The sequence below is a fragment of the Nioella sp. MMSF_3534 genome, from assembly GCF_030732985.1.
Lineage (GTDB): Bacteria > Pseudomonadota > Alphaproteobacteria > Rhodobacterales > Rhodobacteraceae > Nioella.
Map to the genome: position 1 here is coordinate 1 of NZ_JASHJX010000017.1, position 55,536 is coordinate 55,536.

Annotated in this window: 54 protein-coding genes and 1 tRNA gene (1 of these 55 only partly in view); 27 read left to right on the top strand and 28 right to left on the bottom strand. The window is 63.5% G+C overall.

Annotated elements, in window-relative coordinates; all coding sequences use genetic code 11:
• Window positions 1-57: 57 nt before the first annotated feature.
• Window positions 58-1,449: an MATE family efflux transporter gene (locus tag RBB16_RS08885; RefSeq protein WP_306045826.1), complete on the bottom strand. Its 1,392-nt coding sequence runs from the start codon at window positions 1,447-1,449 to the stop codon at window positions 58-60.
• A gap of 160 nt (window positions 1,450-1,609) precedes the next feature.
• Here RBB16_RS08885 and RBB16_RS08890 point away from each other — a divergent pair, with 160 nt between their 5' ends.
• The 3 genes from RBB16_RS08890 to RBB16_RS08900 all read left to right on the top strand — a co-directional run bounded on the left by RBB16_RS08890 (window position 1,610) and on the right by RBB16_RS08900 (window position 3,417).
• Window positions 1,610-1,975, top strand: a complete 366-nt coding sequence (locus tag RBB16_RS08890; protein WP_306045827.1) for a mannan-binding lectin — start codon at window positions 1,610-1,612, stop codon at window positions 1,973-1,975.
• 265 nt (window positions 1,976-2,240) lie between these two features.
• Window positions 2,241-2,840: a hypothetical protein gene (locus RBB16_RS08895; protein WP_306045828.1), complete on the top strand. Its 600-nt coding sequence runs from the start codon at window positions 2,241-2,243 to the stop codon at window positions 2,838-2,840.
• A gap of 196 nt (window positions 2,841-3,036) precedes the next feature.
• Entirely contained in the window at window positions 3,037-3,417 is a 381-nt protein-coding gene (locus tag RBB16_RS08900; RefSeq protein WP_306045829.1) for a hypothetical protein, read from the top strand.
• Window position 3,418: 1 nt separating this feature from the next.
• On the opposite strand, the gene gltX is transcribed toward RBB16_RS08900, so the two are convergent.
• Complete coding sequence (gene gltX / locus RBB16_RS08905) at window positions 3,419-4,741, bottom strand: glutamate--tRNA ligase (RefSeq protein ID WP_306045830.1); 1,323 nt, start codon at window positions 4,739-4,741, stop codon at window positions 3,419-3,421.
• Window positions 4,742-4,811: 70 nt separating this feature from the next.
• Window positions 4,812-6,074: a SulP family inorganic anion transporter gene (locus tag RBB16_RS08910; protein WP_306045831.1), complete on the bottom strand. Its 1,263-nt coding sequence runs from the start codon at window positions 6,072-6,074 to the stop codon at window positions 4,812-4,814.
• Between the two features lie 144 nt (window positions 6,075-6,218).
• Between RBB16_RS08910 and RBB16_RS08915 the strand changes: the two genes are divergently transcribed.
• Genes RBB16_RS08915 through RBB16_RS08925 form a run of 3 tightly spaced genes read left to right on the top strand, consistent with a single transcriptional unit; the run spans window position 6,219 to window position 8,226 of the window.
• Window positions 6,219-7,139, top strand: coding sequence for an MBL fold metallo-hydrolase (locus RBB16_RS08915; RefSeq protein WP_306045832.1), 921 nt, complete (start codon window positions 6,219-6,221; stop codon window positions 7,137-7,139).
• Between the two features lie 39 nt (window positions 7,140-7,178).
• A complete protein-coding gene (locus RBB16_RS08920) occupies window positions 7,179-7,586 on the top strand; it encodes a metallopeptidase family protein (protein ID WP_371931227.1) in 408 nt (135 codons plus the stop codon).
• A gap of 37 nt (window positions 7,587-7,623) precedes the next feature.
• Window positions 7,624-8,226 carry a hypothetical protein gene (locus RBB16_RS08925; RefSeq protein ID WP_306045833.1) on the top strand — a complete coding sequence of 201 codons (603 nt, stop codon included), beginning with the start codon at window positions 7,624-7,626 and terminating at the stop codon, window positions 8,224-8,226.
• Here RBB16_RS08925 and RBB16_RS08930 read toward each other — a convergent pair.
• Window positions 8,223-8,657, bottom strand: coding sequence for a DUF1801 domain-containing protein (locus tag RBB16_RS08930; RefSeq protein WP_306045834.1), 435 nt, complete (start codon window positions 8,655-8,657; stop codon window positions 8,223-8,225). The genes RBB16_RS08925 and RBB16_RS08930 overlap by 4 nt on opposite strands.
• 53 nt (window positions 8,658-8,710) lie before the next feature.
• Complete coding sequence (locus RBB16_RS08935; RefSeq protein ID WP_306045835.1) at window positions 8,711-9,091, bottom strand: VOC family protein; 381 nt, start codon at window positions 9,089-9,091, stop codon at window positions 8,711-8,713.
• A gap of 84 nt (window positions 9,092-9,175) precedes the next feature.
• Here RBB16_RS08935 and soxR point away from each other — a divergent pair, with 84 nt between their 5' ends.
• Entirely contained in the window at window positions 9,176-9,622 is a 447-nt protein-coding gene (soxR, locus tag RBB16_RS08940) for a redox-sensitive transcriptional activator SoxR (protein ID WP_306045836.1), read from the top strand.
• On the opposite strand, the gene RBB16_RS08945 is transcribed toward soxR, so the two are convergent.
• Both RBB16_RS08945 and RBB16_RS08950 read right to left on the bottom strand, forming a co-directional pair.
• The gene (locus RBB16_RS08945; RefSeq protein ID WP_306045837.1) at window positions 9,619-10,170 is read right to left on the bottom strand and encodes a 2OG-Fe(II) oxygenase; all 552 of its coding nucleotides are present in this window, start codon (window positions 10,168-10,170) and stop codon (window positions 9,619-9,621) included. The two genes, soxR and RBB16_RS08945, sit on opposite strands and share 4 nt — an antisense overlap.
• Window positions 10,171-10,400: 230 nt before the next feature.
• Window positions 10,401-12,059 carry an NAD+ synthase gene (locus tag RBB16_RS08950; protein WP_306045838.1) on the bottom strand — a complete coding sequence of 553 codons (1,659 nt, stop codon included), beginning with the start codon at window positions 12,057-12,059 and terminating at the stop codon, window positions 10,401-10,403.
• A 147-nt stretch (window positions 12,060-12,206) separates the two neighbouring features.
• On the opposite strand from RBB16_RS08950, the gene RBB16_RS08955 reads away from it, so the two are divergent.
• Entirely contained in the window at window positions 12,207-13,751 is a 1,545-nt protein-coding gene (locus RBB16_RS08955; protein ID WP_306045839.1) for a 2-isopropylmalate synthase, read from the top strand.
• An 11-nt stretch (window positions 13,752-13,762) separates the two neighbouring features.
• Here the strand turns inward: RBB16_RS08955 and RBB16_RS08960 are convergent, their stop codons facing one another.
• Window positions 13,763-15,292 carry a cryptochrome/photolyase family protein gene (locus RBB16_RS08960; protein ID WP_306045840.1) on the bottom strand — a complete coding sequence of 510 codons (1,530 nt, stop codon included), beginning with the start codon at window positions 15,290-15,292 and terminating at the stop codon, window positions 13,763-13,765.
• The gene (locus RBB16_RS08965) at window positions 15,289-15,957 is read right to left on the bottom strand and encodes an SDR family NAD(P)-dependent oxidoreductase (RefSeq protein WP_306045895.1); all 669 of its coding nucleotides are present in this window, start codon (window positions 15,955-15,957) and stop codon (window positions 15,289-15,291) included. Before RBB16_RS08965 ends, RBB16_RS08960 begins: the two co-directional genes overlap by 4 nt.
• Before the next feature lie 82 nt (window positions 15,958-16,039).
• Here RBB16_RS08965 and RBB16_RS08970 point away from each other — a divergent pair, with 82 nt between their 5' ends.
• Window positions 16,040-16,834, top strand: a complete 795-nt coding sequence (locus tag RBB16_RS08970; protein ID WP_306045841.1) for a glutathione S-transferase family protein — start codon at window positions 16,040-16,042, stop codon at window positions 16,832-16,834.
• A 528-nt stretch (window positions 16,835-17,362) separates the two neighbouring features.
• Window positions 17,363-18,934, top strand: coding sequence for a 2-isopropylmalate synthase (locus tag RBB16_RS08975; RefSeq protein WP_306045842.1), 1,572 nt, complete (start codon window positions 17,363-17,365; stop codon window positions 18,932-18,934).
• Window positions 18,935-18,969: 35 nt separating this feature from the next.
• On the opposite strand, the gene RBB16_RS08980 is transcribed toward RBB16_RS08975, so the two are convergent.
• Both RBB16_RS08980 and RBB16_RS08985 read right to left on the bottom strand, forming a co-directional pair.
• Window positions 18,970-20,019 (bottom strand): Ldh family oxidoreductase, encoded by a 1,050-nt coding sequence (locus tag RBB16_RS08980; RefSeq protein ID WP_306045843.1) that lies wholly within the window; start codon window positions 20,017-20,019, stop codon window positions 18,970-18,972.
• A 75-nt stretch (window positions 20,020-20,094) separates the two neighbouring features.
• Window positions 20,095-21,093: an acyltransferase family protein gene (locus tag RBB16_RS08985; RefSeq protein ID WP_306045844.1), complete on the bottom strand. Its 999-nt coding sequence runs from the start codon at window positions 21,091-21,093 to the stop codon at window positions 20,095-20,097.
• A 265-nt stretch (window positions 21,094-21,358) separates the two neighbouring features.
• Here RBB16_RS08985 and RBB16_RS08990 point away from each other — a divergent pair, with 265 nt between their 5' ends.
• From RBB16_RS08990 to RBB16_RS09015, 6 genes are read left to right on the top strand one after another with little or no spacing between them, the layout of a single operon-like run.
• Window positions 21,359-22,399 carry a rod shape-determining protein gene (locus RBB16_RS08990; RefSeq protein WP_071689319.1) on the top strand — a complete coding sequence of 347 codons (1,041 nt, stop codon included), beginning with the start codon at window positions 21,359-21,361 and terminating at the stop codon, window positions 22,397-22,399.
• A 34-nt stretch (window positions 22,400-22,433) separates the two neighbouring features.
• Complete coding sequence (gene mreC, locus RBB16_RS08995; protein WP_306045845.1) at window positions 22,434-23,375, top strand: rod shape-determining protein MreC; 942 nt, start codon at window positions 22,434-22,436, stop codon at window positions 23,373-23,375.
• Window positions 23,368-23,901, top strand: a complete 534-nt coding sequence (locus tag RBB16_RS09000) for a hypothetical protein (protein WP_071689325.1) — start codon at window positions 23,368-23,370, stop codon at window positions 23,899-23,901. Before mreC ends, RBB16_RS09000 begins: the two co-directional genes overlap by 8 nt.
• The gene (gene mrdA, locus RBB16_RS09005; protein ID WP_306045846.1) at window positions 23,898-25,844 is read left to right on the top strand and encodes a penicillin-binding protein 2; all 1,947 of its coding nucleotides are present in this window, start codon (window positions 23,898-23,900) and stop codon (window positions 25,842-25,844) included. Before RBB16_RS09000 ends, mrdA begins: the two co-directional genes overlap by 4 nt.
• Window positions 25,841-26,980 carry a rod shape-determining protein RodA gene (gene rodA / locus RBB16_RS09010; RefSeq protein WP_306045847.1) on the top strand — a complete coding sequence of 380 codons (1,140 nt, stop codon included), beginning with the start codon at window positions 25,841-25,843 and terminating at the stop codon, window positions 26,978-26,980. Before mrdA ends, rodA begins: the two co-directional genes overlap by 4 nt.
• 10 nt (window positions 26,981-26,990) lie before the next feature.
• Window positions 26,991-27,923 carry a glyoxylate/hydroxypyruvate reductase A gene (locus tag RBB16_RS09015; protein ID WP_306045848.1) on the top strand — a complete coding sequence of 311 codons (933 nt, stop codon included), beginning with the start codon at window positions 26,991-26,993 and terminating at the stop codon, window positions 27,921-27,923.
• An 89-nt stretch (window positions 27,924-28,012) separates the two neighbouring features.
• Here the strand turns inward: RBB16_RS09015 and RBB16_RS09020 are convergent, their stop codons facing one another.
• Together RBB16_RS09020 and RBB16_RS09025 are read right to left on the bottom strand one after the other, a co-directional pair.
• Window positions 28,013-28,801, bottom strand: coding sequence for an SseB family protein (locus tag RBB16_RS09020; RefSeq protein ID WP_306045849.1), 789 nt, complete (start codon window positions 28,799-28,801; stop codon window positions 28,013-28,015).
• Window positions 28,798-29,391, bottom strand: a complete 594-nt coding sequence (locus tag RBB16_RS09025) for a uracil-DNA glycosylase family protein (protein WP_306045850.1) — start codon at window positions 29,389-29,391, stop codon at window positions 28,798-28,800. Before RBB16_RS09025 ends, RBB16_RS09020 begins: the two co-directional genes overlap by 4 nt.
• A gap of 162 nt (window positions 29,392-29,553) precedes the next feature.
• On the opposite strand from RBB16_RS09025, the gene RBB16_RS09030 reads away from it, so the two are divergent.
• The 8 genes from RBB16_RS09030 (at window position 29,554) to RBB16_RS09065 (ending at window position 37,459) form a co-directional block, all read left to right on the top strand.
• Complete coding sequence (locus RBB16_RS09030) at window positions 29,554-29,892, top strand: metalloregulator ArsR/SmtB family transcription factor (protein WP_306045851.1); 339 nt, start codon at window positions 29,554-29,556, stop codon at window positions 29,890-29,892.
• On the top strand, window positions 29,885-30,916 hold the full coding sequence (locus tag RBB16_RS09035) for a permease (protein WP_306045852.1): 1,032 nt from the start codon (window positions 29,885-29,887) through the stop codon (window positions 30,914-30,916). Before RBB16_RS09030 ends, RBB16_RS09035 begins: the two co-directional genes overlap by 8 nt.
• A 277-nt stretch (window positions 30,917-31,193) precedes the next feature.
• Window positions 31,194-31,853, top strand: a complete 660-nt coding sequence (locus RBB16_RS09040; RefSeq protein WP_306045853.1) for an ABC transporter ATP-binding protein — start codon at window positions 31,194-31,196, stop codon at window positions 31,851-31,853.
• Window positions 31,831-33,495 (top strand): capsule biosynthesis protein, encoded by a 1,665-nt coding sequence (locus tag RBB16_RS09045; protein WP_071689334.1) that lies wholly within the window; start codon window positions 31,831-31,833, stop codon window positions 33,493-33,495. Before RBB16_RS09040 ends, RBB16_RS09045 begins: the two co-directional genes overlap by 23 nt.
• Before the next feature lie 3 nt (window positions 33,496-33,498).
• Window positions 33,499-34,332, top strand: coding sequence for a 3-deoxy-8-phosphooctulonate synthase (gene kdsA, locus RBB16_RS09050; RefSeq protein WP_306045854.1), 834 nt, complete (start codon window positions 33,499-33,501; stop codon window positions 34,330-34,332).
• 18 nt (window positions 34,333-34,350) lie between these two features.
• On the top strand, window positions 34,351-35,847 hold the full coding sequence (locus RBB16_RS09055) for a phosphomannomutase/phosphoglucomutase (RefSeq protein ID WP_306045855.1): 1,497 nt from the start codon (window positions 34,351-34,353) through the stop codon (window positions 35,845-35,847).
• A 140-nt stretch (window positions 35,848-35,987) separates the two neighbouring features.
• Entirely contained in the window at window positions 35,988-37,310 is a 1,323-nt protein-coding gene (locus tag RBB16_RS09060) for a mechanosensitive ion channel family protein (protein ID WP_306045856.1), read from the top strand.
• 74 nt (window positions 37,311-37,384) lie between these two features.
• Window positions 37,385-37,459, top strand: a tRNA-Gln gene (locus tag RBB16_RS09065).
• Between the two features lie 177 nt (window positions 37,460-37,636).
• Here the strand turns inward: RBB16_RS09065 and RBB16_RS09070 are convergent.
• From RBB16_RS09070 to RBB16_RS09110, 9 genes are all read right to left on the bottom strand, one after another.
• Complete coding sequence (locus RBB16_RS09070; protein WP_306045857.1) at window positions 37,637-38,725, bottom strand: sn-glycerol-3-phosphate ABC transporter ATP-binding protein UgpC; 1,089 nt, start codon at window positions 38,723-38,725, stop codon at window positions 37,637-37,639.
• 13 nt (window positions 38,726-38,738) lie between these two features.
• Window positions 38,739-39,752, bottom strand: a complete 1,014-nt coding sequence (locus tag RBB16_RS09075) for an NAD(P)-dependent oxidoreductase (protein ID WP_306045858.1) — start codon at window positions 39,750-39,752, stop codon at window positions 38,739-38,741.
• Window positions 39,752-40,825 (bottom strand): carbohydrate ABC transporter permease, encoded by a 1,074-nt coding sequence (locus RBB16_RS09080; protein WP_306045859.1) that lies wholly within the window; start codon window positions 40,823-40,825, stop codon window positions 39,752-39,754. The genes RBB16_RS09075 and RBB16_RS09080 overlap by 1 nt, the downstream gene beginning before the upstream one ends.
• A complete protein-coding gene (locus RBB16_RS09085) occupies window positions 40,818-41,840 on the bottom strand; it encodes a sugar ABC transporter permease (RefSeq protein ID WP_306045860.1) in 1,023 nt (340 codons plus the stop codon). Before RBB16_RS09085 ends, RBB16_RS09080 begins: the two co-directional genes overlap by 8 nt.
• A 77-nt stretch (window positions 41,841-41,917) precedes the next feature.
• Window positions 41,918-43,186, bottom strand: a complete 1,269-nt coding sequence (locus RBB16_RS09090; protein ID WP_306045861.1) for an ABC transporter substrate-binding protein — start codon at window positions 43,184-43,186, stop codon at window positions 41,918-41,920.
• A 62-nt stretch (window positions 43,187-43,248) separates the two neighbouring features.
• Window positions 43,249-44,445 (bottom strand): mannonate dehydratase, encoded by a 1,197-nt coding sequence (gene uxuA, locus RBB16_RS09095; protein WP_306045862.1) that lies wholly within the window; start codon window positions 44,443-44,445, stop codon window positions 43,249-43,251.
• A 175-nt stretch (window positions 44,446-44,620) separates the two neighbouring features.
• Window positions 44,621-45,685 carry a Gfo/Idh/MocA family oxidoreductase gene (locus RBB16_RS09100; RefSeq protein WP_306045863.1) on the bottom strand — a complete coding sequence of 355 codons (1,065 nt, stop codon included), beginning with the start codon at window positions 45,683-45,685 and terminating at the stop codon, window positions 44,621-44,623.
• Window positions 45,682-46,689 carry a Gfo/Idh/MocA family oxidoreductase gene (locus tag RBB16_RS09105; RefSeq protein WP_306045864.1) on the bottom strand — a complete coding sequence of 336 codons (1,008 nt, stop codon included), beginning with the start codon at window positions 46,687-46,689 and terminating at the stop codon, window positions 45,682-45,684. Before RBB16_RS09105 ends, RBB16_RS09100 begins: the two co-directional genes overlap by 4 nt.
• On the bottom strand, window positions 46,686-47,735 hold the full coding sequence (locus RBB16_RS09110) for a Gfo/Idh/MocA family oxidoreductase (RefSeq protein ID WP_306045865.1): 1,050 nt from the start codon (window positions 47,733-47,735) through the stop codon (window positions 46,686-46,688). Before RBB16_RS09110 ends, RBB16_RS09105 begins: the two co-directional genes overlap by 4 nt.
• A gap of 115 nt (window positions 47,736-47,850) precedes the next feature.
• On the opposite strand from RBB16_RS09110, the gene RBB16_RS09115 reads away from it, so the two are divergent.
• The gene (locus RBB16_RS09115) at window positions 47,851-48,579 is read left to right on the top strand and encodes a GntR family transcriptional regulator (RefSeq protein ID WP_211267988.1); all 729 of its coding nucleotides are present in this window, start codon (window positions 47,851-47,853) and stop codon (window positions 48,577-48,579) included.
• Here the strand turns inward: RBB16_RS09115 and RBB16_RS09120 are convergent.
• Genes RBB16_RS09120 through RBB16_RS09135 form a run of 4 tightly spaced genes read right to left on the bottom strand, consistent with a single transcriptional unit; the run spans window position 48,576 to window position 52,049 of the window.
• Entirely contained in the window at window positions 48,576-49,496 is a 921-nt protein-coding gene (locus tag RBB16_RS09120; RefSeq protein WP_306045866.1) for a S9 family peptidase, read from the bottom strand. The genes RBB16_RS09115 and RBB16_RS09120 overlap by 4 nt on opposite strands.
• Window positions 49,493-50,005 carry a flavin reductase family protein gene (locus RBB16_RS09125; RefSeq protein WP_306045867.1) on the bottom strand — a complete coding sequence of 171 codons (513 nt, stop codon included), beginning with the start codon at window positions 50,003-50,005 and terminating at the stop codon, window positions 49,493-49,495. Before RBB16_RS09125 ends, RBB16_RS09120 begins: the two co-directional genes overlap by 4 nt.
• Entirely contained in the window at window positions 50,002-50,898 is an 897-nt protein-coding gene (locus tag RBB16_RS09130) for an aldo/keto reductase (protein ID WP_306045868.1), read from the bottom strand. The genes RBB16_RS09125 and RBB16_RS09130 overlap by 4 nt, the downstream gene beginning before the upstream one ends.
• Complete coding sequence (locus RBB16_RS09135; RefSeq protein WP_306045869.1) at window positions 50,895-52,049, bottom strand: LLM class flavin-dependent oxidoreductase; 1,155 nt, start codon at window positions 52,047-52,049, stop codon at window positions 50,895-50,897. The genes RBB16_RS09130 and RBB16_RS09135 overlap by 4 nt, the downstream gene beginning before the upstream one ends.
• A 94-nt stretch (window positions 52,050-52,143) precedes the next feature.
• On the opposite strand from RBB16_RS09135, the gene RBB16_RS09140 reads away from it, so the two are divergent.
• Window positions 52,144-52,854, top strand: a complete 711-nt coding sequence (locus tag RBB16_RS09140; protein WP_306045870.1) for a GntR family transcriptional regulator — start codon at window positions 52,144-52,146, stop codon at window positions 52,852-52,854.
• Window positions 52,855-52,857: 3 nt separating this feature from the next.
• Window positions 52,858-53,949, top strand: coding sequence for a Gfo/Idh/MocA family oxidoreductase (locus RBB16_RS09145; RefSeq protein ID WP_306045871.1), 1,092 nt, complete (start codon window positions 52,858-52,860; stop codon window positions 53,947-53,949).
• A 2-nt stretch (window positions 53,950-53,951) separates the two neighbouring features.
• Here RBB16_RS09145 and RBB16_RS09150 read toward each other — a convergent pair whose 3' ends face one another.
• Together RBB16_RS09150 and RBB16_RS09155 are read right to left on the bottom strand one after the other, a co-directional pair.
• Window positions 53,952-54,674 carry a lysophospholipid acyltransferase family protein gene (locus RBB16_RS09150; RefSeq protein ID WP_306045872.1) on the bottom strand — a complete coding sequence of 241 codons (723 nt, stop codon included), beginning with the start codon at window positions 54,672-54,674 and terminating at the stop codon, window positions 53,952-53,954.
• Window positions 54,671-55,536: the 3' portion of an FtsX-like permease family protein gene (locus tag RBB16_RS09155; protein WP_306045873.1), read on the bottom strand. It continues 37 nt past the right edge of the window; only the last 866 of its 903 coding nucleotides appear in the window; the start codon falls outside the window, past its right edge — the gene reads right to left on this strand; it ends in the stop codon at window positions 54,671-54,673. Before RBB16_RS09155 ends, RBB16_RS09150 begins: the two co-directional genes overlap by 4 nt.

Genomic DNA, 55,536 nt, shown 5'->3' on the forward strand with positions numbered 1-55,536 from the left:
GGGGGTGTACGGGGGGTGTACGCATGGTGCACGGGGGGCACCGGGGTGTTTTTGCCCCTACCGGCGGAAGTTGAACAGCTGCGTCAGCCGGGCCTGGCGCTGGAACGGGCGCGGTTCGCTCGGCGGATCCTGGCGCGCAATGACCCGCATCGCCAGCCATCCCGACCACAGCCCGAACATGACCCCGCCAACCGCCTGACCGATCAGAACCCCCGCCGCGCCGAACCATGCGGCAAACAGCATCACGAAGGGAATCGTTCCCAATGTATGGCGGCCCCAATTGGTCCAGGTGGAGTAAAAGGGATGGCCCAGATTGTTGAAACTGGCGTTTGAGACGAAGATCATCCCGTTGAAAAACCACGCCAAAGCCAACGGTCCGCAGAAGAGATAGACGATCTCCTGCGACAGACCCTCCAGCTCGAACAGTGCCCCGATGGGTCCGCGCAAGACGAACAGCAGCCCCGAGACCACGACCACCACAAGCGCGGTAAAGAGCAGCCCATCCAGATAGGCCCGCCGCACCCGGTCATAGTTCTGTGCTCCGAAATTCTGGCCGATGATGGGCCCGACCGCGCCGGAGAGAGCGAAGATGGTCCCGAAGGCAACCGGGATCAGGCGCCCCACGATGGCCATGCCCGCCACCGCTTCTTCGCCAAACTCCGCCATCGCCCGCGTCACGTAGGCCTGCCCCACCGGCGTCGCCAGTTGGGTCAGGATCGCGGGCAGGGCGAGCGCGAATATGGGTCTGAAATCGCTTGTAAATTCGTCTCTGGTCGGGCGCGCGAAACCACCATAGTGGCGCAGGATCGGATAGAGCGCCGCAGCGGCGATCGACACCCGCGCCGCCACGCTGGCCAGCGCCGCGCCGGTCAGTTCCAGGTCCAGACCGAAGATCAGGATCGGGTCCAGAACCGCGTTCACCAACCCGCCGATGATGGTCGCATACATCGCCCGCCGCGCCGCGCCATGGGCCCGCAGGATCGCACCGCCGACCATGCCGATCAGCAGCAACGGAAGGCTCGGGATGATGATCTGCAAATAGCCGACCGCCAGATCATGCGTCTCGCCGGTTGCCCCCATCAATGTCACGAGGAACCCCAGATTGACCCACACAATCGCAGCGAAGACCGCACCAAAGGCAAACCCATAGCTCAGCGCCGTCGTTGCTTTCATCCGCGCACCGCTCTCATCCCCGCCGCCGAGCGCCCGCGCAACGAGCGCGCCCGCCGCAATCGACATGCCGATCCCGAAGGACGAGGTGAAGAACAGGATCGCGCCTGCATAGCCAACGGCAGCAGCGAGTTCGGCTTTCCCCAGCATCGAGATGAAGATCATGTCGACGAAATCGACAAGGAAGACCGCCATCAGCCCCAGGGATGCCGTCAGCGACATGACCGAGATGTGACGGAACAGATTGCCCTGAAGGAAGACCGCGTTTGATTGTGCCATCCCGCGTTTCTGCCACGGCGGGTGCATCACCGCCATTCCGTAATTCTGCACATAGCTCTGTCAGACCGGCGCGATTGGGGGATTCACCCTACGGCATCGCGGGATGCAGCCGGGCATAAGGGTGTCAGACAGCAACAGCACCCAAACCGGAGACAGACCCATGACCATCCTTCACCGCACCGCCATCGCCCTGACCCTCGCCGCAACCTCTGCCGCCCTGCCCGCCTTTGCCGAGAACATCGAGGCCGGCCCGATCTGGAACCAAGGCCACGCCAACCAGGTCTGCCCTGCCGTTGCCCAGGCTCATGGCGGCGAATGGACCGGCCATTGGTGGACGACCGTCCCGAATGAAATGTCGGTCTGCCAGATCCAGATGCCCGCCCGCACCGTCGAGGCAGGCCCGATCTGGAACCAGCAGCACGCCGAACAGGTCTGCCCCGCCATCGCCCATTCCCACGGGGCCGAATGGACGGGCCATTGGTGGACCACGGTCTGGAACGAGATGTCCGTCTGCCAGATCCGCTGATCCCCTCTTTCCTCCCAAGCCATTTTCCATGACGCGCGCGCCCCGGTCACCCTGCCGGGGCGTTATTTTCTTGGGGCGCGGAGAACTGAGGGAACTTCCTTTTCACATTTCGGGGAAAGACCATTCTTGAGTGACCGGAATTAGTTGCTGGCAAGTTTGGCCATAGTGGACGTTCGCCTGCAATAACTCGAAACTCGTGGTTGCATCATCGCCTCAAATAGCGGCCCACTACAAGACAAGTTCAAGTAGCCATGGAGTTGATGGAATGTCGATAGGGGTTCAGATACGCGACGATGACGGTTCTCTGTATTTTGAGACAAGTGCCCGAGTTCTAAATGGGGTGCCAGACTTCGCGGCCAAGATGGGCGAAGTCTCAGCCGCTTGGGCTTTTGCAGAGGGGCATCTCGGATGCGTGTACGCAGAATTGCTCGAAACAACACCAGAACAAGCAATTCAGCAGCTTGGCAAGGACGGGGCACAGCGTCTTACGGACAAGGCAAGGAAGTTTGCATGCACCAGACTGAATGATGATGACCTAGCTTCGCTGATTGAGCTTCTCGAACGGATGGACAAAGTGCGCTGCCAACGAAATCGTGTTCAGCATGACCTCTGGAGCTGGCGAGTCGGGGATAATAGTGCGCTTTACGCGGTGCACGTCGACAGCTACAGGCAGTTACTGCTTGAAGTGATACATAATAAGAATGAGCCCAACGGAGCCAAACTAGCTATTCATGCCGCTGATCGGTATGCCATGAAGGCCGAAAATAGATTTACGCTGCAGAATCTAGAAGAATTGCGATCGGAGATAGAGTCAGTTTCGATCGGACTCTTTGAGTTCTTCTTGAATAGGGTCGGTAGCAAATAGCTACTTCAGCGCAGTCACCAGCATGAACGAGTAATCATAGGAGCAGGCTTTTGCCCACCTGGATGTCAACTGAGCGCACTACAGATGCATTCTCGGGCCTCGGCTGAGTATAGCCAATGGGGGATCAACCCCAGGGCTATCGTGCAGGTTGGCGGGCATGGTGATCTCAACGAAACACCAGTCCAGGAGAACCCCGATGTTCCGCACCATGCTCACCACCGCCGCAATCGCCCTGACCCTTTCTACCGCCACAGCCTCCGCCGAAATCCGTCGGGTCAATATCGAGGCCCTGTACGAGGCAGAGGCCCTCATCCTCTGCAACATGCTGGCCGATGAGGAAGGCGCCACAAGCCGTGGCAGCGTCCGCAACGTGGATTATTTCCTCTACGAATGCCGCTTCGATGCGCCCGCGATGCGCAATATCACGGTCGAGGTCATGCCGCTGCTGCACGTGGCACAGGCCCGCCCCGTCTGCCGCGATGCCGCCCGCGACCGCAATGGCACCTGGACCGGCGACTGGAACGGCAACGGAGCCTTTGCCCCCGGCACCTGCACCATTCGCGTTCCCGCAGGCTAGGTCAGAGCGCCGGCTTCTTCTGCAGAAGCTGCATCACGTCGGCCATTTCCGGCCCCCGCTCCAGCCCCGTCACCGCCTTGCGAAGCGGCATGAAGAGGCCCTTGCCCTTGCGGCCCGTGGCCTCTTTCACCGCGTCGGTCCAGCTTTTCCAGGTGTCGGCGGAATAGGGCGGTTCGGGCAGCATGTCGAAGGCCTCTGCCACGAATTCCCGATCCTCATCAGCGACCAGAGGCGTCGCCCCGTCGCGGAACAGGTGCCACCAGCCCGCGATGTCGTGGCGGGTGGTGATGTTGGCGCGGGCGACGTTCCAGAAGGTCTCTGCCAGATCGTCAGGCACGCCGATTTCCGCGACCTGATCGGCCACGGCCGACAGGGGCTGCGTGTGCAGATAGCGCGCGGTCAGCGGGTAGAGATCGTCCACGTCGAACTTGGTGGGCGCGGACCCGAAATGGTTGAGGTCGAAGCCTTCCGCCAGTTGGTCCAGCGTCTCGCACAGCTCAATCGGTTGAGAGGAGCCGAGCCGCGCCATGTGGGACAGAAGCGCCATCGGCTCCACCCCGTTTTCGCGCAGATCCTTCAGCGCCAGCGTGCCGAGGCGTTTGGACAGCGCCTCCCCCTGCGGGCCGGTCAGCAGCGAATGGTGCGCGAAGGACGGCGCGCTGAATCCGAGCGCTTCCATGATCTGGATCTGCGTCGCGGTGTTGGTCACGTGGTCGGACCCGCGCACCACATGGGTCACGCCCATATCGGTATCATCCACCACCGACGCGATGGTATAAAGCACCTGCCCATCCTGCCGGATCAGCACCGGGTCAGAGACAGAGGCCGCATCAATCGACAGATCGCCAAGGATACCGTCGGTCCACTCGATCCGTTCATGGTTCAGCTTGAAGCGCCAGACACCCTGCCCGCGCTCGGCCCGCATCGCGTCCTTTTCCTCGTCCGACAGCTTCAGCGCGGCGCGGTCATAGACCGGCGGCTGGCCCATATTGAGCTGCTTCTTGCGCTTGAGATCCAGTTCCGTGGGCGTTTCCCACGCCTCGTAGAACCGGCCCTTCTCGCGCAGCTCATCGGCGGCGGCGGCGTAGCGGTCCAGCCGCTCCGACTGTTTCTCGATCCGGTCCCAGGTCAGCCCCAGCCACTCCAGATCACGCTGGATCTGATCCGCATATTCCTGCTTGGACCGCTCCGGGTCGGTATCATCAAGGCGCAGGATGAACTGCCCCCCGGCCTTCTTGGCGATCAGGAAATTGAACAGCGCTGTGCGCAGGTTCCCGACATGCAGATACCCGGTGGGGGACGGGGCGAAACGGGTGACGGTCATGGGTCTCGGACTCCTTCGGATCGGGGCGATGCTGTTTCACACACGCGCGCGAATGTCCATGGAAAGCTGCTTACCTGTCGCGCGGTGTCCAGTCGGCCGGCGGCGCATTCCGGCGATTGAGGCGCAGGGCAAGGCCGCAGGCCACACCGACCCCGATGGCAATGGTCAGATCGGCCAGAACGGTCAGAACAAGCGTAAGCAGCAGCAGGAACAGATCCGCGCGCGGCAGGGTCGCATGGGCGCGCCAATGTTGCGGCTCGCTCATGTTCCAGGCGGTCAACAGCAGCAGCCCGGCAAGCGCGGGCATCGCGAGGTATCCCGCAAGGGGCGCGGCGACCAGCATCACCAGAAGGATCGTCAATGCATGGATCAACCCCGCCACGGGGGTCTTGCCCCCGGCCCGCACATTGGTCGCCGTCCGCGCAATCGCCCCAGTGGCGGGCAGGCCGCCGAAGAGAGCCGAGCCGATATTGGCAAATCCCTGCGCCAGAACCTCGGCATTGGATCGGTGGCGACTGCCGATCATGCGATCGGCCACCATCGCGGACAGCAGCGATTCGACCCCGGCCAGAAAGGCGATAATGAAGGCGGAGGGCAGAAGTTCGATCACCCGATCATAGGTCATCTCCGGCAGATGCGGCACCGGCAGGGTAGAGGGCAGATCCCCGAAGCGGGACCGGATCGTGTCGACCGGCAGATCCAAAAAGGCGACCAAAGCCGAGGTGACCGCAACCGCCACGATCAGGCCGGGAAGGCGCGGAAACATCCGGCGCAGCACCACAATCAGACCCATGGTCACCCCGCCGATCGCCAGCGACGCGGTGTTAAGGCTGTCGCGGGCGATCCACATTTCGTGCAGCTTCTCAAAGAATTCCGCCGGGACCTCGGCCATCTCCAGCCCCATGAAATCCTTCAGCTGGCTGACCGCAATGATCACCGCGATGCCAATGGTAAACCCGTGGATCACCGGTTCCGGCACATAAGCGATCAGGCGTCCGGCGCGCAGAAACCCCGCCACAACCAGCATCACACCCGCCATCAGCGTTGCCAGCACCAGCCCGTCAAATCCATGCGCGGCAATGACCCCGTAAACGACGACAATGAACGCCCCGGTCGGCCCGCCGATCTGCACGCGGCTGCCGCCCAGAAGCGAGATCAGAAAGCCCCCGACAATCGCCGTGATCAGCCCCGTCGCAGGATCGGCCCCGGAGGCAATCGCGATGGCGAGGCTGAGCGGCAGGGCCACCATGGCCACGGTCACACCCGCCGCAAGGTCGCGCAGAAACAGCGGCCCGCTATAGCTTTGCATCGTGGTGATCAGCTTGGGTGTCATGGCGCAAGTATTCGCAGGGCAATGCCTTCGGCAAGTGGTCTCTTTGCCGCCCGCCCCCCTGGTATCAAGTTTGCGTGACGAAGCGCCAGGGGGCCGAATTTGTTCTATCTTCCCAGTGGTACACGCCAAAGAGGAGTTTGCCGCATGTCCCGCCTGAACCGTCGCTCGCTTCTGTCCATCTCGCTGGCCGCGCCGCTTATCGGCACCGCTGCGGCCCGCACCGCGCAGGCCGAGGCCCCCGCCATGGGGGCCTCTTTCGCACAGCACCGACGATTTACACTCGGATCGTTCGAGGTGACCACCCTGCTGGCCGGAACAACCCCGCGCGAGAATCCGCAAGGCATTTTCGGTACCAATGTCTCGCCCGAGGAATTCGCCGAGGTCAGCGCCGCGAATTTCCTCTCGACCGAGGTCTCGCAGTTCTTCTTTACGCCGGTTGTGGTGAATACAGGGGCAGAGGTCATCCTGTTCGACACCGGCCTCAACCCTGATGGCATCACCGGGGCGCTTTCTGCGGCGGGCTACAGCCCCGATCAGGTGGATATCGTCGTGATCACCCATATGCATGGCGACCATATCGGCGGGTTGTCCGATGGCGCGACCCCGACCTTCCCCAATGCCCGCTATGTGACGGGACGGGCCGAATTCGACCATTGGGACATGTCAGGCAACGAAGGCTTTGAAGGCAAGGTGCGCCCGCTGGCTGAAAACATGGCCTTCCTCGAGGCGGATCAGGACGTGGTGACCGGCATCACCTCGGTCGCTGCCCAAGGTCATACGCCCGGCCACATGGGCTATCACATCGAAAGCGACGGCGCGCGGCTGATGCTGTTTGCCGATCTCGCCAATCACCCCGTCTGGTCGCTGGCCCGCCCGGATTGGGAGGTGCGCTTTGACATGGACAAGGAAATGGCCGCCGAAAGCCGCCGCCGCGTGCTTGGCATGATCGCCGCCGACCGCATCCCTGCCATAGGCTACCACATGCCCTTCCCTGCACTCGGCTTCGTCGAGGCGGCTGGCGACGGGTTCCGGTGGGTGCCGGAACAGGGGCAGTTCATGTCCTGACCTCTTTCCAAGGCCCGTGTCGTGCCGCAAAAGGGGGCTATGACCGACTGGACCTCCTGCATGCCCCCTGACCTCGCTGCGTTCGAGGCGATGGCCGAGGCCGCGCGACAGGCGTTGCCGGAGCCCTATCGCCGCGCGGCCATGCAGGTGGCGCTGAGGGTCGAGGATTTCGCCAGCGACGAGATGCTGGACGCGTTGGAGATCGAGAACCCGTATGAGCTGACCGGGCTCTATGAAGGCATCCCGCTGACCGAAAAATCGGTGATGGATCAACCGATGGGGCCGGATGTGATCTGGCTCTTTCGCCGGGCGATTCTGGAGGAATGGGCAGATCGGGGCGATATCCCGCTTGGCCACCTGATTGGCCATGTGCTTGTGCATGAGCTTGCCCATCACTTCGGCTGGTCCGACGCGGATATCGCCGAGATTGACCCGTGGTGGGAGTAATGCTTGACCCGCGCGGCGCGGCGCGCAAGCTGACCGCATGCGTATTCTGTTCTGCCTTTTCCTGATGACCGGCGCGGCCCTGGCCGACCCCTGCACTCAATCGCCCCGCGCCTTCTGGTCCGAGGCCTGTGCCGACCCGCTGACCCGAGCCGTTACTCTGGAGATGGAGGCGCTGATAGCTGAGGTTCGCGAAACGCCCGGTCTGCATCCCGGCACCTGGGCCGCGCTCGGGCTGCGCGCCGAGATGGTTTATCTCGAACTCGATGCCTGTCTTGGAACCGATATCCCAACTGCCTGCATGCTGCCCATTGCTGCCCGCCATGTTGCGGAGCTGCTGGAGGGGGCCTATCTGAACGGCGAACGCGAGGGGCTGGCGCGCGGACCGGTCGATCTGCTCTGCCCGGAATACGCGCGCCCGTTCCATCTGACCCGTTTCGACACCGACCCGGCGATGATCTGGATATCCCCCGGCTATGCGCTGCTGACGCGAGACACCGCCGCGCAAAACGTGGTTTATGGCGGACGCAGTGCGGAGGGCACCATTGATCTGGGGATCACCCCTGCGGGGCAAGTCGTGCTGACCGGCCTGTCCTCGCGCCCGATGCCCTGCATGATCGCGGACGACAGCCTGCTTCGCTAGGTCGGTTCTACCGGCCACCGCTGTCCAAGGTCGTTCAGCCCCGCGCGAATCAGTTCCTCAAGCACGTCGAGGTCGATATCGGCCAGTTTGTTCACATAGAGGCAGGATTTGCCGATCCTGTGCTTCCCGAGCCGGTCGAGGGTCGCCCCGAAATCCGCATAACCCGGCATGATGTAGATCGACAGATTGGCCTTGCGGGGGCTGAAACCGGTGGCCAGAAAATCGCCCTCGCGCCCGCTGTCATAGATGTAGTGATACTGCCCGTAGCCGATGATTGTCGGTCCCCACATGCAGGGTTGAAACCCTGTTACGCGGCGAAAGAGCTTGTCCAGCGCTTCAGCATCTGCGCGGCGGGTCGGATGCTGAAGCGCCGCAATGAAGTCGGCGGGGTCGACGGGCGTGACCGTGGTCTTGTTCTCTGCCTTCGGCATGGGCGGGCCTCCTGCCACGGGAGAGTAGCAGCAGATGGCCCGCCAGCGAAGGGTCAGGCGTAGCTGACCACCTCGATCTCGATATTGTCCGGCCCGTCGAAGTAGAAGCGGCGGCCGGGTTCGTAGTCGCCGTGGTTGAAGGGCGTGTAGCCTGCGGCTGTCACCTTTTCCTCAACGGCATCGAGATCCTCGACCACCACACCGATATGGTTCAGCCCGCCCGGCGTGCGATAGCGGTCGGGGGCCTTCATCTGGCCGCCCTGGCTATAGGCCACGACATAGCTGTCCTCGTTGCCCACATGGATGGACAGCCCGCCGCCCTTGCCCTCGCCCTGCCAGCGGATGCGCCAGCCGAAGAGATCGACCAACAGGTCCGCCACTTTCTGCGGGTCGCTGACGGTCACGTTCACATGTTCCAGAAAAGCTGCGGTCATATCGGGTCTCCTTCACGGTTGATTCGCTTTCCGGTTTCATGGTGTAATTGCTAAAGTTCACTTTAGCTCAAGGGATTTCTTTTCATGCGCCGCCCCGGAGACATGCTGCCCATTGGCCGGATTGCCGAGCGCACCGGCATGGCCGTGTCCGCCATCCGCTATTACGAGGCCGAAGGGCTGGTTCATCCGATCCGCACCGCCGCCGGTCAGCGGCAGTTCCGGCGGTCCGACATCCGTAGGCTGAGTTTCGTGAAGATCGCACAGGAACTGGGGTTTTCGCTGAACGAGATCCGCGAGGAAATGGCCAAGCTGCCAGAGGGGCGCACACCGACCAAGGCCGATTGGGAACGCATCAGCCGCCGGTTTCGCACGGTTCTGGACCAGCGGATCGACCAACTGCAACGCACCCGCGACAAGCTCGACGGCTGTATCGGCTGCGGCTGCCTGAGCCTGAAGAGTTGTGCGCTGTATAATCCCGATGACGAGAAGGGCGCGCGCGGGGCAGGCCCGCGCAACATCATCGACGGCTAGCGAAAGGCAGGTCCGTGGCACCAGATGGTGAGTGACTTGCGCTCGCCCTCGGTCACAGGTGTGACCCGGTGCAGAACGAAGGACGGAAACAGGGTCGCGCTGCCCTGCGACATGTCCGCGATGACCGTGCCCGCGCCCGGCATCAGTTCCAGCTTGCCGCCGGTGTAGGAGGACGGCTCCGACAATTGCACCACCATGGTCAGCTTGCGCTTGGATGCCAGCCGTCCGTCACCGATATCGGAATGCCAGTCGAAATGTCCCTGCCGGTCAGCGCTGTAGCGGGCGACCTGCGCGGATTCAGAGAAATCGGTCAGGTCATAGCCGTAGACCTGTCGGTTTGCCTCGCGCACGAGCGCGATGATCCGGTCCATCACCCAATCGGCCTCTGCCACCTCGTCGAGCCAGACCAGATCGGCCCGGCGCAGGTCGTGATCGGTGGCATTGCGGGTCAGGCCCGCGTCCTGAGCAGGAGCGGCATCGGCCATGGCGGTGATGCGGGCGCAGTCTTCGGCGGTGAAGGCGGCGGTGACGGAGTGGATCTGGATCATGGGAGGGGGAAGTCCGAATAGTGATCCCCGCGGGTGGCAGATATCGCGTGATCCGTCGCGCCGATTTGCGACCGGAGAGACAGATTGCGACGGGTTTTTCGCCGTGCCTTCGGCACGTCGACCCGCGCGCGGCTGCGCCGCGCGATGATTGGCTTAAGAGAAAGAATGGGGCGCTGCCCCCGTCGCCTGGCGGCGACTCCCCCGAGGTATTTGGGCCAAGCTGAAAGGGCTCAGCTCGGGTCGCGCCAGCGGTTGACGATGGGATAGCGGCGGTCGAGCCAGAAGGCGCGTTCGGTCAGGCGCGCGCCGGGGGCGGACTGAAAGCGCTTGTATTCCGAGATGTAGATCAGGCTTTCGACCTTTTTCACCGTGTCGCGGTCGTAGCCCATGGCGACGACATCGGCGACCGAGGCTTCCTTGTCGATCAGCATCTCCAGGATCACGTCGAGCACTTCATAGGGGGGCAGGCTGTCCTCGTCCTTCTGGTCTTCGCGCAGTTCGGCGGTCGGGGGCTTGTCGATGACGCGGGGCGGAATGACCTCGCCCGCGGGCGCCAGCATCCATGGGCGGTGATTGGCGTTGCGCCAGCGGCAGGTCTCGAAGACGCGGGTCTTGTACATGTCCTTGATCGGGTTGTAGCCGCCCGCCATGTCGCCATAGATCGTGGCATAGCCCACGGCGACCTCGGACTTGTTGCCGGTGGTCAGCAGCATTTCCCCGAACTTGTTCGACAGCGCCATAAGGATCACGCCGCGCAGGCGGGACTGGATGTTTTCCTCGGTCAGATCCGGGTCTGTTCCCGCGAAGAGGGGGGCAAGCGCCTCGGTCATCGCGGCGCGGGGGCCGGAGATTGGGACCGTGTCGAGCCGCGTGCCAAGCGCCTGTGCCACGGCAGCAGCGTCTTCTAGGGACTCGGTCGAGGTATATTCCGACGGCATCATCACGCAGCGGACGTTTTCAGGCCCGAGCGCATCGGCGGCAATGGTTGCCACGATGGCGGAATCGATGCCGCCCGACAGCCCGAGCAGCACCTGTTTGAAACCGGTTTTACCGAGGTAATCGCGCACCGATTCGACCATGCAGCGGTAGTCGGCCTCCCATTCATCGGGAAGGTGGGCCTTTTCACCCTCGACCGCGCGCCAGCCTTCATCGCCGCGCTCGAAATCCACATGGGTCAGAACCTCGTCCATGAAGGGCATCTGCACGGCAAGCGCCCCGCCGGGGTTCAGAACGAAACTGGCCCCGTCGAAGATCTGGTCATCCTGCGCGCCGGTGAGGTTGAGATAGGCCAGCGGCAACCCGGTCTCGATCACGCGCGCCACGGTCACCGCCTGACGAATGTTCATCTTGCCGCGATGATAGGGGGAGCCGTTGGGGGAAATCAGAATCTCGGCCCCGGTTTCTTCCAGCGTTTCGCAGACATCCTCGAACCAGCAATCCTCGCAGATCGGGAAGCCGATGCGCACCGGGCCCACCTGAACCGGCCCCTGCATCTCGCCCGCGTGGTAGTAGCGTTTCTCGTCGAAGACGTTGTAATTGGGCAGGTGATGTTTCAGCACCGTCGCCTGCACCTTGCCGCCCTGAAGGATGAAATAGGCGTTGAAGGGCTTGTCCCCGCCGGGCCAGGGACCGCCGATTCCAATCGCGGGACCATCGGCGCAATCCTGCGCAAGCTGTTCCACCACGCGGGCCACGTCGGCGGCGAAGGCGGGTTTGCGCACCAGATCCTGCAACTGGTAGCCGGTGACGAACATTTCCGGGAAGGCGATCAGGTCCGCCCCCGCGGCCTTGGCCGTTTCCCACGCGGCGCGGGCCTTGGCGGCATTGGCCTCCAGCGCACCGACGGTGGCGTTGAGCTGCGCGAGCGTTACTCGGAATCTGTCGGACATGGGGCCTCGCCTCGGGTCGGTATCAAGCCGCCTTTTAGCAGATCACCGCCCGCCGCCAAGTCACCCGGACCAAAAGACATTGCGAGGTTAATCCCCCTCCACTAGGTTTACCGGCGACACGGGCAACGAAAACCTCAAAGGGGGCACATGGTGGGCCAAGCAGGTAAGGGCTTCCTACACCGCGTTTTCATGGCAGGCAGCACGGCGCTGTTGCTGTCCGGTGCCGCTTGGGCGCAAGAGAGCGGTGAGGTCGAGATCCACATGTATGAAGGTGGCGGGATCTACGAAGGCACGTTCCGCAACGGGGTCCAGCATGGGACCGGCACCTACCGCCTGCCCAATGGCTATGAATATACCGGCGAATGGGTCGATGGTGAAATTCGCGGTCAGGGCCGCGCGGTGTTCCCCGATGGCTCGATCTATGAAGGCGCCTTTGCCGAGGGGCGACCCCATGGCTTCGGCTCGATCACCTTTGCTGACGGCTCGACCTATGAGGGCGAATGGTCCGAGGGGCGCATCAACGGTCAGGGCGTCGCGCTCTATGCCAATGGCGTGCGCTACGAGGGCGGCTTCCGCAATGCGCTTCACCACGGCACCGGCACGATGGATAGCCCCAACGGCTATCGCTACGAAGGCCAGTGGGTGAACGGGCTGAAACAGGGCGCGGGCCGCATCACCTACCCCGATGGCGCGGTGTATGAGGGCAATTTCGAGAACGGCCAGCGTCAGGGTCAGGGCCGGCTGGAGATGCCCGATGGCGTCATCTACGAAGGCCAGTGGCAGGCGGGCCAGATCAACGGCACCGGCACGCTGACGCAACCCAATGGCGATGTCTACGAAGGCCAGCTTGTGAACGGCCAGCGGCAGGGGCAGGGTGTGGTGCGCTATGCCAATGGCGATCGCTACGAAGGCGCCTTTGCCAATGACCGCCGCCATGGGCAGGGCGAATTCCGGGGCGCTGACGGCTATCTCTATGTCGGCCAGTGGATCGACGGGCGGATCGAGGGAACGGGGCGCGTCACCTATCCCGATGGCTCTGTCTACGAAGGCGCGTTCCGCAACGATCTCGCCCATGGGCGCGGGATGATCACCTATGAAGACGAGTCCACCTATGACGGCGAATGGGTCGAAGGGGTGATTCAGGGCTTCGGTGTCGCGCGCTATGCCAACGGGCTGGTCTATGAGGGCCAGTTCCTGAATGCCCGCCAGCACGGGCAGGGCGTCATGACCTATACCGACGGCTACCGCTACGAAGGGGCCTGGGCCGACGGGCTGCGCCACGGGCAGGGGATCGCCACCTATGCCGATGGCACCGTCTACGAGGGCGGCTTCGTCGCGGGCCAGCGCGAGGGCGAGGGCACGCTGACCATGCCCGACGGCTTCACCTATACCGGCGAATGGCAGGGCGGAGAGATCAACGGCACCGGCCGCGCCACCTATGCCAATGGCGATGTCTATCAGGGCCGCTTCGTGAACGGCACGCGGCAGGGTGCGGGCACCATGACCTACGCCGCCACCGAGGATCAGGAAGCGCGCGTCGTGCAAGGCATGTGGGAAGAGGGCCGGTTGGTCACGGAAGAGACCGCAGAGGATGACGCAGCAGATGCGCCTGACGAGGCAACCGACACCCCCGAACCGCCGTCGGAAGCCACCGGTGATGCCGACGCGACTGAGGATTCCGAGACGCAGTAGGCAGGGCGGGTTCAGACAGGCTGACCCTCGTCCAGACGCTCCAGAAGTGCATCGGCGTCGGCAAGTACCTGTGCGCGGCGGTCGTCCGCCATCCGATCCCAGGTGCGATACATCTGGGCCATGCGCGGGTTCTGAGAAAACCTGTCGCGGTGGCGGATCAGGAAGTGCCAATAGAGCAGGTTGAACGGGCAGGCATCCGGGCCGGTCTTGATCTTCACGCCATAGTCGCAGGTCTTGCAGTAGTCCGACATCCGGTCGATGTAGTTGCCCGATGACACATAGGGTTTCGACCCGACAACACCGCCATCGGCAAACTGGCTCATCCCCACGGTATTGGGGGCCTCCACCCATTCATAGGCGTCGGCATAGACGGCCAGATACCACTCATGCACCTCTGCCGGGTCGATCCCGGCCAGCAGGGCGAAATTGCCCGTTACCATCAGCCGCTGGATGTGGTGGGCGTAGGCCTCTCGCCGGGTGACGCCGACCGCCTCTTTCATGCAGCGCATCCCGGTCTCGCCGCCCCAGTAGACCGGGGGCAGTTTGCGGCTATGGTCCAGCGCGTTGCGGCGCGCATAGCCCGGCCCCTCGTGAAAATAGATCCCGCGCACGAATTCACGCCAGCCGATGATCTGGCGGATGAAGCCCTCCACAGCGTTCAGCGGAGCGTCACCCACGCGATAGGCGGTTTCCGCCCGGCGGCAGACCTCCAGCGGGTCGAGCAGCCCGGCATTGATGTAGACCGACAGGACCGAATGAAAGAGGAAGTCCTGCCCGGTCACCATCGCATCCTGATAGTCACCGAACTTCGGCAGGGCATGGGCGATGAAATGGTCGAGCGCCTGCTCCGCCTGCACGGGATCGGTGGCGAACCAGAAGGGCCGCAGGTCGCCGAAATGATGGCCGAACCGCGCCTCGACGAGGGTCAGCACCTCCTCCGTCACGTCATCGGGTTCGAACCGGGGCGGCAGCGTGCCGGAGAGTCCCTTCGGCGGCCCCTTGCGGTTGTCGTGGTCAAAGTTCCACTGCCCGCCCTCGGGCTGGTCGCCCTCCATCAGCAGGCCCGTCTTGCGCCGCATCTCGCGGTAGAAGAACTCCATCCGCAGCGCCTTGCGACCCTTGGCCCACGTCTCGAATTCCGCATGGGTGCAGAGGAACCGGTCATCCTCCAGCATCCGCACCGTCACAGGATGATCCCGCAGCGCCTCGATCAGCCGCCATTCGCCGGGTTCCGTGGCCAGCACTTTGGTCGCCCCGAACTCCGCCGCTCGCCGCAGCAACTCCCCTCCGATGGACCCCGCATTGTCCGGATCATCCAGCCGCGTATAGGCGATGTGCCAGCCATCGGCCTGCAACCGGGCCGCGAATTTGCGCATGGACGCGAACAGGAACGCGATCTTCTTGGGGTGGTGCGGGACATAGTTCGTTTCCGCCGCGACCTCTGCCATCACCACCACATCGCGCGCCTTGTCAGCCGCCTTCAGCGCCGCCACCGTGGGCGTCAGCTGATCGCCCAGAACCAGCACAAGGCGCGGGCTCACCACGGCACCGCCTTGCCCGCCCAATCGAAGAACTGACCGCTGTCAGCGGGCGACAGCCCGTCGATCACCCGGATGAGGTTCTGTGCGGCCTCCTCGGGCGTCACCGATCCGTGCCGTGCCAGGTAAGGGCCGGTCAGCCGAGTCTGCACCGTGCCCGGATGCAACGACACAAGGATCGCCTGCTTGCGCAGCCGCCCGTATTCGATGGCCGAGGTCCGAAGGATCTGGTTCACCGCCGCCTTCGCCGCGCGGTAGCTGATCCAGCCGCCAAGCCGGTTGTCCCCGATAGACCCCACCCGCGCCGACAAAACGGCGACCACGGACCGCCGGTCGCGCGGCACAAGTGGCAACAGGTGTTTCAGCACCAACGCCGGACCGATTGCGTTCAACGCGAACTGTGCGGCCATGTCGGCGGGATCCAGCGCGCGGATGCTCTTTTCCGGCCCCACCCCGTCGATCTGCAAGGCACCCGTTGTGACCAGAACCCGGTCGAACGTGCCCTCCTGCGCGCCCAGAACCCGCGCAATGCTGGCCTCGTCCGTCAGGTCCAGCCCGTCCGCGCTGCGCGACAGGCGCACGACCTCGCCGCGCGGTTCCAGCGCCGCCGCCAATGCCGCGCCGATCCCGCCCGAGGCGCCGATGATGAGTGTTCTTTCCCGTGTCATGAGACGGGAGCTAATGCGCCCATGGCTCTGGTCAAACGCGCCCTGCCCCGGCATTCTGGCCAAACCGGAAAAGGACGCGCCCATGACCAAACCCATCATCTACCACATCCCCGTCTGCCCCTTTTCGCAGCGCATCGAAATCCTGCTGGAGCTGAAAGGCCTGCGCGACGCGGTGGAATTCCGCGTTGTGGACATCACCAAACCCCGCGACCCGGCGCTTCTGGCCAAGACGCGCGGCACCACCGCGCTGCCGGTTCTGGAAACCGAGGATGGGCGCATCCTGAAGGAAAGCCTCGTCATCATGCGCTACGTGGAGGAGCGGTTTGCCGATACGCCCGTGGCGCGCACAGACCCGTTCGAGCGCGCCATCGAACGCATGATGATCACCCGCGAAGGGCCCTTCACCATGACCGGCTACATGATGGTGATGAACCGCGACCGGGCGAAGACCGACGATTTTCGCACCAAGATGCTGGACCACTACGCGTGGCTGTCGGATTTCCTCGACCATCACAATCCCGGCGGTCTGTGGCTGTTCGACGATTTCGGGCTGGCCGAACTGGTCTTCACCCCGATGATGATGCGCTTCTGGTTTCTCGACTATTACGAAGGCTTCGAGATTCCCGATGAGCCCCGCTTCGCCCGCGTCCGCCGCTGGCGCGACGCCTGCCTCGCCCACCCCGCCGCGCAGCAGGTGTCCTATGACGAGATCGTGAAACTCTACTACGACTACGCCATCGGGGCGGGGAATGGCGCGCTGCCCGAGGGGCGGGAGGTCTCCAGCTTCACCTTCACGCCGGACTGGCCCGACCGCCCGATGCCCCCCAAGGACAAGTACGACCGGATCGCAACGGACGCGGAACTGGGGCTGGTCTGAGGGGGCTGAGCGTCAGCTACAATTGGGTTCGTCATCGCTCTTTCAACCGAATTCGAGTCGGTGCATGTGCGACGTGGATCCCGTCGATGTGCCCGCTGAGGATCGGGCCCGCGCGGAATCAAGGCCAAAGGCCGCCGCGCATCGACGGGCCGCCCCCCGGCACGGCGATTTGGTGGGGCTTGGTGCCCCGATCTGATCTTTCACGAATGTGGCAGGCATAAAGCGCCGCCGCTCAACCGTTGGCTCGCCGCACCGCGGCCCGTCGCCGCGCGGCTTTTGCCAACGGTGACAGCCGATCCTCCTCCAACAAAGCAAAATGGGGGTTTCCATCCCGTTTCCCGCACGTAATATGCGCCCCATGACGACGCACGGCCATATCAAGACCCTGACCGCCCCCACGGGCGGCCTAGACCTGTGCGCTCTTCTTCTCCTTAGCCGCCTCTGAGCGTGCCTTTCGGCGCGACCGCTCAGGGGGGAACCAGCGCCGAAACGACACAAGACATTCAGGCTAAGACCAAGGATACCCCCATGACCATCGACAAAGATCGCGTGTTGATCTTCGACACTACCTTGCGTGACGGCGAACAGTCGCCCGGCGCCACCATGAGCCATGATGAGAAGCTGGAGATCGCAGCGCTTCTGGACGAGATGGGCGTCGACATCATCGAGGCGGGCTTTCCCATTGCCTCGGAAGGCGATTTCGCCGCCGTGTCCGAGATTGCCAAGCTCGCGAAATCCGCCACGATCTGCGGCCTCGCGCGCGCCAATTACAAGGATATCGACCGCTGTTGGGAGGCCGTGAAACACGCCGTTTCCCCGCGCATCCACACCTTCATCGGCACCTCGCCCCAGCACCGCGCCATACCGAACCTGACCATGGACGAAATGGCCGACCGCATCCATGAAACCGTGACCCACGCCCGCAATCTCTGCGACAACGTGCAGTGGTCGCCGATGGACGCGACCCGGACGGAATGGGACTACCTGCGCCGCGTGGTGGAGATCGCCATCAAGGCGGGCGCCACCACGATCAACATCCCCGACACCGTGGGCTATACCGCGCCGGTGGAATCGGCTGACCTGATCCGCCGCCTGATCGCCGAGGTTCCGGGTGCTGACGAGGTGATCTTCGCCACCCATTGCCACAATGACCTTGGCATGGCGACGGCCAACGCGCTCGGGGCCGTGGCAGGGGGCGCGCGGCAGATCGAATGCACGATCAACGGTCTGGGCGAACGCGCGGGCAACACCGCGCTGGAAGAGGTCGTTATGGCGCTCAAGGTCCGCCATGACATCATGCCGTGGCACACCAATATCGACACCCGCAAGATCATGCATATCTCGCGCCGGGTCTCGACCGTGTCGGGCTTCGCCGTGCAACCCAACAAGGCCATCGTCGGTAAGAACGCCTTCGCCCATGAAAGCGGCATCCACCAGGACGGGATGCTGAAAAGCGCCGATACGTTCGAGATCATGCGGCCAGAGGATGTGGGCCTTGCCGGGACCTCACTGCCTTTGGGCAAGCATTCGGGCCGCGCCGCGCTGCGCGCCAAGCTCAAGGATTTGGGCTTCGACATGGTCGACAACCAGCTCAACGATCTCTTCGTGCGGTTCAAGGCGCTTGCCGACCGCAAGAAAGAGGTTTTTGACGATGACCTGATCGCGCTGGTCACCGATGCCGCCGCTGCGGGCACCGAGGATCATCTGGAACTGAAATTCCTGCGCGTGATCTGCGGCACCGAGGCGCCCCAGTCCGCTGACATCACTTTGCGGGTGGGCGATGCCGACAAACAGGCCACTGCGCAGGGCGACGGCCCGGTTGACGCGGCCTTCAATGCGGTAAAGGCGCTCTACCCGAACGAGGCGGCCTTGCAGCTCTATCAGGTCAGTGCCGTGACCGAGGGCATGGACGCGCAGGCCACCGTGACCGTCCGGATCGAGGAAGACGGGCGCATCGCCACCGGGCAATCGGCGGATACCGATACCGTGGTGGCCAGCGTCAAGGCCTACGTCAACGCATTGAACCGCCTGATCGTCCGGCGCGAGAAGCTGGGCGAAGGCAGTGACAAGCGCGAAGTCTCCTACAAGGACGTGAACTGATCACCGAAGCGGCCGCCCCACAAAGGCGGCCGTTTTCATCTCTCCGCGCCGATCTCTCGCGCCATCTCTTCGATCGCGGCCCAGATCCTGCCTGGCACCATCAGCGGCTTTCCCTGCGCGGCGGCGCAAAGGTCGCGCTCCCGCTCACCCGGAACCTGCACCGGCCCGCGCCCTTCGGCGGGGGCAGACACCCGGATTTCCGCCAGAATTTCTTCCGCCACCGCCTGCATCGCCGGGGCTTCGTGGTAGCGGCGGCAATCCAATGCCAGCACCAGCCAGTTGATCTCGCCCTTCAGGACCGGCCCCAGCATCGCCTCGCCCACCAGTTCCGCGATCAGCGCCAAACCGTAGCCCAAAGGCCCGCCCTTGGGCAGGATCGCCCCGCCGTTGAAATAATCCTCCGGGTTGCAGGACGGCGCGCCGTTGCGGTCGACGATCAGCCCCTCGGGCAGGTCCACCCCGGCGGCCCGCGCGGCGTAAATCCAGCCCCCCGCCGCCTGCGAGGTGGCGATGTCGATCACCACCGGGCCACGGTCCCCGCCCGGCATGGCGATGCAGAACGGGTTTGTCGGCAACAGCGCCTCGCGCCCGCCATAGGGGGCCACCATGCGCCAACGTTTGCGGTTGCCGCCGCCAAGCGCAATGGACAGGCAGCCACGCCGCGCCGCGATCTCACCGAACGCCCCAAGCCGCCCGGTATGACCCGCCCCAAGAACGCCCACGGCAGACAGCCCATGGTCCAGCGCCGCCTCTGCGGCCAGTTCATGCGCGATCCGCATCGCGGGAATGCCTATGCCGCCATGGGCCTGAACCGTCAGCCGCCCGCCCTCTTGCCGCAGGATCTCTGGCCGCGCCCTGGGGTCGAGCGTGCCATCCAGCATCTCCCGCGTGTATTGCAGCACCCGCACGATGCCATGGGATTCGACGCCGCATTGATCCGCCTCGACCAGATGATCGGCCACCTCGCGCGCAACATCTGGCGCGGCCCCGGCGGCCCGAAACAGGCTGACCGCCATGCCAGCCGCAATATCCGGCGCAACGGCAACCCTGTCCCCCACCCTCAGCTTCCCGGTTTCCTGGGTCATGCGCCTGTCGCTCCTGCCTTACCGTTATGGAACGGTGGCACAGAGATGCGAATACCGCAGCAGCTTTTTGCGCGGTCAGGGCAGAATTCGAAGGCGCTGCCCGATCCACATCCAGACAGGTGCAAGGGCGAAGGTCAGGGCAAAAGTGCCAATCGTCAGCGGCACCGGTCCCCATCCCGTCAACTCGCGCAACGGCAGCAGGTACAGCGGATGACTGAGATAGACGACCATCGAGATTCGCCGGGGGTCGAACCCCGGCAGGGACAGGGGCAGATCGCGGACCGATACAAACAGAACCGGCGTCAGCACGAAGGCTGAAAAGGTGAGGTCATAGAAGCCATCGGGATCCAGGCTGCGATATTCCAGCGTGGTTTCGACGATCATCATCGCCACCGCCAGAAGCAGGAACGCAAAACGCCGTCTCGGGCCGATCCCGGCCAGCAACCGCCCCCGCGCGATCAGCAGGCCAAGCGCAAGGAAGGGAAAGCCGTAGAACAGGAAATTCCGTGTCAGAACCAGAAGGTCATAGGGATTCCGCATCGCGGACAGGTCAAGGAAGATGTTCTCGGCATATTGCACCGTCCCACCGATGCAGAACAGAACCGCCGCCAGCGTCATAAGCACCCCGTCGGACAGGTTCCGTGCGGCATGAAGCAGGATCATCCCACCGATCAGCGCCGGAAGGTACCACAGGTGGAAGAAACCGAAGAACAGCGTCAATCCAAGCCGGTACAGGCTGATTTCCTGATAGAACAGGATGAAGGGCAGAAAGACGAGGCTCCAGCCCAGGTAGACGCGCATCACGCGCCAGACCCAGGCGCCAATACCCTTCGCCATCTGCCGGTCAAAGAAATAGCCCGTGGTCAGCAGGAAGAACGGCACGATCACCCGCGCAAAGCCATTGTTGAAATAGAAATGCGCCGCCGGGCTGACCGCCTGAAGGCTGGCGCAATGGGCCATGACGACCATCAACGCCAGCACCAGCCGGGCGGCGTCGATGCCCCCGTTCCTGAGGCCTCCTGCCGTGCTGGCGGAGGGTATCTGCAAATGCCGGGACGCGGTCATGACTGCCATGATCCTCGATTCATCCATGTCTGCTCAAGATCGGGGTTCACCCCTAGGGCCCAAGTTTGCTTTCATTGTCCCGAAATGTGGAATTATTCATGGCCATCTCTGGACGGCCTACGGCGGAAATGCGCTGATTTCTTTCAAAGCAAGCCTTTACCTGCCCTACCCCACCGGCCTATATGCGATGCGGTCTGCGGGGCCGATTGCGCCCGAGTCTCTCGCAGGTGCCAATAAACCACATCGCGCGCATAGAAGCAGGATCTCCTCAACCATGTTCGGACTTTTCGGCAGCCTCTTTTCCGCGGACATGGCCATCGACCTGGGCACCGCGAACACGCTGGTCTACGTCAAGGGCAAGGGCGTGGTCCTGAACGAACCTTCCGTTGTGGCCTATCAGATCAAGGACGGGGTCAAGAAGGCGCTGGCCTTTGGCGAAGACGCCAAGCTGATGCTTGGCCGGACGCCGGGCAGCATCCAGGCGATCCGGCCCATGCGCGAAGGGGTGATCGCCGATTTCGACGTGGCCGAAGAGATGATCAAGCATTTCATCCGCAAGGTTCACAAGCGCACCACCTTCACCAAGCCCAAGATCATCGTCTGCGTACCCCACGGCGCGACCCCGGTGGAAAAACGCGCCATTCGCCAATCCGTGCTGTCCGCCGGCGCGCGCAAGGCCGGCCTGATCGCGGAACCCATTGCGGCGGCCATCGGCGCGGGCATGCCGATCACCGACCCGACCGGGTCGATGGTCGTCGATATCGGCGGCGGGACGACCGAGGTGGCGGTTCTGTCGCTGGCCGATATCGTTTACGCCCGATCTGTCCGCGTCGGGGGCGACCGCATGGACGAGGCGATCATCAGCTACCTGCGCCGCCAGCAGAACCTGCTGATCGGCGAGGCCACGGCGGAACGCATCAAGACCTCGATCGGCACCGCCCGCATGCCCGATGACGGGCGCGGCGCGTCGATGCAGATCCGGGGCCGCGACCTTCTGAACGGCGTGCCCAAGGAAACCGAGATCAGCCAGGCCCAGGTGGCCGAGGCGCTTGCCGAACCCGTGCAGCAGATCTGCGAGGCGGTGATGGGCGCGCTGGAAGCCACCCCGCCCGACCTTGCCGCCGATATCGTGGATCGCGGCGTGATGCTGACCGGGGGTGGCGCGCTGCTTGGCGAGCTGGATCTCGCCCTGCGCGAACAGACCGGGCTGGCCATTTCCGTGGCCGATGAAAGCCTCAACTGCGTGGCGCTTGGCACCGGCAAGGCACTGGAATACGAAAACCTTCTGCGCCACGCTATCGACTACGACAGCTGATCGCCGCCCCCCGCGGCCCCGTTAACAGGATCCCATGGCCCGAGAGCGTTCCGACAGCAGCCACATCAGACCCGTCCGGCGCCTGTTGCTGGCGGTTCTGTTCCTGTGCCTCGCGGTCATGGTCCTGATCTGGCGGATCGACAATCCCCGCGTCGAACGGCTGCGCAGCGCCATCACCGACCGGATCGTGCCGAATCTGGAATGGGTCATGGCCCCGGTCACCGCCTTTGGCCGGATGGTGGACGATTTCCAATCCTACACGCGGCTCTATCAGCAGAACGAGGAACTCAGGCGCGAGCTGCAGCAGATGCGATCCTGGCGCGAAGCGGCCTTGCAGCTGGAACAGGAAAACGCCCGCCTGCTCGATCTCAACCGGGTGCAGCTGGACCCGGAACTGACCTATGTGACCGGGCTGGTGCTGGCCGACAGCGGCAGCCCGTTCCGCAGGTCCGTTCTGCTGAATGTCGGGGCACGCGATGGCATTCTGGACGGATGGGCCACGATGGACGGGCTCGGCGTTGTGGGGCGCATCTCGGGCGTGGGCCAGAACACCGCGCGCGTGGTGCTATTGACCGACGCCGCCAGCCGCGTTCCGGTCACGGTCATGCCCTCCAGCCAGCAGGCGCTGTTGATGGGCGACAATACCGGCCTGCCGCTGCTGGAATTCCTGGAGGATATCGAGGATATCTCTCCGGGTGACCGGATTGTCACCTCCGGCGATGGCGGCGTCTTCCCGCCTGGCCTGCTGGTGGGTCATGTGGTGGTGGATCGCGACGGGCGATTGCGCGCCCGCCCCTCTGCCGATTTCTCTCGCCTGAACTTCCTGCGGGTGATGCGCAGCCATCCGGGCACGTCGTTGTCCGACCCCGGCGGGCTGATCGGCCCGCCCTGGCCATTGCCGACAGCAGAGGAGACAGCCCCCAACCCCGAGGCCACTGCCGAAACCGCCCCCCCGGACGAGGCCACCGATGGGTGAGGACGCGCAAAGCCGGATCTGGGGCTATCGGGCCATCTATGTCCTGTTTGGCCTCGCCATTATCTTCTACCGCCTGTTGCCGCTGGAAACCGGCACGCCGGGCCTGCCCGGCCCCGACTTCATCCTCTGCCTCACGCTGGCCTGGGTGCTGCGCCAGCCCATGGCGGTTCCGGTCGGTTTGATCCTGCTTCTGATGCTGCTCGGCGATTTCCTGCTGCAACGCCCGCCGGGCCTGTGGACCGCGCTCGCCATCGGGGCCAGCGAATACCTGCGCAACCGCCGCGCTGGCATCGCGGAAACCCCGTTTCTCTTTGAATGGGGCATGGTTGCGGGCTGCATTCTGGCCATGGTGCTCGGGCAGCGGCTGATCCTCTGGGTGCTTCTGGCCGACCAGCCAAGCCTTGGCCTGTCGCTGATGGAAGGGCTTGCCACGATCGTGATCTACCCGTTGGTTGTCTTGGTCTCGAAATTCGCCTTGGGACTGGATAAGTTGCCGGTAGTGGAATCAGAGCCCGGGCGGCCATGAAACGATCCCAGAAAGAAGCCGAGGACAGCGCCCGCAAGATCACGCGGCGATCCATGATCATGGGCGGCTTCATGCTGCTGACAGGCGGCATCCTCGCCGCCCGGATGCGCTATCTTCAGGTGGAACGCGCCGATGATTTCCGCCTGCTGGCCGAGGAAAACCGCATCCGCATCGACCTGCTGCCACCCGCGCGCGGGCTGATCTATGACCGCTACGGGCAGCTTCTGGCCGACAATGAACAGAATTACACCGTGGTGATGGTGCGCGAGAATGTCGAGGATGTGGACGCGGTGCTGGACCGCCTGTCGCATATCATCAATATCGACATGGCCTCGCTGAACCGCGCCCGCGAGGACATGATGGCCCGCGCGCCGCATGTGCGCGTGACACTGGCGGACCGGCTCAGTTGGGACGAATTCGCCTCGGTCGCCGTCAATGCGCCCGCCCTGCCCGGCATCACGCCCGAGGTGGGCCTGTCGCGGATCTACCCGTTCGGCGCCGATTTCGCCCATGTCGTGGGCTATGTGGGCCCGGTATCGGATTACTATCTGGAAAGCACCGGCGACACCGACCCGATCCTGCAAACCCCCGATTTCCAGGTTGGCCGCTACGCGGTCGAGGCGCGGATGGAACAGGATCTGCGCGGCGAGGCGGGCAATCTCTGGGTCGAGGTCAATTCCGCCGGGCGCGTCATGCGCGAATTGGACCGCGAAGCGCCCGTTCCCGGCGGTGACCTGCAACTGACCATCGACACCGGCTTGCAGAACTATGCACAGGCCCGGCTTGGCAATGAAAGCGCCTCTGCCGTGGTGATGGAGGTCGAGACCGGCGAGGTGCTGGCGCTGGCCTCCTCGCCCTCTTATGACCCCAATCTCTTCGTGCGCGGCATCTCGGTCGCCGAATACAGCAGCCTGACGGAAAACCCCTATCGCCCGCTGGCCAGCAAGACCGTGCAGGGCCTCTATCCGCCGGGGTCCACCTTCAAGATGGTCACCGCGCTGGCCGGGCTTGAGGCGGGGGTGATCGAGCCCGAGGAAACCATCACCTGCAACGGCTTCGTGGAACTGGGCACCCGCCGCTTCCACTGCTGGCGCCGGGGCGGTCACGGGCGCATGAACATGGTCGACGGGCTGTCCCAGTCCTGCGACGTCTACTACTACGATCTGGCGCAACGGGTCGGGATCGAGGCGATTGCCGCCATGGCCCGCCGTCTCGGGCTTGGGATGCGCCACGACCTGCCCCTGTCCGGTGTCGCGTCGGGGCTGATCCCGTCTCGGGAATGGAAGCTGGCCAACCGGGGCAGCGAATGGGTGGTGGGCGACACGCTCAACGCCTCGATCGGGCAGGGACTGGTGCTCAGCTCGCCCCTGGAACTTGCGGTCATGACCAGCCGCCTGGCCACCGGGCGGCAGATCCTGCCGCAACTGGTCCGCACCCTGAACGGCGTCAATCGACGGATGGATTCCTTCGCCGAGCTGGATATTCCCGCAGCGCATCTCGACGTCATCCGCCAGGGCATGTGGTCGGTGACCAATTTCCGCCGGGGGACGGCCTTTGGCGCGCGCGTCACCGAAGAGGGATACGAGATCGCCGGCAAGACCGGCACCAGTCAGGTCCGCAACATCACCGCCGCCGAACGGGAGGCCGGGGTCACCGCCAACGAGGATCTGCCCTGGGAGCGCCGCGACCACGCGCTCTTCGTGGGCTACGCCCCCGTCGAAAACCCGCGCTACGCCGTCAGCGTCGTGGTGGAACATGGCGGCGGCGGATCGGCCGTGGCCGCCCCCATTGCCCGCGATCTGCTGCTGCGCGCCATGTATGGCGAACTGCCGCCGCTCTCGGCCTACCCGGTGGGTCTGCGGCGCGAGATCGAAGAGATGCATGACAACATGGACCTGCTGCCGCTGGAAGTCCTGCGAAGCACGGGCCAGGTCCGGGCATGAGCTATCTTGAATACACCCAGAAGGCCACGCCGACGGGGCTGCGCAAGGTGCTGTACCTGAACTGGGCGCTGATCCTCCTGCTGACGGCGGTGGCCTGCGTGGGCTTCCTGATGCTCTATTCCGTTGCCGGTGGCTCCATGCGCCCCTGGGCCGGGCCGCAGATGCAGCGCTTTACGCTCGGCCTCACCGCAATGATGATCGTCGCCTTCACCCCCATCTGGTTCTGGCGCAATGTCTCGGCGCTGGCCTATGGCCTGTCGTTGATCCTGCTTCTGCTGGTAGAGTTCTTCGGCACCGTCGGCATGGGCGCACAGCGCTGGATCGACCTCGGCTTCATGCGCCTGCAACCGTCGGAACTGACCAAGATCACCGTGGTGATGCTGCTGGCCGCCTATTACGACTGGCTCGATATCCGCAAGGTCTCTCGTCCGCTCTACGTGCTGATCCCGGTCGCGATCATCCTCTTGCCGACCTTCCTGACCTTCATCCAGCCCGACCTCGGCACCGCTTTGCTGATCCTTGTAGGCGGCGCGGCGGTGATGTTCTGCGCGGGCGTCCACTGGGCCTATTTCGCCGCCGTCATCGCCTCGGCAGGCGGTATCGTGACCGCCGTCTTCGCCTCTCGCGGCACCGCCTGGCAACTTTTGCAGGACTACCAGTATCGCCGGATCGACACGTTTCTGGACCCGTCCTCGGACCCGCTCGGCGCGGGCTACCACATTACCCAGAGCCAGATTGCCCTCGGCTCCGGCGGCTGGACAGGCCGGGGCTTCATGCAGGGCACCCAGATCCGCGGCGACTTCCTGCCAGAGGCACAGACCGATTTCATCTTCCCCACGCTGGCCGAAGAGTTCGGCTTCGTCGGCGCGGCCTCGCTTCTGGGGCTTTATCTGCTGATCCTGCTGTTCTGCATCGTCACCGCGATCCAGACGAAGGACCGTTTCAGCTCGCTGGTCACGCTTGGGGTGACGGCCACGTTCTTCCTCTACTTCGCCATCAACATGTCGATGGTGATGGGACTGGTGCCCGTCGTGGGGGTGCCGCTGCCGCTGGTCAGCTATGGTGGCTCGGCAATGCTTGTGCTCATGGCCGCTTTCGGGTTGGTTCAGTCAGCACATGTGCACCGCCCCCGCTGAAGGATCTGACATGCTGACCATTCTTTTCGCCGCCCGCCCGGACAGTTGGGGCGAGTACGAGGCCCCGCTCAACCGCGCCATTGCCGCCGCCGGTTTCACGGAGTTCCGCGTGGTGACCGAGGCCCCCCCGGAGGAGGTCGATTACATCGTCTACGCCCCCAACAGCGACCTTCAGGATTTCTCGGGCTTCCCCCGGCTGAAGGCGATCCTCAGCCTCTGGGCCGGGGTGGAAAAGATTATCGGCAATCCCACGATCACCGTGCCGCTCTGCCGGATGGTCGATACCGGCCTGCGCGAGGGGATGCGCGAATGGGTGACCGGCCATGTGCTGCGGTATCATCTGGGGATGGATGCCCACATCACCGGCGCACCGGGCCTGTGGGATCCGGTGGCGCCGCCGCTCGCCCGCAACCGGACCGTGGCGATCCTGGGTCTGGGAGAGCTTGGCACAGCCTGCGCTGAGACGATTCTGGCGCTCGGGTTCAACGTGACCGGGTGGAGCCGCAGTCCCAAGTCCATTCCCGGCGTGACCTGCTTTCACGGGGAGGATGGGTTGATCGACTGCCTGTCCAGCGCCGAGATCGTGGTGCTCCTCCTGCCCGATACGCCCGCCACCCAGAACACGCTGAATGCCCGCACCCTGGCCGCGATGCCGCACGGGGCCTTCGTCATCAATCCCGGACGCGGCCCGCTGATCGACGACGAGGCGCTGCTTGCGGCGCTCGACAGCGGCCAGATCGCCCATGCCACGCTCGATGTCTTCCGGGTGGAACCCTTGCCCGCAGATCACCCCTATTGGCACCATCCACAGGTCACCGTCACCCCGCATATCGCGTCGGAAACCCGGCCCGAAACGGCAGCGGAAGTCATCGCCGAGAACATCCGGCGGTCCGAATCCAGCGCGCCCCTTCTGCATCTCGTGGACCGGTCCGCGGGTTACTGAGCCCGGCAAAACGGCGTTTCGTCTGCACGGGGGGTGTACGGGGGGTGTACAGGGGGTGTACGCATGGTGACCGGCCAAATCCCCCGGTATCAGCGCAGTTTCGGTGGCTTCCCCGGATCCATCCCCGGCGCGGTGCCCGGCACTTGTTCCGGTCTTTCCGGCTCTGGCAAATCAAAGCGAAGCCCTGTTTTCGCCAGCGATGCGCAGACCGGATCTGACGCCCGAAAGAAGCCCACATCCATCACCCCGGCCTCGATTCCCGAGAACGTCAACGCCTCTCCCGCCGCCCGCGCCAATGCCGGCTCCGCCCCCGGAACCGGATCGACAAAAGCCAGCAGATGCGATTTCCGACCGCCCGAGTAGGTCACGCCACACAGGTACGCCAACCGCGCAAGTCCCTGAGCCGTAACAAGTTTTGCATCCAACGCCGTGATTAGTGCCTCCGGCAATCCGACAGGCGCGCTGATTTCCTCGGGCGTTTCCTCGATCTCGTCCGGGGCTTCGGCCAGGGTCGCGGCAAGCCAGTCCACCGCCTCGGATGGTACGAGGATCGAAGCCTCGGCACCGGGGTTCACCGCCAATCCAATGCCCTGCCCCGCCACCATCGCCGCCAAGCCCCGGCCCGACAGAACCGCATAGGGTGCGCTGCCCTCGGCAAACTCGGCAAGACGTTCTTCACGATCGAAAACAAGCACATAGCTGGCATCCTCAACAGGAAAGACCTGCGGAGTGATCTCATCGCCACCCGCGTCCTCCGCAAGCGCGAGGAACAGTTCGCTATCTGCCAACCGCTCGTAGAAGCGCAGCCGTGCTGCATCATCCTCGGGCGCGGCATTCATCGCGGCAAGCGCGCCGTCAATCGGGGTTGTCTCGGTCATGGCTTCAGCACCTCCAGGACGCGGGCGCGCAGGGCGGGCAGAAGTTCTGCCTCGAACCACGGGTTCCGCTTCATCCACGCGGTATTGCGCCAGGACGGGTGGGGCAAGGGGATCACGCGGGGCGCATGGTCGCGCCAGGCTGCGACGCGGGCGGTGACAGTGGCCTTGCCCGGCAGGTGCCAGCCGTGTGCATACGCCCCGATCAATAGCGTCAGTTTTATCTGCGGCAGCAGATCCAGCACCCGAGCGCGCCATGTCCTTGCGCAGATCGGCGGCGGTGGAAGATCAGAACCCCTCGCGTCATATCCCGGAAAGCAGAAGGCCATGGGGACAATCGCGACCCGGTCCCGGTCATAGAAGACGTCCTCATTCACCCCCATCCACTGGCGCAGCCGATCCCCTGACGGATCGGTGAAGGGCTTGCCTGACCGATGCACCCGCATCCCCGGTGCCTGCCCGGCAATCAAAAGCCGCGCGCTAGGCCCTGCCCAAAGCACCGGGCGGGGCGAATGGGCCGTCTGAGTTGCCGCAAAGCGGTCGGAGCAAAGGCGGCAGCGGGTGATCTCTTGTGTCAGTTGATCAAAGCTCATACCGGCAGGAAAGCGCGATGCGCCCGGAAAGGAAAGGGCCAACCGGCCTGCTGTACCGACCCGACGGCGCCCATGGCTGGAATCGTGCAGGAGCACCGACACCGAAAAATCACGCGCGCTTGGGGGTGGACAAGATTTCGTTATTTCTATAATTATAGAATCATGAAACAGAGCACTCCCCCCCCCGCCCTCATATTCGCGGCCTCTGCCTTTGCGGCGCTTGGGTCCGAGCAACGGCTATCCATCTTGCGGCGGCTTGTTCGTGCGGGGCCGGAGGGGCTGCCGATCGGGGAACTGGGTGAGGCCGTGGGGATCACCGGATCGGTATTGACCCACCATCTCAAACAAATGGTGTCCGCCGGTCTTCTACAGCAGCGGCGCGACGGACGCCGGATCATCTGCGCGGTGGATTATGACGAGATCCGCCGCCTCTCGGACTACCTGTTGCAAGAATGCTGCGCCGATCAGGGCGGCCATATTGAAGGAGCCCATCATGGCTGATCTCACGCAATCCCCTGCCCCGCTGCGCGGCCTATGGACCCGATTCGACAAGGTGCTGCTGACCTGCGTCGCTATCGCCCTGGCCATTTTCATGCTGGATCGGGCGGCCTTCGTCCCCTCGATAGCCGAAGCTTTCACCAGCCTTGCCCATACCGGCCCGTTCATCCTGTTTGCCGTTGCCGCCATTGGCGTGATGCGGGCAACCGGGTCAGAACGGCTGCTGGAAGGCGCGTTCGAGGGGCGCGAGGTCCGGATGATCGTTCTGGGGGCACTCGCAGGCGGGTTGTCGCCCTTCTGTTCCTGCGAGGTCATCCCGTTTGTCGCCGCCCTGCTGGCCGCCGGTGCGCCCCTGTCTGCGGTCATGGCCTTCTGGCTGGCCTCCCCCCTGATGGACCCGGCCATGTTCGCGATCACCGCAGGTGCGATCAGCTTTGACTTCGCCCTGGCCAAGACCGTGGCGGCCATTGCCATCGGCCTGTTCGGTGGCTTCAGCCTGATGCTGCTGTCTGGCACTGCCCTGCTTGCGGACCCGCTGAAGGCACAGACGCCGACGGGCTGCGGATCCTGCTGCGGCACGAAGAAACTGAGCCTCAACTGGCGCTTCTGGCAGGAGGCAGACCGCAGGGCCCTGTTTGCCCGCGCTGCATGGGACAACCTGCTGTTCCTCGGCAAGTGGTTGCTGCTGGCCTACCTGTTGCAGGCGCTGCTGATCCGCTACGTGCCCGCCGAGTGGATCGGCACCGCACTTGGCGGCGATGGCATCGGCCCGATCCTGCTTGGCGCAATCCTTGGCGCACCGGCCTATCTGAACGGTTATGCCGCGGTTCCGCTGATCGCGGGCCTGCTGGAACAGGGGATGAGCCCCGGCGCGGCCATGGCCTTCGTGATCGCGGGTGGTGTCAGCTGCATCCCTGCGGCGGTGGCGGTCTGGGCACTGGTCAAACCCAAGATCTTCGCGGCCTACCTGGGTTTTGCCGTGGTCGGCGCCATTCTTGCCGGTCTGAGCTGGGGCTTCATCGCTTGAAGCCTGCGAAACGGTCCCTTCCGCAATCCGTTGCAACCCTTTGCGCAGCGTTTGGAAGGGGCCATCCAGCCCGCAAAGATTAAGAACACGCCCCCATTGCCCTGCCATGGGGGTGATTTGTTAGGAGAAATGACGCAATCCTGTCATATTTCACCCGAAGAGCTTTGAAATCGTTGCCCTAACGGACATAATAGCGCCCAAATGGATAGATAGATTATCCGATAGAAGCCCTGAACTCTTGAATCGGGGCCGTAGATGGCAGCAATACAGGGCGAACATGCTCGAGTTTTCGAATGTCTCAAAGTCCTTCTGGACGGGCACACAGCGCAAGGTCATCCTCGACCGGGCTTCTTTCCGTGTCGAGATGGGGCAATCGCTTGGCATTCTGGCCCCGAACGGCACCGGTAAGACGACGCTGATCAACATGATGGCGGGGCTGGAAAAGCCCGATGAGGGCGAAATCACCCGCGGCTGCCGCATCTCCTTCCCGCTTGGCTTCATGGGTGGGGTCATTCCCAACCTGTCCGCCACGGAAAACAGCCGCTACATCGCACAGCTCTACGGGCTGGATCCCGATTATGTAGAGGCGTTCTGCCGGTGGGTCTGCGACCTGGAGGAATATTTCGACCGTCCGCTCGGCACCTATTCCGCAGGCATGAAGGCCCGGTTCCAGTTTTCGCTGCTTCTGGCGCTGGAATTCGATATATACCTGATCGACGAAGGCATGCCGCGCACGACGGATGCCAATTTCAACCGCAAGGCGGGCACGATCCTTGCGGAACGCCTGAAATCGGCAACCGTCATCATCGTGTCCCACCAGGCGGAAACGCTGGAAAAATTCGCAAGACGCGCCGCCGTGTTGAAGGACGGCCAGTTTTACCAGTTCGACTCGCTCGAAGAGGCTAAGAGACTTTATGACTATGAAACCCAGGGGTAAGAAATTCCGCATCCGGCGCACCGGTCCGACGGCCCCCGCGGGGGAAACGCGCCGCGTGGCCGACGACTCGCTCGACGCACCGACGGATGACGGCTTCGGCAACATGCGGTTCCCGACGGCAGGTGCACCGGCCGGGCAGTCCGCATCCCCGCAACAGCCCGCTCAGCGACAGACGCAAGGCATGTCCATCGAGGAAGAGCTTGCCGCGATCCGATCCGAGGGGCTGACCGGGCGCCAGCTGCGGATGGCCCGGCGCACCGCGCAGAAACACGGGCTGCAACCGGCGTCGGATTTCGACGCGGTGCGGCTGTTGCGCCGGCAGGGGATCGACCCGTTCGAACGGTCCAACATGCTGGAACTTGTGGTCAATGACGGCCAGCAGCGCGCCGAGGCGCAACCGCGCCTGCCCGCAACCGTCCGCCAGCCGAACGTTCCGGCCGCCGCACCGCAGACCGCCCCGGCCATGGCCCCGCCGACGCTGGACGACGCCGCCCGCGCGCAGGAAATCCTGCGCATGCAGCGCGATATCGCCGCCCGTCGCCGCAAGCGGCTGCTCTTGCTGTTCGCGCGTCTGATGGCCTTCGTGATGCTGCCGACGATGCTGGTGGGCTATTACTACTACAACGTCGCGACGCCGATGTACGCGACCACGACCCTGTTCCAGATCCAGAAAGCGGAAAGTGCCAGCCCGGCGGGCGGCCTTGGGGGGCTGCTCGGTGGCACCACCTTTGCCACGGTCCAGGATTCCATTGCGGTGCAAAGCTTCCTCGAAAGCCGCGAGGCGATGCTGCTGCTGGACGAGGAACTGGGCCTGCGAGAGCACTTCTCGGCCCCTGATATCGACCCGCTGAACCGACTGGCTCCCGATGCCTCGACCGAAGACCTCTACGCGCTCTATTCGCGCAATCTGACCATCGGATACGACCCGACCGAAGGCATGGTCCGGATGGAGGTTCTGGCCGCTGACCCGCAACTTTCGGCGGCCTTCTCTCAGGCGCTTCTGCGCTATGCCGAGGAACGCGTCGACCAGATGTCGCACCGCCTGCGCGATGACCAGATGGCCGGAGCGCGCGAAAGCTATGACGCCGCCGAGGACGCGCTCGCCTCTGCGCAGCTGCGCGTGGTCAACCTGCAGGAACAGACAGGTATCCTGAGCTCGGAGGCGGAAGTGGGGGCCCTGTTCAACCAGATCTCCACCTTCGAGATCCAGTTGCAGAACGAACGTTTGCGCCTGGATGAACTGCTGTCGGTCGACCGCCCGAACCAGACCCGCGTGGAAGTGGCCGAACGCAATATTGCCCGGCTGGAGGCCCTGATCGAGGAGCTGCGGTCCTCGATGACCGAGGATGCCAGCAGCCAGGTTTCGCTGGCGCGCATCAGCTCGGAACTTGCCGTGGCACAGGCCGATCTGCAAACCCGCCAACTGATGCTGAGCCAGGCGTTGCAGGCGCTTGAAGGCGCGCGGCTGGAAGCCGAGCGACAGTCGCTCTACCTGACCATCAGCGTGAACCCGGTGGCCCCCGACGAGGCTGCCTTCCCGCGCAAGCTGGAAAACACGCTGCTTGCCTTCCTGATCTTTTCTGGCATTTACCTGATGCTGTCGATGACGGCCTCCATCCTAAGAGAACAGGTATCCGCCTAACCCATGAAACATGTTTCGATCGGAAAGATCACCACCGGCAATGACCTTCCCCTGACGGTCATTGCCGGTCCATGCCAACTGGAAACACTGGACCACGCCCGGATGATTGCCGAGCAGATGGTCGCGGCCAGCGAAAAAGCCGGTGCGCAATACGTGTTCAAGGCAAGCTATGACAAGGCCAACCGCACCAGCCTCGGCGGCAAGCGCGGCGTTGGCATGGACGAGGGTCTGACCATCCTGTCGAAGATCGGCACCGAATTCGGCTGCCCGGTGCTGACCGATATCCATTCCGAGGCGCAATGCGCGCCAGTGGCCCAGGCCGTCGATATCCTGCAAATCCCTGCCTTCCTGTGCCGCCAGACCGACCTGCTGTTGGCCGCAGGCGAAACCGGGGCCGCGATCAACGTCAAGAAAGGTCAGTTCCTGGCCCCATGGGACATGGCCAATGTGGTCAGCAAGCTGGAAAGCACCGGCAATACCCGCCTGCTGCTGACCGAGCGCGGCACCAGTTTCGGCTACAACACATTGGTCGCCGATATGCGCGGCCTGCCGATCATGGCGCAGTCCGGCTATCCGGTGGTGATGGACGCGACCCATTCGGTGCAGCAGCCCGGCGGTCAGGGCGGATCCTCCGGCGGTCAGCGTGAATTCGCCCCGGTGATGGCGCGCGCGGCCGTGTCGCTTGGCATTGCGGCGGTTTTCATCGAAACCCACGAAGACCCGGACAATGCCCCCTCTGACGGGCCGAACATGATCCCTCTGACCCAGATGCAGACCCTTGTGAACAGTCTGATGCAGTTCGATCGGCTGGCAAAAGCCGATCCGATTCGACTCTAAGATCTTACGGAGCCTTTCATGACCAAACCCCATTCCGACGTCACCCAGAATACCTGGGCCTTTTTGCGTGACCCGATGATCGCGCCAACGGGCTTCCGCGAATACGATGCCCGCTGGAAGTTCCCCGATGAGATCAACCTGCCGGGCATCACTGCGCTTGGTCTCGGCCTTGGCACCCAGATGCATGAGGCCGGTATCGAGCCGGTCATCGCAGTGGGCAACGATTACCGCGACTATTCCCTGTCGGTGAAGAATGCTCTGATCCTGGGGCTGATGCAGGCAGGCATCCAGGTAAAGGATATCGGTCCTGCCCTGTCCCCCATGGCCTATTTCGCGCAGTTCCATCTGGATGCGCCCGCCGTGGCCATGGTCACGGCCAGCCACAACCCCAATGGCTGGACCGGGGTGAAGATGGGCTTTCAGCGCCCGTTGACACATGGCCCGGTGGAAATGGCACGTCTGCGTGACATCGTACTTGGCGGCGAAGGCATGGCGCGGCCCGGTGGGGGCTATGAATTCGTTGAAGGCGTGCGCGAGGCCTATCTCGATGACCTCGTGGGTGACTTCAAAATGACCCGCAAACTGCGTGTGGTCTGCGCGACCGGGAACGGTACCGCCTCGGCCTTTGCACCGGAGCTGTTCGAGCGGTTGGGGGTCGAGGTCGTCCCCTCCCACAACGCGCTCGACTACACCTTCCCCAACTACAACCCCAACCCCGAGGCGATGGAGATGCTGCACGACATGTCCGCCACGGTGACGGAAAACGGCGCGGACCTTGCGCTCGGTTTTGACGGGGATGGCGACCGCTGCGGTGTGGTGGACAATGAGGGCGAAGAGATTTTCGCCGACAAGGTGGGCGTGATCATGGCCCGCGATCTGGCCAAGATTTACCCCGGATCGACCTTCGTGGCCGATGTAAAGTCGACCGGGCTTTACGCCTCGGACCCGGAGCTGAAGGCCCATGGTGCCAAGGCGGACTACTGGAAAACCGGTCACAGCCATATGAAGCGCCGGGTGCATGAACTGGGTGCACTGGCGGGGTTCGAGAAATCTGGGCACTACTTCCTGGCCGAACCCATTGGCCGAGGCTACGACTGCGGTATGCGCGTGGCGGTGGAGATCTGCAAGCTGCTCGACCGCAATCCGGACATGTCCATGGCCGACCTGCGCCGCGCGCTGCCGGTCACCTATTCCTCGCCCACCATGTCGCCCTGGTGCGCGGATACCGAGAAATACGATGTGCTGGAGCGGTTGGTGGAGAAGCTGGTCGCGCGCCATGCAGAGGGCGGAACGCTCGGCGGGCAGAAGATCGTGGATGTGGTCACGGTGAACGGCGCCCGCGTGATGTTGGAAAACGGAGGCTGGGGCCTTGTGCGGGCCTCCTCCAATACGCCCAATCTCGTGGTGGTCTGCGAAAGCCCGGCAAGCGAAGAGGAATTACGCGCCATATTCCACGATCTCGATGCGGTGATCCGCACGGAACCCGGCGTCGGAGACTACGACCAGACGATCTGACACGGGCGCGGGGAAGGATCTTGCAAGATCCTTTTAAAAATCCTTGCAAGGATTTTGGCCCGCCCCGCCGCAATGTCACGCTTTCTTGGGCTGCCGAAGCACATTACGCTTTCGGCAGCCCTTTCCATTCGAGATATGCCATGCGCCTTTTCCTGATCCTGCTGTTCCTCGCCATGCCCCTGATCACCCAAGCGCAGGAGGCCACGCAACCGGACACCACCATTTCCGTCGAAAACTCCGTGCAGCAAGATGCCGCCATCGCTGTGCGCATCCGTGAAATCATTCACCAGCTCGACGGGTATGAAAATGTCGCTGTCTATGTCTCGGACGGCATCGTCACGCTGCGCGGCACCACGCTGGACGCGGCCACCGCAGAGGCGCTGACCGGCCTGGTTGCGCGGGTCGAGGGCGTCGTTGCGATCGAAAACGAGGTGAGCGAGACCACGGATGTGGTCGAGCGCCTGACACCCGCCGTCGAGCGGCTTTGGAACAGGCTGGAGCAGACAGTCGCCTTCCTGCCGCTTTTGTTGGTTGCGGTCTTCGCCGGCCTTCTGGTTGCCTGGGCCGGCTACCTGATCGCCCGCCTGAAAAACCCGTGGGACCGGATGGCCCCCAATGCCTTCATCGCCGATATCTACCGCCAGATCGTGCGCCTGTTCTTCGTTGTCCTGGGCGTTGTCCTTGCGCTCGACCTGCTGAACCTGACAGCGCTTCTCTCCACCATTCTCGGGGCCGCCGGGATCGTGGGTCTTGCCATCGGCTTCGCCGTCCGGGACACCGTGGAAAACTTCATCGCCTCCATCATGCTGTCCATGCGTCAACCCTTTCGGCCCAAGGATCTGGTGGAAATCGAAGGCGACACGGGCCACGTCATCCGCCTGACCAGCCGCGCCACGATTCTGCTGTCACCCGACGGCAACCACATCCGCATTCCCAATTCCAAGGTCTTCAGTTCCCGGATCGTGAACTACACCCGCAACGATGAACGCCGATTCACCTTCACCCTCGGGGTCGACGCGAATGCCGATATCGCCGAAGCACAGGAAATCATCCTTGGCGCACTGAATGAACTGCCCTACCTGCTGGAAACTCCCGGCCCCTCGACCTGGGTCGATGAGGTGGGCGACAGCAACATCACCATCACCGCCGCCGGTTGGGTGAAGCAGCACGAAACCGGCCTGTTCATGGCACGAGGCGAGGCGATCCGGCTGGCCAAGGCTCGTCTCGAAGAGGCGGGTATCACCCTGCCGGAACCGACCTACCGCCTGATCACCGATTCAACGATTCGCCCCGCCCCGGCCCAAAGCGCCCAAGCCCCCGGCGACGCGCGGGACGAGGTCGCACCGGTTGTTGCGATGCCGGTTCACGCCGAGGATATGCAGGAATTGCAACGGATTGTAGACGCCGAACGGGCCGAAACGGCGCATGACGATCTTCTGACCCGAGAGGCCCCGCAGGAATAGTCGAACGGGACCGGATTTTTTGACCGAAAGGTCTTGATCCCGCGCGGCGGGCGGCGTAACTAGCGCGTCACGGTTGGGGTGTAGCCAAGCGGTAAGGCAGCGGTTTTTGGTACCGTGTACCGTAGGTTCGAATCCTACCACCCCAGCCAAGTACTTACCGAGATTCGAGACAATCTGCGCCACGATGAATGGCGCACGCACCTGAAAGGGCGGCTGCGAAAGCAGATAGGCTCCTTGTGCAGAATGCCTGCATGTTCTGGCGACCGCGCGCGAAACGGTTCAGCAGGGCTGCTACACACCCAAGCGCGGGTGCAATCCCGGCCCGCCTATGTCGACAACCCGTTTGCCACGGCCTTGCCGTCTGCATCGAAGACATGCATCCGGGCGCGGTCGAAGCTTAGCGACAGGGCCTGGCCCCGCTGGAAGGGCAACTGGCCGCCTTGATGGACCGTGATCTGCGGCAACCCCGGCGCGTCGCAATACAGATAGGTCTCGCCGCCCAGTTGCTCTGTCACGCTGACAGACGCGGACAGCTCGCCGCTGTGATCCGCATGCACCGCGATGTGTTCGGGCCTGACTCCAAGCGTGACCTTGTCGCCATCCGCAAGGGCCGGAACATCCGGTATGGCCAGAAGCGCACCCCCGACATTCAATGCCAGCCCGTTTTCGTCGCGCACGGCGATTCCCTGGAACATGTTCATGCGGGGCGATCCGATGAAACCGGCCACAAATGCATTGCAGGGCTTGTTGTAGAGCTCCAGCGGCGGGCCAACCTGTTCCACCACGCCTTTTTGCAGGACCACGATCTTGTCGGCCAGCGTCATCGCCTCGACCTGATCGTGAGTCACGTAGATCATCGTCCCGCCGATATTCGCGTGCAGCGCCGACAGTTCCTTGCGCATCGTCACGCGCAGTTCCGCATCCAGATTGGACAGGGGTTCGTCGAACAGGAACGCCTTTGGGTCCCGCACGATGGCGCGACCGATGGCAACCCGCTGCCGCTGGCCACCCGACAGGGCCTTGGGTCTGCGATTGAGGTAATCGGTGATCTGCAAAAGCTCCGCCGCCTTGCGCACGCGATCGTCGATCTCCGCCTTCGGCATCTTGGAGTTTTCCAGCCCGAACGCCATGTTCTTGTAGACCGTCATATGCGGGTAGAGCGCATAGGACTGGAACACCATGGCCAGGCCACGATCTGCGGCACCTTTGTGGTTCACGACGGTGCCATCAATCTCGATATCGCCCGAGGTGATATCCTCCAGCCCCGCGATGATCCGCAACAGGGTGGACTTGCCGCAGCCGGAGGGGCCGACAAAGACGCAGAATTCCCCGGAATGAACCTGAAGGTCGATGCCGTGGATCACCTCCACGTCGCCGTAGGATTTCCGCACGTTCTTGAGATGGATTTCGGTCATGGCGTGTCTTTCGTTACCGGCTGCGCATCTTGGCGGCGAATTGCGGATCGGCCTTTTGCATCCGAAGGGGAGGCAGGCCTTTGAGGATCTGGCCGATATCGTCCAGCATCATCTCGCGGATGCGGGCGTAGGAGGCGCGCAGCCCCCCGGCCAGATGGGCGGAAAAGAGAACATTGGGCGTGTCGCGCCAGACATGTCCGGCGGGGACGGGTTCTTCCGGGAAAACATCGACGGCGGCGCGGAAGGCCCCCTCGCCCGCCATGGCGAGGAAATCGTCGAAATCCACGATCTCGGCGCGCGAGGCGAGGATAACGCAGGCATCGCGCCGGATGAGGGACAGCTTCCTGCGGTCGAGAAACCCTTCGTTGTCCGAGGTCACGCCCGCCAGCAGGAAGATCACGTCCGACTTGGCCAGGGCATCGTCCAGCGATACGGGCTGCAAACCTTCGCTTGCCAGGTAGCCGTCAGAGAGCCATGGGTCGTGCACGAGCAACTGCACTCCAAATGGACGCAGCAACGGGGCCAGTGCCCGACCGAGATTACCGTAGCCGATTAACGCAACGGTCGCGCCGTACAGGCTCTCCGCCGTGCCATTGCCGCCGATCCCGTAGGCTTCCTGCCCCGCACGAAACAGCCCGTCGGCTCGGTGCAGACCGCGCAGCAGGCTGATGGACTGGCAGATGCAGAACTCTGCCACGGCGGGGGCCATGGCGGGTGCGGCGCTCAGCACATGAATGCCGCGCGCGTGGCATTCGGCGTAGTCGATATTGGGCTCCCAGTTGGCCTTCACGTTCAGGATGGCGCGCAGGTTCGGGGCGCGGTCCAATCGTTCCTTGGGCATGGCGGTCTGGCCAATCAGAACGGTCATGTCCGACAAATGCTCCTCCACCAGATCATCCGGCGCGCGGCTGCCCCAATGGGCGACAACCCGGCCCATCCCGGCCAGCGCCTCGGCGCAGTCGGGGGTGTAGACCATGGCCTCATTCCGCGGGAACGGGTCCATGAAGATCAACGGTGTGTCACTCATCATTTCATCCCTGAAGAGGCAATGCCGGTCGTGATGAAGCGTTGCAGGAAGGCGAAGACAATCACGACCGGGATCAGGGTCACGACGGTCATGGCGAGAATGTAGTGCCACTGCACGTCCAGTTCCCCCTGGAAGGCATTCAGCCCGACTTGCAGCGTGTAGACCTCGGACCGGTTCAGCACGATCAGCGGCCAGAGGAATTCGTTCCAGCGCCACATGATCGAGAAGATCGCCAGCACCGCTACGGCAGGCATCGCCAAGGGCATCACCACGCGCCAGTAGATCTGCCATTCGGATGCCTTGTCCATCCGCGCCGCCTCGATCAGGTCGCGCGGGATGGTCAGCATGTACTGGCGCAGCAGGAAGACCCCCGTGGGCGTTGCCGCTCCGGGCAGGATGACCGCCCAAAGCGAATTGATCATGCCAAGGTTCGTGACGACGAGGTAAACCGGCACAAGGATCACGGTGATCGGGATCATCAGCGTGCCGATCACGAAGAGCATGATCGCGTTACGCCCCCGGAATTCGTAGATCGACAGGCCGTAAGCCGCCATGGAGTTGATCAGCAGCGTGACCATCGTGGCCGCCGCAGTCACGATCACGGAATTCCACAGGTAACGCATGAAATTGAAACGCTCCAGCGGGTCGCGGTAGTTTTCCCACGCCATGCGCATCTCGCGCACGGGTTCGCGCGTCGCGATCGGGATTTGCAGGCGTTCGCCGGGGTTTTCCGGGTCCACCATCTGCGCCATGATCCCGATCCGCCGGACCTGGGCCAGTTGCTGGACGCTGCCATCTTCCATCGTCACGTCGAAAAGCAGCAGCGGCTCGTCATAGCCCTCCACCTCGACCGAGATCTGCCCAAGCGGAAGGAAGGTCGGCGGAAATTCCTGCAAGCCCGCCGGAGTCTTGAACGAGGACAGGACCAGCCACACCACCGGCGCGAACATCAGGAACAGGCCGAAGCCGAGGTAGCAATAGGTAAATACGTCGGTCCAGTGCATCTTGCCGCGTCCGCGACGGGCACCAAGGAGGGTCTTGACCGAGCGGGGGGATTGCGTCGCATCAGTCATTGTCGCGCCTCCGGGTTGCGGCCAGTTGCGTCAGCGTCAGAATGAACAGCACCACGCCAAGCACCATGGAGGCGGCAGAGGCAAGGCCGAAATTCTGCACCTGGTTGGTGAAGGCAGTGTTGTAGATGTACTGGACGATGAACTGCGTCGCGGTGCCGGGACCGCCGCCGGTCAGCACGTAGACCTCATCGAAGACCTGCACGCCCTTGATCAGCGCCAGCACGATCACCACCAGCATGTTGGGCCACAGAAGCGGCAGGGTGATGCGGAAGAAGACGCGTTCCTTTCTGGTGCCGTCCATCTCGGCGGCCTCGTAAAGATCGGGCTGGATGGCCTGAAGGCCGGCCAGCAGGATCAGCGTGTAGAAGCCCATATGCGCCCAGATCGACACGAACACCGCCCAGAACATCGCCCATTCGGGACTGACGAAGAAGAGGATGCGGTCCAGCCCTATCGAGATCAGGAATGCGTTCAGGATGCCATCGCGCAGCAGGATCCATTTCCAGATCAGCGCAACGACCACCGGCGACAGCAGCACCGGGAAAAAGAACACCGCGCGCCAGAAGCCTCGCCCGCGGATTTCGCGGTTCAGGACCAGTGCGGTGATAAGCGAGAACAGCACCATGAAACTGACCTGGAAGAAGATGAACACCGCGGTGTTGAAGATGCCTTTCCAGAACCTGTCCTCTCGGCAACTGATTGGATCGGCATAGTTGTCGCAATCGAAGAGGAAGCCGTATTGTTCACCTCCGGTATAGGGGCGTTCGCTGATGAAAAGCTCGGTCCCGCCGGTCAGCGAATAGGCGAAATTCATGAACAGCGGAATGATCACGAACATGCCGAAGAAGGCGAGGTTCGGCAAAAGGAAGAGCCACGGCATGCGCCGGATGCCAATCACGTTCTGAATTGCTGTGACGGGATAGTCGATCAGCTTGAACAGGATGCGGATGGGCCATGCCACCACGTTTTGCAGCACATCGCCGATCCCGGTCGCCTTGTCATCCGCATGGGCCATGGGAAGCTTCCATTCTCTTCAGGGGGTGACCGGCCCCACCAGTCAGGCAGGGCCGGCCGATCATCGGATCAGACGCTTCAGCGGTCGCTTTCGGCCAGCTGGTTTGCGATGTCTTCTTCCATCCGTGCATAGGCTTCATCGAGGGTCAGTTCACCCACGATGGCCTCGTTCAGACGAGAGATCAGAGCGTTGAACATCACGCGGTTGGACGGGTAACCCTGAAGGGCGAACGCCACCGGAGAGATGCTCGGAACTGCCCCGGCGAAGGTTGCCAGCGCATGGGCTGCGCGCGGATCATCCGTGTCGAAGTCGATCCCGCTAGAGGCAAGGCCGAGGTGACCCGGAATGAACAGCGTCCGGCCATAGAACTCGGCCAGCACTTCTTCCTGCGCGAGGTAATCCATCAGGATGCCGACCTCTTCCGGGTGTTCGGTATCGCCGATCGCGGCCAGCGCGGCACCGCCGGGCATCCCGGTACAGGCTGCCGGACCACAAGGCGCGGGCACCGCCCACCAGTCGAACGCATCCCCGATGGTGGATGCAAACTGCGGGATCTGCCAGGAACCGGACATGTACATCACGACGTTGGCGTTTGCGAAATCCTCGTTCGCGCCAAGGTAGGACGACCCGGAAACCGAGCCCCAAAGCTCCAGCGACATGGTGCCGTCCTGGTGCCAATCGTAGAGAAGCTGCGCCATGCGCTGAAGGCCCTCGTCGACAAGCGCCGGGTTGCCGTCCGCGTCGAACATCATCGCGCCCTGCGAAATGGCCGGGCCGGCGACACGGTGGCCGGAACGATCCCAGGCCATCGGGATCGGAATGTCGAGCGCGCCCGCCACTTCGTTCACAGCAGCCGCCCAGTCTTCCCAGGTTGCACCGTCGCCTGGCATGTCGACACCGGCCTGTTCAAAGAGCGTGCGGTTCACGTAAGGCCCGGTCACGGTCAGCTGCGTCATGAAGCCGTTGATCGCGTCGCCATCGGGGTCAAGCCAATCAAGGAACGGGCCGAAATTGGTTTCCCAGTATTCCGGGTCCTGAACGTAGGGCCGCAGGTCGAGATAGTACTCTGACAGCCCGCCAAGATCGGTCACGCGGGCGATGTCGGGGCCGTTGCCCGCCGCCAGCTGAATCGGCAGCGATTCCAGAACCGCCTGATAGGGCACCACGTCAAGCGTGACGCTGATCTCGGGATGGGCTTCCTCGAACCGGTCGAGGATCGACTGCATGACCTCGCCCTCGATGCCGTCGTTATACCACATCATGCGCAGTTCGGTCTGTGCCGACGCCGCCCCCGCAACAAGCGCAAAGAGCGAGCTTGCCGCCATAAGTTTCAGTGATCTTCTCATTGTTTCCTCCCTAGGATGGTTGATCGTACTTTGGTTTTGTCCTGCTCTTCGTGTCCCGCATCTCACGCCGGTCGTCGCGACAAGGCCGCCATCACACCGCGTAACTCTGCCATGCCTTTCAGGCGTCCAACGGCCGGATAACCCGGCTGCGCGCCCGCCCCGATATCGGTCAGTATGTCCTGACCGTGATCCGGTCTCATCGGTATCTCTGCATCCGCGCGCCCTTCCGCGCGCCGCCGCGCTTCCTCGGTCAGGATCACGTCGATCACCCCGACCATGTCGACATCACCGCACAGATGCTCTGATTCCATGAAGCTGCACGGTGCTCCCTCCGAGTCACGGATGACGTTGCGCAGGTGAACGAAGTGTATTCTGGGCGCGAGCGCCCGGGCCATCGCCACGCAATCATTGTCCGAACGCGCGCCAAGAGATCCGGTACAGAACGTCGCCCCGAAGGCAGGGCTGTCAACAGCGCCAAGTACGGCCTCGTAATCCTCTAGCGTGGACATGGTGCGCGGCAGTCCCAACAGGGAAAAGGGCGGATCATCGGGGTGACAGCACAGGCGCACCCCGAGCCGTTCGGCCAACGGCACGACCTCGGACAGGAAATCGACATGGATCTGGCGCAGAACGTCAGGCGACAACGCGGCGTAGGTCTGAACCGCGGCACGCACGTCTTCCAGCGTCCAGTGCTCGGCCGCCCCCGGAAGACCCGAGACGACCGCCTGGCTGAGCGCCGCCTTGGTGCCGTCGTCCATTCCGGCCATGACGTCGGCTGCCGCCTGAACGATCTCGGGGACATAGGCCTCGTTGGCACCGGGGCGGGCCAGAATGTGAATGTCAAACGCCGCGAAAGTCGCCAGATCGAACCGCATCGCGGTGCCACCTGACGGCAACGGCGCGCGAAGCTCCGTGCGGGTCCAGTCCAGGACTGGCATGAAATTGTAGCAGATCGTCTCGATCCCGCTGGCCGCCAGCGCTTCGATCGACGCGCGATAGGCGGCAATGTGGGCATCCCAATCCGGCGATTTGGTCTTTATGGCCTCGGAAACCGGGAGGCTTTCGACAACATCCCACGCCAGTGCGCCGTTGGACCCGTCCTCGATCTGGCTTTGCCTTTCTCTAATATCCTCAAGTGTCCACGGCAAACCGGGCGGGACGTGATGCAGGGCCGAAACGATACCCTCGGCACCCGCTTGCATCGCATCGGCCAAGGAAACCTTGTCGTGTGGGCCAAACCATCTCCAAGTTCGCCGCATCTAGTCCTTCTCCCAAGCCCTCATACCGGTATACTAGTATTATTACTCATCCCCACGCAAACCTTTTTTACAAGGCTTCAATCCAGGTCAGAGGACAGTGTCGGTCGCACTTATTGCCCCGATCACGCCTCCTGGCGCGGGCTTTCCCGATTGCTCGCCCTGCCCCGTCGGGACATCAGCGACTGCCCGGCATCCATCCCGCGTAACAAGGGGAACCGCTTGAAAGCGGCAGCTTTATCGGCCCGCCCTCTCTTGCTGAGCGATAGATGGCGGTGACCAGTTCAATGGACCTCCGCCCATCTTCGAGGGTGACTTCCATGCCGCCCTGGCCCGTCAACGCATCTGCGACCGCGTCAAGATATCCGGCAAACCCCGCATGGCCATGCGGAACCTTTTGCACGATAGAATCAACCTCTGCCTGTGCGACGGGCGCGCGCGCGATGAACCGCCATTCGTCCTGTGCCGGGCTGTAGGGGGCTGAACCGCTTTCGGCAGTGACGCCCTCGAAACAGAAACGGAGACGGGTGGTGTCGTTCCCGGCACCAAGCGTGACCGAACTGGTCGCCAGCGCCCCGTTCTGCATCCGAAACGCCAGCGCGGCACAGTCTTCCGTCTCGATCTGGTTCACGCGTGTATCCGTCAGCGCCGTGACCTCGGCAACCGGTCCGAACACCTTGCACAGCAAGTCATGAGCATGGATCGCGTGGCCCAACAGCGCGCCACCGGATTCCCCGGCCCATGTTCCGCGCCATGGAACGGCATAATACGCGGCATCGCGGTTCCAATGCGTCTCGAGGCTGGCCACGAATGGCTTGCCCGCCAGACCTGCCGCGACAAGCGCCTGTAGCTGCGCCATGGCGCGGCCATAGCGATACTGGAACACCGGGAACACCGACTTGCCGCGGGCCTTCGCAACTGCTGCAAGCCGGTCGGCCTCATCCAGAGACCGGACAATCGGCTTTTCGCAGATCACATGCTTGCCTGCCTCAAGGCACTGAACGGCAATCGGGAAATGAAGGTGCGGCGGCAGACAGATGTCGATCAGGTCAACCGACGGATCGGCCAGGACGGCCTCCAGGTCTCCGGTGACCGAAATCGCCGGATCGCCCCCGGTTGCTGCCGTTGCCCGCGCGGTGTCCAGATCGCACAGGATGGCCACCTGAAACCGGTCTGGCAATGCGCGGTAACCCGAGAGGTGTTCGGCCCCGATGCCCGCGCCGATGATCGCGGTGCGGATCATGGGTTGGCTTCGGCCATGGCCTGCGCCCTGAGTGCCAGTTCACAAACCTTGAACGCATGGGCCTGCGTCATCGCCGTTTCCGTCCGGTCACGCAGATCGGCCACGAAGCGCGAAAAGAAGGGCAGGTCCGCCCCGGATGCATCAATCTTTTCGCACCGGTCTCCGTTCACGAGGATCAGATGATCCGTCCCTTCGCTGCCGACATCCACGTATTTGCGCAGCTCGATATAGCCCTCTGTTCCAAGAATGGTCAGCCGTCCATCGCCCCATGTGGGCAGGGCGTCGGGCGTGTACCAATCCACGCGGATATATCCATGGCCCTGATCGCTGCGCAGGGCGAGTTCAGCGAAATCCTGAAGACCCGGATCGTTCGGGTTGGCGTAGTTGGCAACGTTGGCCAATGTGATCTCGGCGTCAGTCGACCCGGTGAAATACAGGAACTGGTCGATCTGGTGGCTGGCGATATCGGTGATGATCCCGCCATAGGCTTCTCGGTCGAAAAACCAGTCCGGCCGCGTGTCGCGGTTCAGCCGATGCGGCCCGATCCCCAGGGTCTGGATGACACGCCCGATGGCACCCTCAGCCACCAGCTCAGCCGCACGGGTGACAGCCGGAACCTCGAAGCGTTCCGAAAAATCAATGGACCAGATCCGTCCGGTTTCCGCGACGGTCGCCTTGATCGCGTCCAGTTGATCCATCGTCGTACAACCGGGCTTGTCGGTCAGCACGTCCTTGCCCGCCTGCATCGCGCGAATGGCCATTTCCGCGCGGTCACGCGGAATGCCGGACAGCAGGATCAGGTTGATGGAGGGATCGTCCAGCAGGGCCTGGACACTGTCTGCGCGGGGGACATCGGCAAACCGCTCGACAAATCCCGCCTCGGTGCCCGGGTGACCCTCGGTCCACCATCCGGCGAACTCGGCCCCCGCGGCGATCATGTTCGCGGCCATCCCGTAGATATGGCGGTGGTCGATGCCAATGGCGGCAAAGCGTAGGGCGGTCATGTGGTCAACTCCGTTACTCCGCCGGTTCTCGCGGATGTGGTGATTGCATCGATAAGATCATGGGCAGCGAGCGCGTCCTTGCCGGTGATGGCAGGAGGCCGGCCCGAGATCAGGGCAGCGGCGAAATCCTCGATCACGCCCTGATGCCATTCATGGGTAAAAGCCATGGGATCGGCCCCACCCCCTGTGCCGCCTGCCGCGCCGAACACGACGGAACGACCGTCTCTCCAGCTCATGTGCAGTTCCCCGGATTCAAGGTGCAGGCTGGCCCGGTCGAAATGCAGCGTGATGGATTCTGCACCGCCGGGGAAACTAGCCGTGCTGGCGACGAGCGACCCGACGGCCCCGCTTTCGAACTCCAGCCCGGCAACGACGAAATCCTCGGACTCCATCCGGTGGAATCTGGTCGTGGCGGCCATCGCTCGCACGGATGCAACCGGACCGGCCAGCCACAAAGCAAGGTCGATCGTGTGAATGGCCTGGCTGATCAGAACGCCGCCGCCATCGCGGGCATAGCTGCCCCGACCGGGTTCGTCATAATAGCTTTGCTCGCGCCACCAGGGCACCGAAACCTCGACCAGACCGAGCGCACCCAGATCGTTCGCGGCGATCATCTGCGCGGCCTTGCGCGACGCCTCTCTCATGCGGTGTTGGAAAACCACGCCAAGGGTCACATCCGCGTCACGGCAGATCGTCACGACCTCCCGTGCTTCGTCCGCATTCCGGCCCATGGGCTTTTCAAGCAGGATATGTTTGCCCGCCTCGGCCAGCGGGCGAATGATGTCTGCACGGGCATTGGGTGGCGTCAGGACGATTGCGAAATCGACGTCCGGATCCGCCGCAACTGCGCCAAGATCATGGAACACACGGATGGGGTGGCCGACCCGCGATTGCGCCATTTCTGCCAGATCACGGGCCTTTTCCACAGTCCGGGATTGTACGCCATAGAGAGCCACGCCAGCGGCATCGGCGCAGGCTGCAACATGGGTTCGCGCCACCATTCCCGCACCGATCAGAACCACGCGTTTCGGCGATGCACTCAGCATTGAAGTGACCCTTTCGATACACAGCCCGGGCAGATAGTCATAGGTGGAACCCGGTTGTCAATGACTTTACATACCGGTATACTGGTCCAAAGCCCCCACGAATGGAGAGCGAGTATTGAAACGGAAATCGGCCGCCATAGATGCGTCTTCCCTGCCTGTGGCGTCCCTTGACCTGTCACGCCCGGCGGCCGAGCAGATCGCTTCTGCCCTGAAATCCGCTGTTCTGAACATGCAGATCGCGCCGGGGGCGATGATCTCGGAAAACGAGGTTGGCCAGTTGTTTGGGGCCAGCCGCACACCCGTGCGAGAAGCCTTTGCGCAACTGCGCGACGACGGGCTTGTCGTCACCTGGCCAAGCCGTGGTACCTATGTTTCCAAGCTGTCCGAACATCAGATCCGGGGCGCCCAGTTCCTGCGCGAAGCCCTGGAAGTGGCGGTGGTCGACCGTTTGTGTTCCGAGGGCATCTCGGACAGGGCCCTTGCTGCGCTGGACGACAACCTTGCCCAACAACGCGCGGCGGTGCGGGCCGATGACAAGCTGACCTTTCAGGCATTGGATGACCGGTTTCACGCCATGCTGGCCGAGGCCACGGGCTTTGAGCGCATAAGCGGGCTGCTGATCCGGGAGAAGGCGGCGCTTGACCGGCTTCGTGTGCTGGCGCTTAACGACGCCGCGCATATGTCGCGCCTGCTATCCGAACATGAGGGCATTCTCGACGCGGTGCGCAACGCCTATTCCGGCCAGGCGCTTGACCGTATGCGGCGCCACCTTCGCAATGTGTTGTCCACGCTTTCCGGGATGATCGAGGCCAACCGGGATTTTTTCGACCTGTCCGACGACTAGCTGTCTCGGCCTCGCCCTTCGACAAGCTGCCGCGTCAGAAACCGCAACACAGCCGCGCGCATCGCCGGGGTTTCTTCATGCGCTGCATTCGGCTCGATGTGAAACTCCAGCCCCTGCCTGCCACCATAGGCCGCTTCCAGATCCTGCCGCCCCCGGTTGAAGGCTCCTTCCGGCGTCGACCAATCCTTCAATCCCACGCAGACCTGCAAGGCACGTGGCGCGGTCAAGCCTGCAATCTGCCCGCTGCGCGCAACCGGCAGCAGGCCCGGCACGGTCATGTAAGGGCCATGGCCGTCATGCTCCCCCTGAGCCACCAGCGTTTCCAGATCGGCGAAGGAACACAGCGCCGAGGCCGCGCGCACCCTCTCATCCATCGCCGCCAACCACCAGGCCAGCGTGCTGCCCATGGAAAAGCCCAGTGCCCCGAGCCTGTTGCGATCCACCACCGGATGATCCGCAAGAAAGCTCAGCCCCGCCATCTGCTCCGCCAGCATCTGCCCGAACAGCGTTTCCCCCCGCCACAGCGCCGCCTTGGCACGGGCAGATTCCACGGGCAGCTGCCGTGTCCCGAAACAGGGCATGTCCATGCACAGCGCCGCCACCCCAAGCGCCACCAGATCGGCGGCATAGGGGCCTTTCAGCGACGGCCGGCCTTCGATCAGTTCCTCCCGCCCCATGGTGTAGCGGTTGCCATGGGCATGACAGTAGACCAGGGCCGGGACCGGTGCCTGGCCGTCTGGCGGGCGCAGGAACAGGGCGGGAACCGGCGCGCGCCCTACCGTTTCGAACAGCAGGTCGTCCAGCACCCAGTCCCCGAACTGCCTGCGGCCCTGCACAGTGACCTTGCGGAAATTCGGCCCCGGAAACCCCGCCCCAAGCAGCCCTGCCAGCCGATCACGCAGGGCCACGCCTGTCATGCGCCAACTGCGAACTGGCCGAACTGCCCGCCATAAAACAGAAGCGGCAGACCCTGACGGACCGAGGCTTTCAGCACCCGACCCACAAGGATCGCATGGTCGCCGCCATCGTATTCGGCGTAGCGCTCGCATTCGAACCGCGCGAGGCAACCCTGCAACAGGGGCACCCCGCGTTCGCTTTCACGCCAATCCACCTGATCGAACGCATGCGCCGAGGCCGAAAAGGCCCGGCACAGATCCATCTGGTTTTCCGCCAGAACGTGGATCGCCATGTGCTCGGCTTCCCGAAAGGCCGGATAGCGCCGCGACGCGCGGGAGGCCGACCACAATACCAATGGCGGATCGAGCGACACGGATGAGAAGCTGTTGGCCGTGATCCCCACCGGACCCGCATCCGTGGAGGTCGTGACAATGGTCACGCCGGTTCCGAACCGCGCCAGGGCGCTGCGCAGCTCGCGCCCCATATCGGGGCCGGGGCTGAAATGGCTCATGCCGTCCTGCATGGTCATGGCACCTCGCTCCCCCAGGCTTCTGTCAGGATTTCGAACCATGTCTCCCGGGCCAGTTTGACCCGCGCCGCATCGGAAATCGCGCGGATACGGTCCAGATTGTTGGTGCCCATGACCGGGGCAAGCTTGGCCGGATGCGCCAGAAGCCAGGCCACGGCGACTGCGGTGGCATCAACGCCCTGTTCGGCACCGATACGATCCAGCACCGCGCGCACGGCAGCGCCGTCTTCGCCAAAGAGACGCCCGCCGCCAAGGGGCGACCACGCCATCGGGCGAATGCCGCGTTCCTGCATCCAGGCGATATCGCCGTCTATGAAGGGGGCGAAATGCAGCACGCTCGCCTCAATTTGATTGGTGCAAAGCGGCGTCTTCATCGCCGATTGCAGCAACGTCCAGTCATTGAGCTTGAAGTTCGACACGCCCACGGCCCGGACCTTGCCAGAGGCGACCAGCGCATCGAGAGCGGCCCCGGTTTCATGGTGATCCATCAGCGGATCGGGCCGGTGGATCAGCAGCAGGTCGATCCGGTCGGTTGACATGTTGGTCAGCGACGCCTCGACCGACGCAGTGATATGGGCGGCGGATGTGTCGTAGTATTTCACCCGCTTGTCCGAGTACTTTCCGATTGGCGCGACGATATCGCATTTGGTGACGATCTCGATCCGGTCGCGCAGTGCGGGTGCAGCCCGCAGGGCCGCCCCCATCACCTCTTCAGCGCCATAGTCGCCGTAGATATCGGCTTGATCCATGGTTGTGATACCCTGATCGAGACAGGCTTCGATCTTGGCCTGCACATGGGCGGGCGAAGTATCGGCATCATCAGCGACGCGCCACATGCCATATACAAGGCGGCTGATGTCCAACTGGCCGGACAGGCTTAGTCGTTCGGTCATTTGCGCTCTCCCGCGCCTAGCGGCGTCATCGGCGTTTCACTCGGCACACGGCCATATTCCTGCGGCAGCGAGCATGTCGTCAGATGCGGCATGACCTTTTCGCCGAAGATCCTGCATTCCTCCAGATGTGGATAGCCCGAGAAGATGAAGGCGCGCATGCCCATCTTCTTGTACTCTTCGATCTTGGTCAGGACCTGATCGACCGACCCGACCAAGGCCGCGCCGCAGCCAGACCGTGCCCGGCCCACGCCGGTCCATAGATTGGGCTCCACATAACCGAACTTATCCGCCAGTTCCCGTGCCTTGGCCTGATGGGCCACGCCGAGAGAGATGCTGTCATGCGCCCGGTCACGAATCAGTTTGCCGTATTCGTCATCGAGCTTGGACACGATGTAATCGGCATATTCCCGCGCCTCGGCCTCTGTGTCGCGCACGATCATGTGCACCCGCAGGCCATAGTCCAGCGTCCGGCCATAGCGTTCCGCCACCGCGTTCACGGCCTTCATGCGTTCGGCCAGGTTCTCCTGCGGTTCGGGCCACATCAGGTAGACGTCGCAATGCTGGCCGCACAGCTCCAGCGCGTCGGGCGAGTAGCCGCCGAAATAAAGCAGCGGGCCGCCGGTCTGATAGGGCTTGGCGGGGTCGGTGGTCAGCCCCTCGAAATCGTAGACTTCACCCTTGTAGGTGATTTCGTCCTGCGTCCAGGCCTGTTTCAGGATCTCGACCACCTCGCGCGACCGCTGATAGCGCAGCTTGCTGTCGGCCACCTCGCCCGGGAAGTCCGAACTGATGATGTTGACCGTCAGCCGCCCCTTCAGCATGTGATCAAGCGTGGCGATGGTCCGCGCCAGCATGATCGGCTGCATCTCGCCACAGCGCACGGCGGCCAGCATGTTGATCCGATCGGTGATCGGCGCGCAGCCCGCCACGAAACTCAGCGTGTCCTGACCCACCTGGTAGGAGGACGGGCAGAGGATGTTGCGGAAGCCCTGACGCTCGGCCTCTCGCAGGATGCCGGAACAATGCTCCCAGCTCGACCGCAGGTCGCCGTCGGGCACGCCGAGGAACTGGTAATCATCGGAACAGAGCGCCGCGAACCACGATACCTCGGCGGCATCGAGATCGGCTGACGTGACGGGGACCACGGTCATGAAAACATTCCTCCCAGATGTATCATTTTCCTCTTGCGTAGCATTCGCCAATGAGTAGATCAATAATGTATCAATTCTTCTACAGGAGGCGGCTTTGCCCCCCAACAAACCCGGCGGTGCCCTGCCGATCTACCTGCAAATCAGCGAGATGCTGATCCGCGACATCGCAGCAGGGCGGCTGTTGGATGGTAGTCGCCTGCCGCCCGAGCGAGAGATGGCGAAGTCGCTCGACACCTCGGTCGGAACCCTCAGGAAAGCTTTATCGGAGCTGGAAAATCGGGGGTTGCTGGAGCGGCGGCAGGGGTCTGGTAATTATATAAGATCGAAGACGACGCCCGAAGGCATCTATGCCCTTTTCCGGCTGGAACTGGTCGGCGGCGGCGGGCTGCCTACGGCGACGGTGCTGGACGTGACGCGGATGGACAAGCCCGCCGACCTGCCCGCTTTCGGTGCATCAATCGCGGCGCACAGGATTCGGAGGATGCGATTCCTCGGTGGCAAACCGGCAGCGGTCGAGGAAATCTGGCTCGATGCCAGCTATGCGGACCGGCTTGCGCCCGATGATCTGCTGCACTCGCTTTACATGTACTACCGCGAAACGCTCGACCTCTGGATCACCGGTTACGAGGATCAGGTCGGCGTTGCCCCCTGCCCCGATTGGGCCCCCGACGCGTTCGGCCAGCGCCCCGGCGCGCCATGCGGGCTGGTGGAACGCCAGAGCCGCGCGCGCGATGGCAGCATTGCCGAGGTCTCCCGCAACTGGTTCGACAGCAACGTGGCGCGCTATGTCGCCCGCATGAGGTAATCCATGAACTCTCCCCTGCGTTACGGCATCATCGGCTGCGGCATGATGGGCCAGGAACATATCCGTAATATCGCGCTCATCGACGGGGCTGCGGTCGTGGCGATCTACGAACCCGATCTCGGCATGCAGGCCGAGGCCGCGAAACTGGTGCCCGGCCTGCGCTTCGCGGACAGCATTGCCGATCTCTTGGCATTGGAAGAGGTGAACGCGCTGCTCATCGCTTCGCCCAACTTCCGGCATGTTGAACAACTGGAGGAAATCGCCCGCCTGCGCGCCCTGCCGATCCTCGTGGAAAAGCCGCTTTATACCGACCCCGCGGACGCCGCGCGGATTGCGCGGTTGCAGGCCACTTACCCACAGCTCATCTGGGTCGCGATGGAATATCGCTACATGCCCCCCATTGCCGCCCTGCTGGAACAGGCAGATGAGGCCACCGGCGGCATCCGCATGCTGACCATCCGCGAACACCGGTTTCCGTTTCTTGAAAAGGTGGGCGATTGGAACCGGTTCAACCACCAGACCGGCGGCACGCTGGTGGAAAAGTGCTGCCATTTTTTCGATCTGATGCGCTTGCTGCTGAAATCGGACCCTGTGCGCGTGATGGCCTCGGGCGGGCAGGCGGTGAACCATCTGGACGAGCGCTACGGCGGCAAGACGCCCGATATCTGGGACAATGCCTATGTCATCGTCGATTTCGCCAATGGTGCGCGCGCGATGCTGGAACTGTGCATGTTCGCCGAGGGCAGCCGTTATCAGGAGGAGATTTCCGCCGTTGGCCCCACCGGCAAGATCGAGGCGCTCGTGCCCGGTCCGGGCCGCTTCTGGCCCGAGCATCTGGGTGCCCCGCCGGTGCCCAAGCTGATCGTCAGCCCGCGCGACCCGAAAGGCCCGCGAGAGCTGGATATTCCCGTCGATCCCGAGTTGCTGGAGGCTGGCGACCACAACGGATCGACCTACTACCAGCACAAGTACTTTGCAGAATCTGCACGGACCGGAGGCCGCCCGCATGTGTCGCTGTCCGACGGGGCCTGGGCGGTGCGCATGGGCCTTGCCGCACAGCAATCGGCGGCGACGGGGCAGGCCGTTCTGCTATAAGATCAGGGTGCGGGGAACCCGGCCTCGGCCATCAGCCGGTCGGAATGGGTTTCCACCACCTCTTTCAATTCGGCCATGAACGCGTCTTTTTCCATGCCCGGCTCTATCACCGGCAGGAACTCCACCACCGCGAGGCCGGGCTTGCGCAGAATGCCGTGGCGCGGCCAGAAGACGCCCACATTGGTGGCGGCGGGCACGCAGGGCTGGCCCGTCTGTTCATACAGGATCCCAGTCCCGATCTTGTAGGGCCGGTCCGCCCCCGGCGCGACGCGGGTGCCTTGCGGATAGATGATCAACTGGCCCGGTTCCTGCGCGCCCGATTTCACGCCCTCGACCATCTGCTGGATCGCCTGCGCGCGCTTGCCCCGATCCACCGGAACGCAGCCAATGCGCAGCGCGTACCACCCAAGGATCGGCGCAAAGCGCAGGACGGATTTCATGATGAACTTGGGGCGCGGCACGGCGGAAACGATCAGGATGATATCGAAAAAGCTCTGATGCTTGGCAGCGATCAGCACCTCGCCCGTCGGCGGCGTCCCCCGGATTTCGGATTTCAGCCCGACCATCCAGCTCGCCGTCCAGCGCACCCACCGGCAATAGGTGTGAACCGCCGTGAAGGCCGCGCTGCGCTGGACGATTGCCCAAGGGGTGAAGAAGATCGCCATCAGGACCATCATCAGGTACATCTGTCCAATGAAGATCAGCGAGCGGGTCCACTGGATCATGGCAGGCTCCTCAGGGTTTTGAAGGCGGCGGCGCGGGTGGCCCAGAAGGCGGTGATCGCGGACAGGATCGGCACGGTCAGCGGCCAGAGCCAATGCAGACCGGCAAAGCCGAGCCCGGTCAGGAATCCGCCCTCCTCCTGCGCGCTTGGCAAGAGGGCTATGGCGATCATGCCCAAAGCGGTGCCCACGGTGGCCCCGGTCAGGGCGCGCAGCGTGAAACGGCGCACGAAGGCCCGCGCGATGTAGTGGTCCCGCGCACCTACCAGCCGCAGAACCCGGATCACCTTGACGTTTGCAGCCAGCGCCGATTGCGCGGCCAGCGTGACCATGGCAGCGACCGATCCCAGGATCAGCGCCAGGGATATCCAGCCAAGTGACCGCAACCGTTCCGCCGCCCGCACCAGCGGCCTGCGCCAGCGGGTGTGGTCGTCGAGCACCGCGCCGGGGGCTTCGGCGGCAAGGCGCAGGCGCAACCCGTCGGGGTCATAGCCCTCTGCCGTTTCGATCACCTCGACCAACCGGGGCACCGGCAGATCCTCCAGCGGCAGGTCCGGGCCGAACCAGGGTTCCAGCAAGTCACGCTGTTCCTCTTCGCTCAGGGCCCGGGCCGAAGCGACACCGGGGGTCTGCTCCAGCACCTCCAGCACCGCCCAGATCTGCGCCTCCATCTGCGCGGCGGGGGCCGAGATGCGAATGGTGGAACTGCGCGCCAGCGCCTCGGACCAGCGATCGGCCAGACGGCCAGACGCCAGCGATAGCGCCAGCGCGAAGACCGCAAGGAAGGCCATCGCGCCCGAGGTGAACAGGGTCAGCCGCACCGAATGGCCACGCCGGGGCACCACGCGGTCGGCCTGCGCGTCGC

What these genes read in the sequence shown, in the direction of transcription:
- RBB16_RS09105 (WP_306045864.1), bottom strand. Translation starts at nt 46,689, where the DNA reads ATGACCGCCCTACGCTTTGCCGCCATTGGCATCGACCACCGCCATATC.
- RBB16_RS08885 (WP_306045826.1), bottom strand. Translation starts at nt 1,449, where the DNA reads ATGGCACAATCAAACGCGGTCTTCCTTCAGGGCAATCTGTTCCGTCAC.
- RBB16_RS09090 (WP_306045861.1), bottom strand. Translation starts at nt 43,186, where the DNA reads ATGAGAAGATCACTGAAACTTATGGCGGCAAGCTCGCTCTTTGCGCTT.
- RBB16_RS08920 (WP_371931227.1), top strand. Translation starts at nt 7,179, where the DNA reads ATGACCGACTGGACCTCCTGCATGCCCCCTGACCTCGCTGCGTTCGAG.
- gltX (WP_306045830.1), bottom strand. Translation starts at nt 4,741, where the DNA reads ATGACCGTCACCCGTTTCGCCCCGTCCCCCACCGGGTATCTGCATGTC.
- RBB16_RS09120 (WP_306045866.1), bottom strand. Translation starts at nt 49,496, where the DNA reads ATGACAGGCGTGGCCCTGCGTGATCGGCTGGCAGGGCTGCTTGGGGCG.
- RBB16_RS08945 (WP_306045837.1), bottom strand. Translation starts at nt 10,170, where the DNA reads ATGATCCAGATCCACTCCGTCACCGCCGCCTTCACCGCCGAAGACTGC.
- RBB16_RS08955 (WP_306045839.1), top strand. Translation starts at nt 12,207, where the DNA reads ATGGTGGGCCAAGCAGGTAAGGGCTTCCTACACCGCGTTTTCATGGCA.
- RBB16_RS08935 (WP_306045835.1), bottom strand. Translation starts at nt 9,091, where the DNA reads ATGACCGCAGCTTTTCTGGAACATGTGAACGTGACCGTCAGCGACCCG.
- RBB16_RS09045 (WP_071689334.1), top strand. Translation starts at nt 31,831, where the DNA reads ATGACTATGAAACCCAGGGGTAAGAAATTCCGCATCCGGCGCACCGGT.
- RBB16_RS08900 (WP_306045829.1), top strand. Translation starts at nt 3,037, where the DNA reads ATGTTCCGCACCATGCTCACCACCGCCGCAATCGCCCTGACCCTTTCT.
- RBB16_RS09125 (WP_306045867.1), bottom strand. Translation starts at nt 50,005, where the DNA reads ATGACCATGCAGGACGGCATGAGCCATTTCAGCCCCGGCCCCGATATG.
- RBB16_RS09100 (WP_306045863.1), bottom strand. Translation starts at nt 45,685, where the DNA reads ATGATCCGCACCGCGATCATCGGCGCGGGCATCGGGGCCGAACACCTC.
- RBB16_RS08985 (WP_306045844.1), bottom strand. Translation starts at nt 21,093, where the DNA reads ATGGCAGTCATGACCGCGTCCCGGCATTTGCAGATACCCTCCGCCAGC.
- RBB16_RS09080 (WP_306045859.1), bottom strand. Translation starts at nt 40,825, where the DNA reads ATGACTGATGCGACGCAATCCCCCCGCTCGGTCAAGACCCTCCTTGGT.
- RBB16_RS09150 (WP_306045872.1), bottom strand. Translation starts at nt 54,674, where the DNA reads ATGATCCAGTGGACCCGCTCGCTGATCTTCATTGGACAGATGTACCTG.
- RBB16_RS08895 (WP_306045828.1), top strand. Translation starts at nt 2,241, where the DNA reads ATGTCGATAGGGGTTCAGATACGCGACGATGACGGTTCTCTGTATTTT.
- RBB16_RS08930 (WP_306045834.1), bottom strand. Translation starts at nt 8,657, where the DNA reads ATGCCGAAGGCAGAGAACAAGACCACGGTCACGCCCGTCGACCCCGCC.
- RBB16_RS09110 (WP_306045865.1), bottom strand. Translation starts at nt 47,735, where the DNA reads ATGCTGAGTGCATCGCCGAAACGCGTGGTTCTGATCGGTGCGGGAATG.
- RBB16_RS09030 (WP_306045851.1), top strand. Translation starts at nt 29,554, where the DNA reads ATGAAACAGAGCACTCCCCCCCCCGCCCTCATATTCGCGGCCTCTGCC.
- RBB16_RS09025 (WP_306045850.1), bottom strand. Translation starts at nt 29,391, where the DNA reads ATGAGCTTTGATCAACTGACACAAGAGATCACCCGCTGCCGCCTTTGC.
- RBB16_RS08990 (WP_071689319.1), top strand. Translation starts at nt 21,359, where the DNA reads ATGTTCGGACTTTTCGGCAGCCTCTTTTCCGCGGACATGGCCATCGAC.
- RBB16_RS09085 (WP_306045860.1), bottom strand. Translation starts at nt 41,840, where the DNA reads ATGGCCCATGCGGATGACAAGGCGACCGGGATCGGCGATGTGCTGCAA.
- RBB16_RS08975 (WP_306045842.1), top strand. Translation starts at nt 17,363, where the DNA reads ATGACCATCGACAAAGATCGCGTGTTGATCTTCGACACTACCTTGCGT.
- RBB16_RS09060 (WP_306045856.1), top strand. Translation starts at nt 35,988, where the DNA reads ATGCGCCTTTTCCTGATCCTGCTGTTCCTCGCCATGCCCCTGATCACC.
- RBB16_RS08890 (WP_306045827.1), top strand. Translation starts at nt 1,610, where the DNA reads ATGACCATCCTTCACCGCACCGCCATCGCCCTGACCCTCGCCGCAACC.
- rodA (WP_306045847.1), top strand. Translation starts at nt 25,841, where the DNA reads ATGAGCTATCTTGAATACACCCAGAAGGCCACGCCGACGGGGCTGCGC.
- RBB16_RS08950 (WP_306045838.1), bottom strand. Translation starts at nt 12,059, where the DNA reads ATGTCCGACAGATTCCGAGTAACGCTCGCGCAGCTCAACGCCACCGTC.
- mrdA (WP_306045846.1), top strand. Translation starts at nt 23,898, where the DNA reads ATGAAACGATCCCAGAAAGAAGCCGAGGACAGCGCCCGCAAGATCACG.
- soxR (WP_306045836.1), top strand. Translation starts at nt 9,176, where the DNA reads ATGCGCCGCCCCGGAGACATGCTGCCCATTGGCCGGATTGCCGAGCGC.
- RBB16_RS08980 (WP_306045843.1), bottom strand. Translation starts at nt 20,019, where the DNA reads ATGACCCAGGAAACCGGGAAGCTGAGGGTGGGGGACAGGGTTGCCGTT.
- RBB16_RS08910 (WP_306045831.1), bottom strand. Translation starts at nt 6,074, where the DNA reads ATGACACCCAAGCTGATCACCACGATGCAAAGCTATAGCGGGCCGCTG.
- RBB16_RS08970 (WP_306045841.1), top strand. Translation starts at nt 16,040, where the DNA reads ATGACCAAACCCATCATCTACCACATCCCCGTCTGCCCCTTTTCGCAG.
- mreC (WP_306045845.1), top strand. Translation starts at nt 22,434, where the DNA reads ATGGCCCGAGAGCGTTCCGACAGCAGCCACATCAGACCCGTCCGGCGC.
- RBB16_RS09075 (WP_306045858.1), bottom strand. Translation starts at nt 39,752, where the DNA reads ATGAGTGACACACCGTTGATCTTCATGGACCCGTTCCCGCGGAATGAG.
- RBB16_RS09020 (WP_306045849.1), bottom strand. Translation starts at nt 28,801, where the DNA reads ATGACCGAGACAACCCCGATTGACGGCGCGCTTGCCGCGATGAATGCC.
- uxuA (WP_306045862.1), bottom strand. Translation starts at nt 44,445, where the DNA reads ATGCGGCGAACTTGGAGATGGTTTGGCCCACACGACAAGGTTTCCTTG.
- RBB16_RS08915 (WP_306045832.1), top strand. Translation starts at nt 6,219, where the DNA reads ATGTCCCGCCTGAACCGTCGCTCGCTTCTGTCCATCTCGCTGGCCGCG.
- RBB16_RS09015 (WP_306045848.1), top strand. Translation starts at nt 26,991, where the DNA reads ATGCTGACCATTCTTTTCGCCGCCCGCCCGGACAGTTGGGGCGAGTAC.
- RBB16_RS09055 (WP_306045855.1), top strand. Translation starts at nt 34,351, where the DNA reads ATGACCAAACCCCATTCCGACGTCACCCAGAATACCTGGGCCTTTTTG.
- RBB16_RS09040 (WP_306045853.1), top strand. Translation starts at nt 31,194, where the DNA reads ATGCTCGAGTTTTCGAATGTCTCAAAGTCCTTCTGGACGGGCACACAG.
- RBB16_RS09130 (WP_306045868.1), bottom strand. Translation starts at nt 50,898, where the DNA reads ATGACCGAACGACTAAGCCTGTCCGGCCAGTTGGACATCAGCCGCCTT.
- RBB16_RS09035 (WP_306045852.1), top strand. Translation starts at nt 29,885, where the DNA reads ATGGCTGATCTCACGCAATCCCCTGCCCCGCTGCGCGGCCTATGGACC.
- kdsA (WP_306045854.1), top strand. Translation starts at nt 33,499, where the DNA reads ATGAAACATGTTTCGATCGGAAAGATCACCACCGGCAATGACCTTCCC.
- RBB16_RS08925 (WP_306045833.1), top strand. Translation starts at nt 7,624, where the DNA reads ATGCGTATTCTGTTCTGCCTTTTCCTGATGACCGGCGCGGCCCTGGCC.
- RBB16_RS08965 (WP_306045895.1), bottom strand. Translation starts at nt 15,957, where the DNA reads ATGACACGGGAAAGAACACTCATCATCGGCGCCTCGGGCGGGATCGGC.
- RBB16_RS09145 (WP_306045871.1), top strand. Translation starts at nt 52,858, where the DNA reads ATGAACTCTCCCCTGCGTTACGGCATCATCGGCTGCGGCATGATGGGC.
- RBB16_RS09070 (WP_306045857.1), bottom strand. Translation starts at nt 38,725, where the DNA reads ATGACCGAAATCCATCTCAAGAACGTGCGGAAATCCTACGGCGACGTG.
- RBB16_RS09135 (WP_306045869.1), bottom strand. Translation starts at nt 52,049, where the DNA reads ATGACCGTGGTCCCCGTCACGTCAGCCGATCTCGATGCCGCCGAGGTA.
- RBB16_RS09000 (WP_071689325.1), top strand. Translation starts at nt 23,368, where the DNA reads ATGGGTGAGGACGCGCAAAGCCGGATCTGGGGCTATCGGGCCATCTAT.